Below are 56,203 nucleotides of genomic sequence, written 5' to 3'. Positions count from 1 at the left end.
TCCTGACCTATTGTCATGGCGGCGATCCGCGCGTGGTGGCCGAGGCGCTGGATTTCTTTGCCGCGCAGCGCGTCGACGCACTCGTCATGGATGGCACGGCCGAAGTCTATGATCGGGTCGATGATCTGATCCATCACGACATTCCGATCATCTTCTACAATAACGACGTGCGCGGACTGGCAGCCGACCGCGTCATGGTAGAAAACCATCGCGCCAGCCATCGCATCGTCAATCATCTGATCGACCTCGGCCACACGCGCATCGGCATCTTGACCGGAGATCCACGCAATTCCTCGGGTATCGAGCGGCTTGGCGGCTACGAGCAGGCACTGCGTGATCGGGGCATAGCAATCGATCCGACCCTTGCAGCGCGCGGCAACTGGCGCATGGATGGCGGCTACGAGGCGACCAAGCGGCTGATGTCGCTGGAACGCCCGCCGACAGCGATCTTCTCGGCAAACTATGGCATGGCCGTTGGGGCACTGAGTTGGTTGAAGGAAAACGGCCGGCATGTGCCCGAGGATATCTCGCTTGCGAGCTTCGATGATGTCGCAGTCTTCCGGCTCTATGAGGCCGGCATTACTGCCGTCGCCCAGCCGGTCGCAAGCATCGCAGAAACCATCACCGACATTCTCGTGGAACGACTGACGGAGCCGTCGGGAGGGGCGACGCGCAGCGTCGTTCTTGAATGTGACATCATTTTGCGAGGCTCGACGCGGCGGATCACCTGACGCGTTCTGCCCGCCAGGCGGTTAACGGGAGGAAGCTTTGGCCAGCGTAGAATTGCACGATATCGACAAGTCCTACGGCAGCTTCCGGGCAATCGAGGGCCTGAACCTGAGCGTCGAGGACGGCTCCTTCACAGTCTTCGTCGGCCCTTCGGGTTGCGGAAAATCGACGTTGCTGCGGATGATCGCCGGCCTTGAAAAGATTACTGGCGGAGAGCTCACGATCGGCGGACGGCGCATGAACGAGGCGGATCCGATCGAACGCGGCGTGGCCATGGTTTTCCAGAATTATGCGCTCTACCCGCATATGACGGTGGAGCAGAATATCGGCTTCTCGCTACGTATGGCCGGTATGGGCAAGGCAGATATCGATCGAAGCGTCGCCGCAGCTGCTGCGACCCTGCAGATCGAGCCGCTGTTAAAGCGCAAGCCGGCGCAACTATCGGGCGGCCAGCGCCAGCGCGTCGCGATCGGTCGAGCGATCGTGCGCAATCCGGCCGTCTTCCTGTTCGACGAGCCGCTGTCGAATCTTGATGCGGAACTTCGCGTCTCCATGCGCGTCGAAATCGCCAAGCTGCACCGGCGCATCGGCGCGACAATGATCTATGTCACCCATGACCAGACGGAAGCAATGACGCTCGCCGACAAGATCGTCGTGATGCGCGCCGGCAAGATCGAGCAGGCCGGGACGCCGGATGCGCTCTATGCCGATCCCGACAATTTCTTTGTCGCCGGCTTCATTGGTTCGCCGCGGATGAATTTCCTCGATGGCAAGCTTGGTGCGGATGGAATGGTCAAGCTCGATTGCGGCACGGTGTTCAAGACCGGGATGATCGGCCCGGGCAAGGACATGCCGGTCAAGGTCGGTATCCGTCCGGAGCATTTCACGGGACAGGGCGTGAACGGCGGCATGATCGATATCACGGTCGATGTCGTGGAAAACCTCGGCGGAACCCGTTTCATCTACGGGAGCCTCGCGTCAGGCCAGTCCGTTGTTGTCGAGGACCGCTCGGAGAAGGCCCTGTGCCCGGGCCAAAACGTAAACGTCGGCTTTCCGAGCCGGAAGGCGCTGCTCTTCAGCGTCGGCGGCCTGCGCATTCGCGATGTTAGGCCGGCAAACAGCATTCCGGCGGAATGACCATGGCGGACAATCTTCTCTGGTACGACAGGCCTGCCCGGTTCTGGACGGATGCACTGCCGCTTGGCAATGGCCGGCTCGGCGCGATGGTCTTCGGCGATCCCGTTTCCGAGCGGCTGCAGATCAACGAAGCTACGTTCTGGGCCGGTGGACCTTACCAGCCGGTCAATCCCGATGCCTACGGCCATCTGGAGACGGTGCGAGAGTTGATCTTCGCCGGCCGTTATGCGGACGCGGAAGCGTTGGCTGAAGAACATCTGATGGCGCGGCCGCCAAAGCAGCTGTCCTATCAGCCGGTCGGCGATCTTCATATAGATCTGCTCCATTCGCAAACCGTCGGCAGCTATCGTCGCACGCTCGATCTCGATACCGCGATCACCACTACATCCTATATCGCCGACGGCATCACCTTCTTTCGAGAAGCCTTTGTGTCCGCGGTTGATGGCGTACTGGTTGTGCGCCTGTCTGCTGACCGGCCTGGAGCCATCGGGTGCCGAATATCGCTTGACAGCCCGCAACAGGGGCAATGCGTCGATCATGACATCACAGGACTGACCTTCTCCGGCACCGGCAAGGCGGAATGGGGGATTCCCGCCGCCTTGCGCTTCGCCTTCGGCATCAGGGTGATCGCGAGAGGGGGAAGCCTGAATTGCTCCCACGGTATGGTCTCCGTCAATGGCTCTGACGAGCTTCTGATCCTGCTCGATGCCGCCACCAACTTCCGGCGTTATGATGATGTCTCGGGCGATCCGGAGGGGGCAATTGCCGGGCGCCTTTCGAAGGCCGCCGGTCGCAGCATCGAGGTCATGCGCCGTGAGCATATTGCCGAACATCAAAGACTGTTTCGCACTTTCGCTGTCGATCTTGGTACGACACGGGCAGCGTCGCAACCGACCGACCGCCGCATTGCGGGCTTTGCCGAAGGTGATGATCCCGCACTGGCAGCGCTCTACGTCCAGTTCGGCCGGTACCTGATGATCGCTTCATCCCGACCGGGTACGCAGCCCGCAAATCTGCAGGGCATCTGGAACGATGAGACCGATCCACCCTGGGGCAGCAAATACACCGCCAATATTAATCTGCAGATGAATTACTGGCTGCCGGTTCCGGCCAACCTGCCTGAATGCATCGAACCACTCGTCGAGATGGCTGAGGAGCTTGCCGAAACCGGCCACGAGATGGCTGCGGTGCACTACCGCGCCCGCGGCTGGGTCATGCATCACAATACCGATCTCTGGCGCGCGACCGGGCCAATCGACGGTGCCAAATGGGGCCTCTGGCCGACAGGTGGTGCGTGGCTTATGGCGCAGCTGCTCGATGTCAGCGATTATCTCGATGACGCCGATGTCTTGCGTCGGCGGCTTTTCCCGGTTGCCAAGGCGGCAGCAGAATTTGTCTTCGATATGCTGGTTCCCTTCCCCGGCACCGATTATCTGGTGACCAATCCCTCGCTTTCGCCTGAAAATGTCCATCCGTTTGGCGCCTCGATTTGTGCAGGCCCGGCAATGGACAACCAGATCATCCGGGATTTCCTCGCACTCCTGCGCCCGCTCGCAGTCTCGATCGGCGGGGAGGATACGCTGGTCGCCGAGATCGACCGTGTCCTGCCTCGCCTGCCGCCCGACAGGATCGGCGCTGCCGACCAATTGCAGGAATGGCTTGATGACTGGGACCTGCAGGCGCCGGAGATCCATCACCGCCATGTCTCGCATCTCTACGGCCTCTATCCGAGCTGGCAGATCGACATGGACAAGACACCGGCACTTGCCGCGGCCGCCCGCCGCTCTCTCGAAATCCGCGGCGATGACGCGACGGGATGGGGCATTGGCTGGCGCATCAATCTATGGGCGCGGCTTCGCGATGGCGATCACGCGCTTGACGTCGTCAAGCGGCTCATCAGTCCGGAGCGCACCTATGGCAATCTTTTCGACGCCCATCCGCCCTTCCAGATCGACGGAAATTTCGGCGGCGCTGCGGGCATCCTTGAAATGCTCGCGCAATCGCGCCCCGGTGAAATTCACCTGCTCCCTGCCCTGCCCGGAGCATGGCCGCAAGGCAAACTCCGCGGTCTGCGTGTGCGAGGCGCCATGATTCTCGACCTGGACTGGGAGAACGGCAGACCGGTGAAGATCAGCCTCACCGCGTCGCGCGATGCAAGCACGGTTCTTCGCTTTCGCAACGAGAGGCACGAAATCGATCTTGCCACCGGAGAGGTCTTTACCAACAACGGAAGCATATTTTCGTCTGAAGGCCTTACGGCAGGGTGACGCAAAAGATGGCGAAATTGCCGTTCCATGCTCCTCCCGTCGATAAGGACTTCTCCAGCGGTCGAAGCCTACATCGAGGTTACGACGGCAAGAGCGACTCTGGAGGAATGCCCGGTTCATGGACCGTCGCTCGACGCAATGAAACGGCCTGCTTTACCGCGTGAATTGTGGTACTTATCTGTAGATACCTATGTTTTTGGAGGCAAGCACCTATGGTCGCACGAAGGGATCTCACCAGCGACGAATGGAAGTGGCTCGTGCGGCTTTGCCAGCACGACGCAGACAGTGTTCCCAAGGACATTGAAGCGCGCTTGTCCGAACTCGGTTTGTTCGGGTCGAACGGTCTATCGGATGAGGCGAGAAATCTGGTCCAACACGAGTTGCTGAGCGAGCGGCGCAACAGGCTGCAAGGCCTGCACTGACTGATCATGTTGATCGCGAAATCCCATCCATTTGGTGATCCAGCAGTTGCCGTCTCATAGCATCAGATGCCTGTGGCAAATGACGAGGGCCAATTTCACTCCTGCGTCGCAGGATCGATATCAAAGCGATCCATCTGGATCATCAAACCTGCTATGACGCCTACGCGCCCTGATGAATGCCGCTTACGCAGGTGAAATGGCAGTACGCTAATCATGCGATCAGCAATTCCTGCGAATTTGTTATTACTCACACGCAGATGACTGTTGCCGGCCAAGGTCACCTGGTCTCCGCACCTGTGATGAAAAATACTGCTTGCTGACAATAAGCCGATAGTCCCGAACCGGTTGCCTTACTTATCGCCGAGATGCCAAGCCTCGAACAACGGGCCGGAGGCGCCTTGCACCGGGTCGGTTTCGGGCAATGCGACCTTGGCGATCGTCTTGAGGAGTTCTGCGGTCGCAGCGCTTGTCTGAATATCGGCGTGTTGGCCTGGCGGGTAGGCACCGACCACTTGAAAGTCGCTGCTCGCGCCCAGATTTTGATGTCCCGTCCCCGCAGGAAGGACGATACAATCTCCCGGGTGCAACTCCAACACTTTGCCGGTAGGGCCGCCGATCAGCAGCTTCGCCGTTCCTTTTCCGACACCGAGCACTTCGTGGGCGCCCGCGTGATAGTGTTGATAATCGAAAACACCATCGCGCCAGACCCCTTCCCATCCGTGCGAGGTAAATAGGCGCGCGAATTCCTCACACCCGTCATCGCAGATGAAGATTTCACGATAGACGATAACCGGAAGCGTCTGGTTGTTCGGCACCCAGTCGCTTTTCTCAAAAAAGATCTTTTGCGCTTCCATGTCATCCTCATCATAACAAACACACGCGAAACAGTAACCCGGCGGAGCGGAAAACCCGACACTTAGAACGGGCTTCGCTTCAATCCCGATGCTCGGGCATGTCTTTGAGCTGGCCTTTTGTCCAGCCGAGGAAGCCGCCGACGTCTATGACGACGGTTTGCCGGGATCGGTTCATCCGGTGCCAGCCGAACATGATTGCTATGGTCCATGAGATCCTTCCTTTGCTGTGTGGGGCCTCAACCCCACCAGCTCTCATTTGTTCCTCTTAGCCTCGGCAGGCGGCGTTATTTGTCCGCCGCAATGTTTGACTTGTCCGCCTTCGTCTGCACCAACCCTTCATGTCAACGGTGTGGTTCCACTCCTTGAAGTCCTGCCCGCTTCTGCGACCCGCTCACTTGTGAAGGTTCGACCTGCTTGGTGGCATACGCCTTTCGGTTGAACTCCGCCAAAGCACCTTTTCTCCACCAATGACAATGCTAGAGTTTCCATTCGTGGCGCGGATACCGTTAACAGAGTGATGAATGAAGGCATTGCTTACAAAGGCCGTGGCGACGGTTATCGTCTTATTCGCGCGCGCAGTTACGGCCGTCCGCGCCGCATGGCCCGACGAAGGCCTGCCTTCAGGCCCCTGCGTTTATTATGCCAACCACTCCAGCCACGGCGATTTCGTTCTGGTCTGGACGGTATTGCCGCCAAGGCTGCGACGTCGGAGCCGGCCGGTCGCAGGGGCAGAATATTGGCTGAAGTCCCGGCTCAATCGATTCATCGGTAGTGATGTCTTTAAGGCGGTGCTGATTGCGAGGGATCGGGACAGGCGGACGGAAGATCCGGTCACGCAGATGGTCTCGGCAATCGATGCCGGTTACTCCCTGATTCTCTTTCCGGAGGGTACACGAAACCAGTCCGATGCACTGCTCCTTCCGTTCAAAAGCGGCATTTTCCATCTGGCGGCGGCGCGCCCCGACATCAATCTCGTGCCGGTCTGGATCAGCAATCTGAACCGCGTCATGCCAAAGGGAGAGATCGTTCCGATACCGCTGATCTGCACGGTTACCTTCGGCAGCGCTTTACGGATCATGCCGGTCGAGGACAAGGACGTCTTTCTTAAACGGATGCAGGCCGCCCTTCTGGCTCTTTCTCCGAACACGATAGGCGGTCGGGAATGAGTGACGCGAATTCCGATCTGATGACGCTCGTAGCTGGCATTTTCTGCGTGCTCATCTTCGCGTCGGTCGTCGGTTATATATTGCAGCAACGCCTTTCGCCGAACGGTTCGAATTCGGCTGTCGAAAACCTCAATGCACGGATCAAGGCCTGGTGGGTCATGGTCATTTTGATCGGCATAGCCTTCACAGCGGGCCGTATCGGCGTCTTGATCTTATTCAGCTTTTGCTCATTCGCAGCACTTCGCGAATTCGTTACCCTCATCAACACTCGAAAGGCGGATCATTGGGCGCTTGCAGCAGCTTTCTTCCTCGTCGTTCCAATCCAGTATTGTCTGCTCTGGGCTGAACAATACGGTATCTTTTCGATCTTCATTCCCGTCTATGCCTTCCTGCTGATGCCGATCATCTCGGTACTTCGGGGTGATACGGAACGCTTCCTTGTTCGTATCGCGGAAGTACAGTGGGCGTTGATGATCTGTGTCTTCTGCGCCTCCCATGTGCCGGCGCTCCTGACGCTGAATATCCCTGGATACGAGGGCCGCAACGTGCTGTTGATCGCCTTTCTGGTGATCGTGGTCCAGCTGAGTGACGTCTTGCAGTATGTCTGGGGCAAATTGTTCGGACGCACGAAGATCGCTCCAAGACTGTCGCCATCCAAAACCGTCGAGGGTTTCGGCGGCGGCGTTATCAGCGCGACACTGATCGGAGCGGGCCTCTGGTGGATTACACCCTTCACGCCACTTCAAGCGGGCATTCTGGCTTTCGTCATTACGCTGATGGGTTTCTTCGGGGGGCTGGTCATGTCTGCGATCAAACGCGACCGTGGCGTCAAGGATTGGGGCAATCTCATCGAGGGCCATGGTGGGTTGATCGACAGACTGGATTCTGTCGTCTTTTCGGCGCCCATTTTCTTTCACCTCACGCGCTATTGGTGGTCTCTGTGATGTCTGTCCTGCAGCGCCTCTTGCATAATTCAGCAGCGCATGTCCTGTTCGCCTTCCTGGCAATGGGGGGCTGGGCAGCCTTTGCCAATCGCAGCCATACAATGCCGGCACCGCTCCATGCCGGCCTTGTGCAGGGGACGATATCGGCCTGCCTGACGCTCTTTCTGAAATCGGTCATCGACTGGCTTTCCAGCCGCTTCAGCGGTTCAACAAGGTATTGGGCACCGCCCCTGGTGGCGTGCCTTGGCTCCGCCAGTATTCTGGTGGCGATTCATGCGGCGAGCGGCACTCCGGAAATAGTCAGGACGATCGCGTTGCCGCTGCTCGTGTCTACGGCTTATGCAACGATCTACAATTGTTCGACTTCCGCTAGGCGAGGTTTCGACACATGATGGAGTCAGGTGACAGGAGACCTCTGGCAAGCCGCAATACCCGCTGGGCAGGCGCAATTGCCCGATGGCTGGCCGCGCGTGCGATCACGCCGAACCAGATCTCCCAAGCCAGCATGCTGGTGGCGGCAATCGCAGGCGGCGCTTTCTATGTGGCGGGACAGACAACTGGAACACTACGTATCGGGTCCCTGCTGCTGGCCGTCTTATTCTGCCAGGCACGCCTCCTTTGCAATCTATTCGACGGCATGGTCGCAGTCGAAGGCAAAAAGGCAGAGGCCGACGGTCCCTTCTGGAACGAATTTCCAGATCGCATCGCGGACCTGATGATATTTTCGGGAGTTGGATATGGCATCGACATGCCGGGGCTTGGCTGGGCAGCGGGAGCCTTCGCCGTCTTGACGGCCTACGTCCGAGAGCTCGGCCGCGCCACGGGTAGCCCGGGCGACTTTTCAGGCCCGATGGCAAAGCAGCATCGAATGGCGGTGATCACAGTGGCGGGACTGGCGTCTCTTCTTGAGCCCCTGTGGGGCGGGGAGAACGAGATCCTGACAGTCGGTCTCTCCATCATCACGCTGGGAGCGGCTCTGACCACGATCCGTCGCTCGAAGACATTGGTGACCAACCTGAAGGCTCGCTGACCTACTCCCATCGGGCAGCGAAGCGAGCAAAATTCAAAGGTCGGATTGAGTAAGCGTGGACGGTCTAGGTGGAAAGATCTCCTCGCCAAAAAAAGCATTTGTCCTTGTCGAGAACGAAACTCCTCGTGCGTCTATTAGAGGAAAGCGCGTGAAACCAGCATGCGCATTCGCCCATTTCAGACAGCAGACGCGAAATAGCCGAAAGGCTGATCGGATCGCGAGACGGCCAGAATGGATCAAAGGAGCAAGCACATGGATACGAGCGAATTGAGACCCGCGAAGGAACTGGCGGAAAAACGCGCGAGCAGGTTCACGAACGAAAGTCCGGAATACGCCGAGGCGAGGACGGCCCTGCTGGCGGAGGAAATCGAAGTCCGGCGACATCTCACGAGGCTTGCGGAGCAGCGCCGCCGTCTGCCTCCAGGCCCGGTGGTCCAAAAGGACTATCGCTTCAGGGACGAAAACGGCAACGAAGTCGGCCTGGCAGACCTATTCGGGCATCACGATACGCTTGTGACGTACTTCTGGATGTTCGGCCCGCAGCGCGAACGGCCCTGCCCCATGTGCACGAACTTCCTTGGCGGAGCGAACGGCAACGGTGCCGACGTCAAGCAACGGGTTGCCTTCAAGATCATCGGTCGCAGCCCGGTGGCACGCCAACGCGCCTTCGCCATCGAACGCGGCTGGCGCGACCTGGACTTCGTCCAGACCGTCGGCGATGACTATGCCCGGGACCTGGGTTTGCTCAACGACAACGGATCTGAAAATCCGGGGTTCACGGTCTACCAGAAGGACGGGAAAGATGTCCGCGTCTTCTACAATGGCGAGATGCCAGCCGAAGCTGCGGACCCCGGCCAGGATCCAAGAGGGGCGGTCGATATCGCACCGCTCTGGAACATCCTGGACATGACGCCGGCCGGCCGCGGTACCGACTGGTACCCGAAGCTCAATTACTGAGCACGATCACTGCAGTCGTCGGTCGCGAGGCTATGAGTCGGATTTTGACGTGTCGGCGTGCCGATGGACGAGCTTCCATTCGCCGTCTTCACGTCGGAAGACCTCCGTCACGCGGAGCGCCATCGGGACCTCGGCGACGACTTCACCCGATTGAACGTGCGCCATGTATGTCGGACAGGTCCGGAACTACTGAGGGCACGAATGCTACCACCGCTTCACACAAAGTGAGAAAGGACCTGCTTCACCGTCAAACGACATGAGCCCCATTCTGCGAACGAGCATGAAGTGGCGCGAACGTTTCAGTGTGCGACGCTTCGTTCCTCGTGTGCCCTCACGATGGCGTCCGCTTCCTTGCCGTATAGCTCCTCAAAGTGATCGAAGGTCTTGGTAAAGTAACCGATACCCTGCGTCGCCGAACGCAGCGCCCGCGCCAGATCGTCAAGGGCGCCGCCGGGAATAAGTGCCCGGAAGATATCCCATCCCTTAGCGGTTTCATCCCTATCGAAGCCGAGAACCTGCCCCTTGAGAGCGGAGACGATCTGAACGAGGCTGCCGGAATAGATCGACGGAATGTGAATTTCGCTGCGGAAGACCGGTTGCATTAAAACCGCCGCCCCTTCGGAAAGCGCCTGTCGCACTCCCATTTTCGACGCAGTCCTGAAGGCGTGTTCCGAACTGTCGACGGCATGGTGCTGACCATCGAACAGCGTTACGCCGACATCGATGACCTGGAAGCCGAGCGGCCCTTTCTCCATCGCTTCGCGCGCGCCTGCTTCGACGGCAGGGATGTAGTTGCGCGGAACGACGCCACCCTTGACTGTTTCGTTAAAGGTGAAGCCCCGGCCGCGCTCGTTAGGGCGAATGCTCAGCTTAACATCCGCGAATTGCCCAGCACCGCCGGTCTGTTTGCGATGCCGGTAGTGAACCTCGGACGGCTTCGCGATTGTCTCGCGGTAGATCGGGCTGGGCGTTCGATCGGTCACGTCGATGTGGAAGACGTCGGACAGCGTCCGGCAGAGATCGCGCAGATGTACCGGGCCCTGGACGCAGATGAGCTGGGCGCCGGTGCCTTCCTCCTGCAAAACGACAAGACCGCGATCCGTCGCGGAAAGTTTTGCCAGTGTTTCAGAGAGCTTGTTTTCATCGCGTTCACTGCCCGGGACCAGGATCCTCTCAAGCATTGGCGTCGGTGGCTCCGTCCATTCAGGCGGGGCAACCACTGCGTCTGATGTCAACAGCGACGGGACGGGCAAGTGGTCGGACTTGACCGTCGCGAAGACATTCCCGGATGCAGGCACGATCGCGGAGTTCGACCGTCCGTTTACGGGATCCTGCACGGCGCCGAGGCTGGAGCCGCCCAGTAATGCGCCTTGACGCAGTCCCTCACCAAACGCACGCACCAGCACCGTCTTGCCGATATTCTGACGATGAAAGGCATGGAAGCTCACGGCGGTCAGCTTGTTTTCATCGACATTGCGCGCATGAGCCAGGCGTTGTCGAAGGACCCCTACCGACGGCGCCTCGTGGCGCAGTGCCTTCATTAGCCTCATGATGCCGTTGCCATGACTTGCGGCACCGATCAGGACTGGGATAATCCTGTTTTCCCTGAGAATCCGCGATGAAATGGCATAGAGCGCGTCGCTCGGCGGTTTCCGATCTTCGATCAGTTCCTCGAGAAGCCAGTCATCGAATTCGGACAGGTGTTCCAGGAGCTCGCTGCGCGCTTCCTGCTCGCGCTCGGCGGCGCTTTCGGGGATTGCGATCAGCGCCGAAGTCTGGCCTTCCCGATAGCGCCACGCCCGTTCCGAAATCAGATCGCAGCTGCCTACGATCCTGTCTCCCTCTCGAATCGGAATCTGGCGAAGCAGAAGGGTGTGGCTGGCGTAGTCTTGAAGGGCTGCAATCAGATCCCTTAGCCGCCCTCTCGGTTCGTCCATCTGATTGACGAAGAGGATACATGGCGTCTCCGAGGCCTCGATTATGCGCAGATGGGGCGCGGCGAGCACAGCCTCCTCAGGAGCCGGTGAAACACATAGGATGCACGCGTCGCTGGCAAGAAGCGCATGCTGTACATGCGCCAACGCTTCGTTAGGCCCTGGCGCATCCAGCGCACACCACGCCTCGTTTCTGAAGGTGAATTCTGTGAGGTTCAATCCATAAGGGGAGCTGGATTTCCTCGGCGCCCCCTCCAGCGAGCCGAGCTTTTCCACCACTGTCGATTTTCCGGTCTGCGAGGGTCCAAGCACGGTAAAGCAGCGCATCGGCATTCCTCCAACTGCCATGAACACAATTTTCAGCCATCATAGGATGCCCTGAACCGCTGCAAGGCGCCAGAGGTCAGTTTCACAACGCTCACAGTCGAGCCGGAACGCATTTTCTGAAAAAAGTTCTCATCCTGCACGCAATAACGGAGATGACCGAGAAACGCGCTCGCGAAGAGAAAACCGGAGCGAAGAGTTCCCGATCTCAATCGTGCCGGCGGCGTGCCCACCGGTTTAGAGGGTCGGCACCTCGACCCACTGCGAGAATGTCGCGGCCTGGCCAAAATCCTGACCTTCCGGGCTCCGGAGTTGCCAGACTATTCCGTCTTCCATCCAGAAGCGGCTTCCGGACTTTGTGACCCGCAAACCGCGGTAGCCCGTCATAAATCCGTTTTGCGTTACCGCATCCAACAACGACTGGCGCTCCGTCCTTTCGCTCGGGCCCGCCGAGAGCCGCGATTGCAGCTTTACAAACTCGCTCCAGCTATATCCGAACCGCCTTTGTGCTGCGCCATTGGCGTAAACAAAGACGGGATCCGGCGCGGTATTATGTGCAAGGACGACGAACGGGGCATCGCCATAGAGCCATTCAGGTCCGCGATCCCTGGGGAGAAGATCTCTGCCGACAAGACGGCGGAAGCTGCCTGTGAGGAGTTCAAAGAATTCTGGGTCGTTCGGATTCAGTTCGCCGTTCAACTGCATCTCGTTTCCTTTTCCGGTGCGACCGCTATACGAGCCCTGCTCCGATTTAGTCATGGGATGTGGCACCGGTGCGGCGAGCCGTATCAATGCAAGCGGGCGTCAATTCGGCACAAAGTAATTCTTGTAGATTTGGATGAAGTTAAAGGCCCGGCAGGACGGTGGATGCGGCTGTCCACGCGCGCCGCAAACCCTTGCTGTGACCACCATGCATGCCCGTTTGTCAGAAATAGATCGACATGACCAGATCCTGGTCGAAATCACCAAAACCCTTGCCGAAGAGGTTCATGCCGCCGGGATTGTCGGCCTTTTCGTCGATGCCGATCCGGAAGCGGATCGAGTGATGGTCGGCTATGCCGAGTGAGGCGATGGTCTGGGTCGAGACCATGGCGCCGTCGATCCAGGTGCCCGTCTCGTCGATCGTCCAGGTCTTGAGCTTGCCATATTGGGAGCCCGACAGCTTCCACCAGGCAGGGGAATACATGCCGCGGCGATCGCCGTAATCACCAGGCGAAGTCCAGTGTCCTGCCTTGATGCCGTTGACCCAGATGGAAATGTCGGACGGCCAGTTAGCGTTCGTGGCTGGGGTTTCCGAGCTCAGCTCTGCCGAGAATTCCACCTTGCGAATCTTCTTGCCGGAGACCTTGGCATTGTTCGGGAACTTGTATTCGACATAACCGCGGGTGAACCAGAGCAACGCCGCCTGCATGCGCTGCGGATCGAGGAAAACCTCCTGCACATCGAGCATGCCGATGACATTGTTGACCGAACAGAGACCGCAAGGGGCGCCAACGTCGAATTCCGTAAAGAGACCGATCGGCATGCTGACGGTAACCACATCCTCGCTCGCTTTGGTACCGTTGGCATCGAAGCGGATCAGGATTTCGTCATAGATGCTGGAGCAGACCTTCTGATTTCCCTTCGTCGCCTTCATCGTCTGGGTCTGGATGAGGCCCGCCTGCTCGAGCGACTTCAGATTGGTTGCCGTCGTCGATTGCGGCAAGCGCATCTGCGCCGCGATGTCATTGACATTCAGCGGCCCCTTCTGGCGCAGCAGGTTGAGGATTTCGATACGCGTCGGGGAGCCGAGAGCCTGGACGACGTCAACGTCCCGCATCGGATCGACGGTTAGAAGTTTCGTCTCCATGCCTTGATACTGGTTCTCCAGTCTTTCTGGTCGGTTTCAGCTGATATCACGGCGTCATGTCCCATGTCGCCGCTCTTTTTCATGAGCGCCGGTCCGCGCCTCGGGAGAGCTGTCGCGGACCGGCTGGGCCTTCTCACCTCGGCCCGGAAGCAGTTTCCCATGCATTTATCCCTTGATGCCCGATGACAGCATCAGGGCCTGCGTCACACGCTTCTGGAACAGCAAATAGGCAAGAGCGACCGGCATAGCGGCGAGGATGGCGACGGCCATATCGCGCGCATATTTGACGCCGAACGCATCTCTCGTCTGGGTAATGCCGACGGTAATCGTCATCATGTCGTCGGAACTGGTGACGAGGAACGGCCACAGGAAGGCGTTCCAGGCCATGATGTAGGTGATGATAGCGAGTGCCGTGGTAATCCCCCAATTCAGCGGCAGATAAAGCTTGAACAGGATCTGGAACTCGCCGCAGCCATCGAGCTTGGCCGCTTCGCGCAGCTCTTTCGGTACGGAATCGAAGAACTGCTTATAGACGATGACGACAACGGGAACGATCAGCTGCGGCAGGATAATGCCGCCCCAGGTGTTGATCAGGTTCAGCTTGTGCATCAGCACGAATTGCGAAATCACCAGTGCCTGTGAAGGCACCATGAAGCTAGCCAGGATGATGCCGTAGAGAAGCCTGCGGCCGGGAAAGACGATCTGCGACAGCGCGTAAGCGCACATGACGCTGATCAGGATGACGACCACCGTCACCGTCACCGATGTGACGATGGAATTTAGATACCACGTCGAAAGCTTCGTCTCGAACAGCGCATAATAATAGCCCGAAAAGTTCAGGACGTCGGGAACGAGGGTAGTCTTATTGACGACATCCTGTTCCGGCTTGATGGATGTGACGATCGCCCAATAGATCGGGAAGGCCCAGGTGCAGGCGATCACCAGCGTAAGGATGAGCAGCAGCGCATTGCCGATTGTCTTGCCGGGCATCTCAGCGCTCCCTCACACGCAAAAGCTGATATTGCAGCACCGAGACAACGACGATGATCAGAAACAGGATCACCGCGACCGCGGAGCCGAGCCCGCCATGGTTCGACCGGAAAGCTTCGCGATAGACCAGCTGCAAGAGCACGTAGGTGGAGTTGAACGGCCCGCCCTCGGTTAGCAGATAGACCTGGTCGAAGATCTTGAGCTGCAGGATCAACTGCAATGTCAGCACCAGCGCGGTCACTGGCCAGATCAGCGGCCAGGTAATGCGCTTGAAGCACTGCCAGCGGGTCGCGCCATCGAGCATGGCCGCCTCGTAATAGTCGTTGGGAATGTTGCGCAGACCCGCGATGAAGAGCAGCAGGTTGAAGCCGTTGGTCCACCAGACGGTCACGAGCGCCACCATCGGCATGGCCCAGATCGGGTCGCGGAAGACACTGATGCGCGCGCCTGTGAAGGCTTCGATGACGAATTGCGCAATGCCGAATTGCTGGTCGAGGACCCATTTCCAGATCTGGGTGACGACCGAAACAGGAAGAATATAAGGGATGAAGAAGAGCACGAGTACAACGCTCTGCACCCAGCCTTTCAAGCGAACAACCATCAGCGCCAGTCCGAGGCCGATCAGCGTATTCGGGATGACCGTCAGCACGACAAAATAGCCGGTGTTCCAGACCGAGGTATAAAAGAGCTTCTGGTGGAAGAGCTTCACGTAATTGTCGAAGCCCACCCACTGGCCTTCGCCGACGAGCGGCGCGTCGGTAAAGCTCAAGGCGAACATCTTGTAGACCGGATAGGCAAAGACGATCGCATAGGCGATCAGGAACGGCGCGATCATGACGATCGCCGTCAGCGTCTTGCGTCGCTTTTCAGTGTTGACCACAGATCATCTCCCTGGACGAAAGACTGGCCGGAGGCGGGCTCCGGCCAGGGTCTCCTTACTTCTGGCTTTCCAGCTCTTCGCGCATCTGGTCGATCGCATCTTCCGGATCGAGCTGACCGTTGAGTGCCGGAACCACGAAGTTCTGGGTTGCTTCGTAGATCGGGCCGGCAACACCTGCGAGCTTGGAAACCGGATCGAAGACGGCGGTATTGGCAAGCTTTGCATAAGTGGCGTTCGGCTGCATTTCCTTGAATTCCTTGCTCTCCGTCACCGGCTTGAAAGCAGGGATATGGCCGGCGCTTGCCCAGGAGATCGAGTGCTCGTTCATCCACGCGATGATCTGCAGCACGGCTTTCAGCTTTTCGGGCGTAATCGGCTTGCTCTCGCTGTTCGGAACGGCGAAGGAATGCGAGTCCGCCCAGGTGGCCTGCGTGCCCATCAGGTTCGGGATTTCGATGGCGCCCCATTCGAAGCCGAGTTCGCCCTTCTTGGCGAGGTCGGTCATCGTCGGTACTTCCCAGACCCCGTTGATGTGGAACGCTGCCTTGCCGGAGGTGAAGAGCGCAATCGAAGCTTCATAGGAAATCAGCTTCGGCGAATACCCTCCGGAGACCCAGTTCGCCATCGTCTTCAGCGCCTTGACCCCGGCATCGCCCGGCAGGATTTGGTCGCCGTCGATGAACTTGGCGCCTTGCTGGGAGAGCAGCGTATAGAAGACGCGCCACATGGAACCGCCTTCATCCGTATGCAGTGACAGCGGATATTCGACCTTGCCCGTCGCCTTGATCTTGTCGAGCGCGGCGTTGAAATTGTCGAGACCGTCGAGGCCTTTCGGCAGGCCATCATCACCGAGCAGGCCGGCTTCCTTCAGGATGTTCTTGTTGTAATAGAGAACGATCGAATGCACGTCGAAGGGAATGCCATAGACTTTGTTGTCGAACGTCGCCTGCTTCCAGGCGGCATCGACATAATTTTCCTTCTTGATGCCGGCCGATGCCAGCTCTTCATCGGTAAAGGGGCGCAGGATGCCGGTCGGCACGGCCAGCGGATAGCGCGACATGTGATAGGTCATGATGTCTGGCTGCTGGCCGACGGCGGCTGACGTCTGCACCTTGGTATAGAAGGGCACGCCCCATTCCAGCGTCGTGGCATTGATCTTGATGTCGGGATGCGTGTCGTTGAATTCCTTGATCAGCGCCTTCATGCGAACGCCGTCGCCACCGCTCAAGAAGTCCCACCAAGTAATGTCCGTCTGCGCGAATGCGGCCGCCGAGGGCAGCAATGCGATGGCTGCCGAGACGGCGAGTTTTAGAAGCTTTCTCACGTTTGTTCCTCCTCTAAATCATGGGTTACGGTCACCCCGCGGTACGGGGCCTCTCTTGTCGCGAACCTCCTCCAAAGGTGCGCGTCAGATCTCCTGCATTCCTTTCCAGTCTCCGGATCCGATCCGACTTCCGTTCAATCAGCTGAGCCTTCTGCCTTCGGCGTCGAAAGCCAGCATTTCAGGCACTCTCAGTGAGAGGCTGATCTTCTCCTTCGGTTGAGGCCTGCTTTCGCGGCACTCGACCGTCATCTCCGCATTGGTTTCGGTCAGCACATGAAGATATCCGGTACCGCCAAGCTCCTCGGTGAATTCGGCCGTGACGGGCAGCGTCAGGCCGCCATTTGAGGCGCCGAGGCCGATATGCTCGGGCCGCACGCCGACATTGATGGCTGAACCTTCTGCGACCGGACTGCGTGTCGGCAGGTCGAAGGTCTGCCCCGGCGCGTCATCGAGCTCGACACGCGCCGATGCTTGACCGGTGGCCACGACCTTGCCCTTCAGAAAATTCATGCCCGGCGAACCGATAAAGCCGGCGACGAACATGTTCTGCGGATTGCGGTAAAGTTCCAAGGGTGCGCCGACCTGCTGGACGACGCCCTCCTTCAAGACGACGATCTTGTCAGCGAGCGTCATCGCCTCGACCTGATCATGGGTGACATAGACCATGGTGGCGCCGATCTGCCGATGCAACCGGGCGATTTCCATGCGCATCTTCACGCGCAATTCGGCGTCGAGGTTGGAGAGCGGCTCATCGAACAGGAAAACCCGCGGTTCGCGCACGATAGCACGGCCGATCGCCACACGCTGGCGCTGGCCGCCCGAGAGCTGGCTCGGCTTGTGCTGGAGATAATCTGTCAGGCGAAGAATATCGGCAGCCGCCTTCACTTTCTCCTGAATCTCCGCCTTCGGCCGTTTGGCGATCGACAGGCTAAAGGCCATGTTTTCGAAAACCGAAAGATGCGGATAAAGCGCATAGGATTGGAAGACCATGGCAACGCCACGCTTCGACGCTTCCCTGTGGGTCACGTCTTCATTCTCAATCCTGATCTGGCCGCCGCTCGTTTCCTCAAGCCCGGCAATCATTCGCAGCAGCGTCGACTTTCCGCAGCCGGAGGGGCCGACGAAAACCGCGAATTCGCCCTGTTCGATCTCGATATCGACGCCGTGAATGACGGCAAAGGAGCCGAACGACTTCCTGACATCAGTCAGTTTTATCCCAGACATATATCCTCCCGATTGGCACTCCAAACGGGGCAGCCTCCTCCGCTGCCCCGATGGCAATCAACTCACGCCGAAGCGACTGACAGCAGGATGAAATGGTAGGATTTCGCCGGCAGCGATCCGGTCAGCCTGCCTTCGTCGGTGACCTGCAGGCTGGATCCTGCCTTCGGCACGATACGGTTCTGATCCTCAACGGAGTTACGCGCCTTCAGGTCCTCGCCGACCATCGTATGATGCTGAACGACCTTGACGCCCTTGAAGCCCTGCAGATCGACGTCGAGATCGAGCGCTTCATCGAGGCTGCGGTTGATCGCAAAGAGCGCAATGCTCTTGCCGTCTTCGTGCAGCACGGCCGAAAGATCGAGGTAGGGAACATCCTGCGCCACTTCGCAATCATAGGTCGGGCCTGACGAGGATACTGTCAGTGCCGTGCCACGGCCGTATTTCGACGCGAACTGCAGCGGGTAGTAGATCGACTGGCGCCAGGCTGGACCGCCCGCCTTGGTCAGGATCGGCGCGATGACGTTGACGAGCTGCGCCATGCAGGCGATCTTCACACGGTCGGAGCGGCGGATGAAGACATTGAGCAGCGAGGCGACAAAGATCGCGTCCTCGAGATTGTAGAGCTCTTCGAGCAGCGGCGGTGCTTCCGGCCAATCCCAGTTCTTGTAGCGCTGATCGTCTTCCTTGCGGTCGTGATACCAGACGTTCCATTCGTCGAAACAGATCTTCACGTCGCGCTTGGAGCGTTTCTTCGCCTTGATGTAGTCGATGACGCCGCCGATCGTGACGATGTAGCGGTCGAGCTCGATCGCCTTGGCATAGTAGTTCAGCGTATCGTTTTCCTCGTTGCCGAAATATTTGTGCAGCGAGATATAGTCGACGCTGTCGTAGCTCGCATCGAGAACCTGCGCTTCCCATTCGGGATAGGTCTTCATCTTGTCGTTCGACGAGCCGCAGACCACGGTTTCGAGCGTTTTGTCGAAATATTTGAAGGCCTTGCTGACTTCATTGGCCAGCAGACCGTATTCCGTCGCTGTCTTGTGACCGACCTGCCAGGGGCCGTCCATCTCATTGCCAAGGCACCAGATGCGGACGTTGTGCGGGTCCTTGTATCCGTGCTTGGCGCGCAGGTCGCTCCAATAGGTGCCGCCCGGATGATTGCAATATTCGAGGAAATTACGGGCATCGTTCAAGCCGCGCGAACCGAGGTTCATGGCGAGCATCATTTCGGTCTTGGCGAGCTTCGACCAGTCGGCAAATTCGTTGACGCCCATCTGGTTGGTCTCGCGGGTCCGCCAGGCAAGATCAAGGCGCGTCGGGCGCTGGTCGCGCGGACCGATGCCATCTTCCCAATGATAGGCCGAGACGAAGTTGCCGCCCGGATAGCGTACGATCGGCATATCGAGATCGCGCACCATATCAAGAACATCGGTACGGAAACCGTCCTTATCAGCTTTTTCGTGACCCGGCTCATAAATACCGGTGTAAACGGCACGGCCCATATGCTCCAGGAAGGAGCCATAGACACGCTTATCGACGTTCGAGATAGTGAATTCCCTGTTCAGGGTCGCCTTAGCTCGCATGGATGTTCCTCGTTTATTGAATTTGATTTTTCGAGAAGCTATTCTGGGAAATTTTTTTAATCAAGTATTTTGTTTTGTATCAAAAAATCAGATTTAGTTTATGAAACAGAATGCCTAAGCCATTGAAAATCAGGGAAAACCAGCCATATGCGCGGCGTGGGAAGCAAAATGCCCTAAAAATAGATGGGAGAATTCGCAAATGCCAAACCCGAGCTTTCGAGTGGATTCAAAACCGACGGATAAGTGAGAAACGGCAGTAAGAGATTCTGCTGCGTTGGACGCGATGCTTGTCTGACCGATTACGATTTCACTCGATGATTTCGTCTAGAGTGCGTCGCACTTCGACCTGGCGCAAATCGGCAGACAGTGTTTGACGTCAAGAGACGCAGGCATCCTGCGAGCGAGCATTTCCGTCCACCGGCTGCCAGCGGGCCGCTGGTCAGGCTTCACTGGTAAGCGTATACTTATTTTGCGTGCAGCTCTTGGTCCCATGGCCCGGTTGTTCGCCGGCGTCCATTCTGATCGTTGCTGTCGGCGGCGAGATCGGGGGAACTGTCATGACACATTTTATGGCCCATTTTCATGTGATTACGGGTGCTGACGCTAACGCGGCCTATCCGAACGTGCGGCGCATCGGCGCGGCCGATGTCGTCGCGGCCCTGCAGCAGGGGCTGGCTGATTTTTGGGACAAGCCGTCGCACTATGTCTTTCTTTGCCTGATCTATCCAGTTGCGGGACTCCTGATCGCGCGGTGGACATCCGGCGCCAACATGCTGCCGCTGCTTTTTCCCCTGATGTCGGGCTTTGCCCTCCTCGGTCCGGTCGCCGCACTCGGTCTCTATGAAATCAGCCGCAGGCGGGAACTCGGTCTTGACACGTCCTGGCTGCATGCGCTTGCGGTCTGGCGTTCCCCGGCGATGCCGGCCATTCTTGTTATCAGCATCATGCTGGTCGCGATTTTCGTGGGGTGGCTTTTCTCGGCAAGGGAACTCTATTTAAGCCTGTTCGGGCCCGAGCGGCCGGAATCGTTGCTAAGCTTCTTCAATGAGGTCTTCACCACCGATCGAGGTTGGCGATTAATCCTCTATGGCAATGCCGTCGGTTTCATCTTTGCTCTCGTCGTGTTGTGCACCACGGTCATCGCCTTTCCCCTTCTTCTCGATCGCGATGCGGGCGCAGCGGCGGCGATATTTACGTCGATGAGGGCCGTGGTCTGCAATCCTGTCGAAATGGTGCTCTGGGGCCTGATCGTGACGGCGCTCCTCGTCGCCGGCTTTGCCCTGTTCTTCGCCGGTCTGGCTATCGTCATCCCTGTGCTTGGACATGCCACCTGGCATCTCTATCGCAAGGTCGTGGAACCTGAGCCGGCAGCGGCCAACGCTCTATGAATTGCCCGGGGAGCATTCCTTATCAGGGAGATGTCGTGCGATCCAAGAAATCAAGCACGCGAGTGGTCAGCAACCCAGCCGCATCCGCGTCATAGGACGGCAGCGAGCTGTCTGCGAAGTAATGCTGATCGCCGGGATACAGGAAAAGCTCCGCATCCCTGACCTTCTCCACGATCTCACGAGCGGCCTCGATATCACCCTCGCCGACGAAGATCGGGTCGTTGTCCATACCATGAATCTGAACCGGAACGTCGTCCGGCCAGGGTCCGAAGGCCCACTCGCCACTGATCGGCAGGCAGGAGTAGAAGAGCAAAGCCCCGCGCGCTCCAGATCGCGTCTGCGCCAGCTCTTGCGCCGGCAACACTCCGAATGAGAACCCGGCGTAGACAAGCTCGGGCGGCAGTTCGTCGGCGATGCGGACGCCACGCTCCCTCATCGCGTCAAATCCGATCTCACCAATGTAGGCGAGCCCCTCGTCAATGCTTGAGAACGTGCGCCCCTCGAAGAGATCAGGCGTATGAACGATGTGGTTCTTTGCACGCAGGTCATCGGCGAACGCGCGCAGACCTCGCGTCAGCCCCTGCGCGTGATGGAACAACAAAACCTCAGCCATACGATCCTTCCCCAACGACCAGTATCTCTACTGCGTTGCACCAAAGAAGGCGAGCCTGGTGAAGATCGTATAGTGCGATTCCGATACCATCAGCGCGACGAAAACCAGCACCAGCAGCGGTGGCAGCAGGATGGCGTAGACCAGTGCCAGCCGCTCCCAGGCCATGTGCATGAAGACGGCGACGATCAGCCCGGCCTTCAGCATCATGAACACAATGATCAGCGCCCATCGGAGATAGCCCTGGATGCCGAGATAGTCGACCATGTAGGACGCGGTACTGAGCACGAAGAGCAGGCCCCAGACGAGGAGATAGAGCCGGATCGGGTGCTGCTGTCCAGGATGCGCCTGGGCATGCGCCGTTTGGGTTTGTGCGTGCGCCGTTGTCTCGCTCATGACCACCTCACCACAAATAGAAAAATGCGAAGATGAAGACCCAGACTAGATCGACGAAGTGCCAGTAAAGCCCCATGATCTCGACAGCCTCATAGCGGCCTCTGCGACTGGTGAAGAAGCCGCGCCGTCCCTCGTCGAAATCGCCCCGCCAGACCTTACGGGCGATGATCAGGAGAAAGATGACGCCGATGGTGACATGAGTGCCGTGAAAGCCGGTAATCATGAAGAAGGACGAACCGAATTGTGCCGCCCCCCACGGATTCTCCCAGGGGCGTACGCCTTCGGTGATCAGCTTCGTCCATTCAAAGGCCTGCATGCTGACGAAGGTTGCACCCAGAAGCGCTGTCAGCAGCATCAGCGTCGCGGTCTTGTAGCGCTCGCGGCGATAGCCGAAATTGACCGCCATCGCCATGGTGCCGCTGCTGGAGATCAGCACGAAGGTCATGATCGCGATCAGGATCAGCGGAATGTCCTGGCCACCGATGTGCAGCGCGAAGACCTCGCTCGGATTGGGCCATGGGACGGGGGTCGACATGCGGGCAGTCATGTAGGCGATCAGGAAGCAGCCGAAGACGAAGGTGTCGCTCAAAAGAAAGATCCACATCATCGCCTTGCCCCAGGAGGCTGACTTGAAGGCGCGCTGATCCGAGCTGAAATCGGCGGCAACACCGCGCAGGCCCGGCTTGAGGTCGGTCTCGCCATGTGTCTGCATGATCCGCGTCATCTACAATCTCCTAATTCAGTCCCCTGGTTAGCCCCTTAGTTCAGCAAAGTGCGGCAGAGATCGACGAAATCATTCGCCCAACCGGCAAAGAGCGCAAAGAGCACAAGCCAGACGACGAGCATGAAATGCGAATAGATGGCGGAAAGCTCGACGCTGAGCCGCAGCCTCTCCGGCGCGATTTCGGCCGCGAATGCCCGGACCGTCGTGTGCGCGAGGACGGCAAGCCCGCCGAGAATATGCAGCCCGTGCAGACCGGTCAGCATATAGAAGAAACTGTTGGCGGGATTGTCGGCAAGCACGTAGCCCGCCGCCGTCAGCTCCCGCCATGCCTGGATCTGTCCGACGAGAAAAAACATGGCAAGGGCAAATGCACTAACAAGCGCCGGCCGCAGGGCATCCATGCGACCATGCCGTGCTTCATCTTTCGCCCATTGCAGCGCAGCGCTGCTCAGGGCAAGTACTGCAGTGTTTATCCAGAGCAGTCGGGGAACTGGCATTCCCCACCAGTCGGCCGACGCCATGCGCATGAAATAGGCGCTGATGGCAAGGCTGAACAGCGCGCCGACGACACCCAGAAATATGAAGAGCCCGATTTTCACCGCCGGTACTGGCTCTCGATCGGTGCCCTCGTGAGCCGGCAGCATCACCGACCCGGTTTCGAGCCAGGGCTTCGAAGTCAGCCGCTGTCCAGCCAGATACCAAATGATGATGGCGCCGATAGCAGCAAGGAAGATCAGCATCACGTTCATGAGACAACCTCCCGTGTGACGCCGTCGTTTGCCGGCACCGTCTGCGGAATGAAATCCTCGGCCGCGCCTGGCACGCTGTAGTCATAGGCCCAACGGTAGACAACGGGCAGGTCCTTGCCCCAATTGCCGTGCGCGGGCGGCGTCTGCGGCGTCTGCCATTCGAGCGTCGTTGCGCGCCATGGATTGCCGCCTGCTTCCCTGCCCCGCCGAAGGCTCCAGGCGAGATTGAAGAGGAAGACCATTTGTGCGGCCCCGACGATCAGCGCCATGACTGTTATGAAGATGTTCAGCGTATGGGCCGAAGGCGGAACGAACGCCGTCTCTCCGAGTTCGTAATAACGACGCGGCACCCCGAGCAGGCCGAGATAGTGCATCGGAAAGAAGATCGCATAGGTGCCGAGGAAGGTGATCCAGAAGTGGATCCGGCCAAGCGTCTCGTCCAGCATGCGGCCAGTCACCTTCGGATACCAATGGTAGATCGCACCGAAGATGACGAGAATCGGTGCTACGCCCATGACCATGTGGAAATGCGCCACGACGAACATCGTATCCGACAGCGGCACGTCGACGACGACATTGCCGAGGAAGAGACCGGTCAGGCCGCCATTGACGAAGGTGACGATGAAGGCGAGTGCGAAGAGCATGGGCAGCGTCAGGTGGATGTCGCCGCGCCAGAGCGTCAGCACCCAGTTGTAGACCTTGATCGCCGTTGGAATGGCAATGATGAGCGTCGTGGTGGCAAAGAAGAAGCCGAAGGCCGGATTCATGCCGCTGACATACATGTGGTGGGCCCAGACGACGAAGCTCAGTGCGCCGATGATGACGATCGCCCAGACCATCATGCGGTAGCCGAAGATATTCTTGCGCGCATGCGTGCTGATCAGGTCCGAAACGATGCCGAAGGCCGGAAGTGCAACGATATAGACCTCCGGATGCCCGAAGAACCAGAACAGGTGCTGGAACATGATCGGGCTGCCGCCACCATGTTGCAGCTGCTCACCCATTTCGACGATGGCGGGCATGAAGAAGCTGGTGCCGAGCACGCGGTCGAACAACATCATCACGCAGGCGACGAAAAGAGCGGGAAAGGCAAGCAGCGCCATCACTGTCGCGGTGAAGATGCCCCAGACGGTCAGCGGCATGCGCATCAACGTCATGCCGCGCGCCCGTCCCTGCAGCACAGTCACGACATAGTTCAGACCGCCCATGGTGAAACCGATGATGAAGACGATCAGCGAGGTGAGCATCAGCAGGATGCCCCAGTCCTTGCCGCCGGGTGTACCGGAGAGAACGGCCTGTGGCGGATAAAGCGTCCAGCCGGCGCCCGTCGGGCCGCCGGGGGCAAAAAAGCCGGCGACCAGGATCAGCACCGCAAGCAGATAGATCCAGTAGCTCAACATGTTCGCGTAGGGGAACACCATGTCGCGCGCGCCGACCATCAGCGGAATAAGGTAGTTGCCGAAGCCGCCGAGGAACAGCGCGGTCAGCAGATAGATCACCATGATCATGCCGTGCATGGTGATGAACTGATAGTAGTGATCGGCATCGATGAAGGCGAAATAGCCGGGAAAGGCAAGCTGCAGCCGCATCAGCCAGGAGAGCACCAGCGCCACCAGCCCGATAGAGATGGCAGTGAGCGCATATTGCACGGCGATGACCTTGGCGTCCTGGCTGAACACATATTTCGTCCACCAGCTTTTCGGATGATAAAGCTCGACATCCTCGACCTCGGCGGCCGGGATGACGGCCCCGCTATCGGATGGAATCTCGACCATGATATCTCCTCCCTTTCTCGACGCGGCGTTCCGCCCTCTTTTAGTTCGCCTGCGGCGCCGCTGCCGATGACGCTGTAAGCTGGGTGAATGTCTGCTGCTGCCCGAGCCAGGTCTGATAGTCCGCGTCGTTGTCGACCACGACGGTGCCGCGCATTTGCGGATGGCCGAGACCGCAGAGCTCTGCACAGAGAATCTCGAACGTCCCCGTCCGTGTCGGTGTCAGCCAGAAATAGGTAACCATCCCGGGAATCATGTCCATCTTGGCGCGGAATTCCGGCACGTAGAAATCATGAAGCACATCGACGGAGCGCAGCAATATGTGCACCGGCTTGCCGACCGGCAGATGCAGCTCGCCGCCCTCGATGATGACGTCGTCCAGGCCGTTTGCGTCGTTCTTGTCGAGGCCAAGCGGATTTTCGGGAGTTACGTCGCGCGTCTCGGCGCGACCAAGCTTTCCGTCAGCACCCGGCAGACGGAAGCTCCACTGCCATTGCTGGCTGACGACCTCCACCGATGCGGCATCGGCAGGCACGGTGATGAACTGTTTCCAAACGATGAGACCGGGCGCCAGCATCGCCGCGACGCCGACGGCCGTTCCGGAGGCAAGCAGCACTTCCAGCCTTCGGTTCTCGGGCTCGTAATGCGCCCGGTTCCCCGGCCTGTGCCGAAAGCGAAAGACGCAGTATGCCATGAAGGAAATCACTGCAACGAAGACGATGCCGGTGATCCAGAAGGTGATGACGAGCGTGCTGTCTATATAGGTCCAGTTGGACGCGATCGGCGTCCACCACCATGGACTCAGCACGTGAAACAGCACCGAGCCGACGATTATCAGGACAAGGATCAGCACGACAGCCATGTCCGCTCCTCCCGAGCAGTTGACCGTGAAACCGTATTCCGCAAAAGTCCGTATTTATTATCGCACAGATAGAAAATACCGGCAATTACCGCAGTTTAGGCATGGACCGCCGCCGCGGTCCGCCGTTTGGGGTAGTGCCGTCATTTGGAATATTGCTTGAGATAGGCGATGAGATCTGTGATTTCCTGATCGTCCTTCAGACCGACAAAGGTCATCTTCGTGCCCTTCACCTTCACTTTCGGATTGTGCAGATAGTCGCGCAGCGTTGCCTCATCCCAGACAAGACCGCCGTCACCGGCCGCCTTCATCGCAGGCGAATAGGCAAAATCTGGATGCGTCCCGGCCTTCCGGCCGAACAGCTTGTTCAGTGACGGTCCGACCTTGTTCGTATCGGATTCGGCGACATGACAGGTCGCACATTTCTTGAAAACGGTGGCGCCCGCAGTGGGGTCACCCTCCTGCGCCCCGACGTTGCCGGGAGAAAGGGTGATGATGAAGGCGCCGATCAGCAGTACAGCACGGTAGTTCACGGCAAACCTCATCCTCCTCAAGGTCGCCCAGCCACTCATACCCCCCACTGCTATTGCCGCGCGGGGTATGTTAGCGATGATTAAAGCTTAGTCTTTCGCGGGTGCAAGTCAATCGGTCGCACAATATGACGCAGGCGGTGGGGGCTCGCGCCAAGAACGGCCTGCCGGCTCCGCCACGCCGCTCTCGGCGAGAAATTGATGGAGATCGCCCCTCGAGCAGCATGCGGCGCCATGGGTTGGCAGGAAGCCCGCCCTGAAGAGGTCCATCAAACGCGCTGACCGCCATTTCGGATTGTCGAGAGAGCATACCGATCAGACCATCCCCAGATTTTAATGTGCTTTCAATTTTGGTCCCACGGCACCGATGATTGATCGTCTTGCCGCCCGGCGGCGACTCGCTAAGCTCTTGATATGGGCATGCGGGAGGTGGACTTTGTCGGGTGGAGGTTTTTGATGGGCGAACAGGTCACGACTGTTGCAAATTACGGCTTGGAGCCGGGCCTGCGTTTTGCCGTACTTCTGGACGGAAGCGGCGGCTGTCGGACACTTGATATGGAAACGGCACGTCGGTGGACTCCTGAAGACGGTATCATCTGGCTGCATTTGGAGCGCGATCATCCGGCCGCGGCGGAATGGGTGACAACCAGAGGCGGCTTCGACCCGCTGGTCGCCGACGCTTTGCTGCAGGAGGAATCGCGCCCGCGTGTCGAGAACATCGATGACGGGCTGCTTATCATTCTTCGCAGTGTCTGCGCCGCACCGCCGGAAGAGGCAAAAGCCGGATCGGAGGAAATTGACCTCGTCCCCCTTCATATATGGGCCGACGAACGCAGGCTGGTGACCCTGCGCGACAGCGGCCATTACATAACCGCCTTGCGCGATATCCGCCTCGCCCTGGACAAAGGCAAAGGCCCGAGACAAACAGGTGAACTTCTCGCCCTTGTCAGCGAAAAACTGGTACGCGACCTCGAGCCGGTGCTCGACACGATGGACGAAGAGGTCGACGAGCTCGACGAGCTGATCTTTCATGGCGAAGCCAGCGAAGTGCGCGAGCGACTGAAGCAGCTACGCCGCCGCTCCGTGCAGCTTCGCCGCTATCTGGCTCCCCAGCGCGACGCCTTGAACCGCATCGAACATGACGACGCCCCCTGGCTGAAGGAGCGCGACAAGCTGCGCTTCCGTGAGGTGATCGACAAGCTGATGCGGTTCATCGAATATCTCGACGCCATCCGCGACCGCACCAGCATTCTTCATGACGACCTGTCCACTGTCATCAGCGAGCGGATCGCCCGCAATTCCAACCGCCTCGCGGCGCTCGCAGCGCTGCTGTTGCCGCCGAGCGTGGTGGCCGGCCTGTTCGGCATGAATGTCGGCGGAATCCCCGGTGTCAACGATACCTGGGCTTTCATTATCATCGTTGCCTTCGTCGCGATCACATCGATTGCGACGCTGATGATCCTCAGGCGGATCAAGTGGCTTTGAGCGACTGAAGGGAAAGCATCATCTGCGGGATAGCTAATCGATATTATTCCTGACGCACCGTTGACCCAAAGACGATAATAGCAATCTGCATGACCGCGAAGTGGAGGAAGCAGTGCGAATATTTTCCAAAATTGGCGAGTTGCGCTCGGCGCTCGATGCGTTGAGGCGACACGACCGGACGGTGGGCTTTGTGCCGACCATGGGCTACCTGCATGCCGGTCACATGGAACTGGTCTCGCGCGCTCGGTGTCAAAACGATATTCTGGTGGCCTCGATTTTCGTCAACCCGCTTCAATTCGGGCCGTCGGAAGATCTCGCCAAATATCCGCGCGATCTCGAACGGGACGCTCAGATGCTGAAGCAGGCAGGCGTCAATATGCTTTTCGCGCCTGCTGTCAACGACATGTATCCAGAGCCGATGCTGACGACAGTCGATGTGCCGGAGATCGGCAACGAGCTGGAAGGGGCGGTGCGCCCAGGGCATTTTGCCGGCGTGGCGACCGTCGTCTGCAAGCTGTTCAACATCGTACAGCCTCAAAAAGCCTATTTCGGCGAAAAGGATTATCAGCAGGTCGTTGTCATCAGGCGCATGGTCGCCGACCTGGCCATACCGGTGGAGATCATCGCGGTTCCGACAATCAGGGATGAGGATGGTCTCGCCTTGTCGTCGCGCAATGTCTATCTCAGCAAGGCAGAGCGAAAGGCGGCAGTCATCGTCCCAAAAACGCTTGATGAGGCCGAACGGCTGGTTGCCGATGGCATCAGCGATCCCAGGGAACTCGAAGACTGTCTGAAGGCGTTCCTCGGTCAGGAACCCTTGGCCAACCCGGAGATTGTCGCCGTCAGGGATGCGTCGACCCTGCATCCTGTTGCCGCCATCAAGGACCCTGTGGTCGTTGCACTCTTCGTGCGGATCGGTACGACGCGGCTTCTGGACAACAGAGTGATCGGCGGCCGCGACAGCGCAAGAATTGGAGCGGAGCGATGAGCACACCCGGATTTCAGAAACGTCTTACGCCATCGAGCATCACCGCCATGAAGGGAACGGCGCCGATCGTTTGCCTGACGGCCTATACGACGCCTGTCGCCCGCCTTCTCGACGAACATTGCGATCTTCTGCTGGTCGGCGACTCCTTGGGCATGGTGCTCTACGGCATGGAGTCCACGATCGGCGTCACGCTCGACATGATGATCGCTCACGGCAAGGCGGTCATGCGCGGCGTCAGCCGTGCCTGCGTCGTCGTCGACATGCCTTTCGGGACCTATCAGGAATCGAAGGAAGTCGCATTTCGCAACGCGGTTCGCATCTTGCAGGAAACGGGCTGCGATGCCGTTAAGCTCGAGGGCGGCGAAGAAATGGTTGCGACCATCGGCTTTCTGACGGCACGTGGTATTCCCGTCCTTGGCCATATCGGCCTGATGCCACAGCTGGTCCATACCGCAGGCGGCTACCGCTCGGTCGGACACAGCGAACACGAGGCTGCGAAAATCCGGCGCGACTCCCATGCCATCGGCGGATCCGGGGCATTCGCCTTCGTGATCGAAGGGACCGTCGAGTCCCTGGCGCGCGAAGTGACTGCCGCCACGCCCGTGCCGACGATCGGCATCGGCGCCTCATCGGCCTGCGACGGACAGATCCTGGTTTCCGACGATATCCTCGGGCTCTTCAATGATTTTACGCCACGTTTCGTCAAACGTTACGACGAACTCGGAAAACGCGTCTCTGCAGCGGCGGCAGACTACGCTGCCGATGTGCGCGCCCGCCGGTTTCCGGCGGCTGAACATACTTTCAAGAGACGATCCTGATTGCGGAAAGTTCTTAGGAAAAGTTTTCCCCTGATTAGCTGGGAAGCCGCCCAGCTCCGAAGCAACGAAATCGATTGCTTAGGTCATCACGAAACGAAAATATCTGATGGCATTTTGAAGCACTGCAGCTTGGCATCCGGTCGACAAAAGCCGCCGTTAACCAACTGCTCGATAGAGCGGGAACAAATATCTCGTCTGCGACGTTGTGGCGCCCGGGACAGGAGGAGAAAAATGCCCAACGCACAATGGAGTGAACCAATCGAAATCAAGTTCGGTCACGCGGGATCGCAAATTGTCAGAGGTCCGTTCGACGCGCTCATTTGTCTTCAAGACATGTGGCCGCAGCGAACGGGAGCAAAATTCGTCAAGGCAAGCAATGCCTGCAAAGGCGCCGTCGAAGGACGTGTCAGTATGGAAACGGCAAGGGCGGATTTTCTCGCCGCTGCGGAAGAGGCGAAGCTCACCAAGCACTGAACCTTGCTGAAACTTTCGGGCGGACGCACAGGCTGCGTCCGCACTTTCTTGACAGGGGGAGGCAGCATGCGCGTCTTGCTGATATCGCTCTTATCTTTGGCCACGATAACGAGTGCGACGGTTCCGGCCATGTCTGCCGATATGATCCAAGGGTATGAGCGGCCGCCTATCGTGAAGCATCGTTCCAGGCCCGTCGTTCGCACGCACTATGTCGAGCGCCGCCGTCTCGATTGCAGCGATATGATCGTCGAATACCGTTACATACCGCGTACCGAGGTCGTGACAGTATGCCACCGCCTGTGAGGCGGAACCCGAGTGCCATCCCTTCACCCGCCCCCCGAAATCCGATCCTCAGATCGGATAATGTCCTGGCTGCGACGCCACCGTGATCCATCGCAAATCGGTAAATTCGTTGATGCCGGCCTTCCCGCCGAAGCGGCCATAGCCAGACGCCTTGACGCCGCCAAAGGGCATCTGCGCCTCATCGTGCACCGTGGGGCCGTTGACATGGCAGATGCCGCTTTCGATCCGCCGGGCGACCTCCATCGCGCGGGCGGCGTCCCGGCCAAAGACGGCCGCGGACAGGCCATACTCGGTATCGTTGGCGACACGGACCGCCTCATCAAGGCCGCGCACCCGCACCATGCAGGCAACCGGGCCGAAGCTTTCCTCGCTGTAGATCCGCATTGCCGGCGTGACATGGTCGAGCACAGTCGCATCCATGAGCGTCCCGACCGCGCGCCCGCCGGCAAGCAGGCGGGCACCCTTCGAGACAGCATCCTCGATCAGGCCATTGACTCGATTGACCGCTTCAATGCCGATCATCGAGCCGAGCGGTGAATTACTCTGGCGCGGATCACCGGCAACGAGCGTCGAGGCCTTGCTGGCAAACTGATCGGCAAAGCTGTCGGCCACCGCCTCGTCGACTACGATCCTTTCGGTCGACATGCAGATCTGACCCTGGTTCATGAATGCGCCGAAGGCGGCAGCTTTCACAGCTTCGCCTATATCGGCGTCATCGAGAACGACGAAAGGCGCCTTGCCCCCGAGCTCGAGCAAGACGGGCTTCAGGTGGCTGGCGCAGACCTCGGCGATAATCCGTCCGACGCGGGTTGAACCGGTGAAATTGATGCGGCGCACCGCCGGATGGGCGATTATCTTTTCGACGATCGTCGCGGCATCGGCAGGTGCATTGGTGAGCACGTTGATGACACCCTCGCCAAGACCCGCCTCCTGTAATGTCTCACCGATCAGGTGATGCGTCTTCGGGCAAAGCTCCGAGGCCTTGAGGATGACGGTGTTGCCGCAGGCGAGCGGCAGGGCGATAGCGCGCACGCCGAGAATGACAGGGGCATTCCAGGGCGCGATGCCGAGAACGACGCCAGCCGGCTGCCGCACGCCCATCGCCAACAGGCCAGGCTTGTCGGAGGGAATGACCTCGCCGGTGATCTGGGTGCACATGGCGGCGGCTTCACGCAGCATATTGGCGGCGAGGTAAACGTTGAAGCCTGCCCAGCCGGCAGTGGCCCCCGTTTCCTCCGCCATGGCGGCGATGAATTCGCCGGTGCGGGAATCCATGATATCTGCGGCTTTCGAAAGGCGCTTGCGGCGTTCGGTCGGTGCAAGCGCGGACCAAGCCGCAAAGGCTGCGGCTGCAACCGCAGCAACTGCATGTGCATCTTCCAGCGTTGCCGCTGCGGCCGTGGTTGCCGGTTGCCCGGTAATCGGGTTCAACCGTTCGAAAGTCGCGCCGTTCGAAGCCGGCAGGGCGCGGCCGCCAATGAGAAGCATCAGGTCAACCATATCGTTCCCTTTCAGATATGCGTCCGGTTTGCCTCGCAGAGGGATCGGCGCGATGATGTCTGCTGGTTTCCGGCATAGCCGGGACTCATTCGAATCCGGCGCTCACGCCAAGAGATCGATCTTTTTCATGGAAGTTCCTCGCCCCTATCACCTGAATTTCAGGCTCTCCTCAGCATTTAGTAGGAACCAATCGGCCGGGAAATTGAATGGATTTTTCTGGCATTTCGTTGCACTTTTCTATGATTTTCCGGCTAAGGATATCGCTGCGACCGGATATAACTCTGAGGCTCTTCATGGCTGAAAAATTGCTCGATATGCCGGCTCTGTCGGTCACCGCTTCGACGATTGCCGCCGGCCTCGGCAGCCAGACCTGGAGCCTCGGCGCCCGTGGCAACCGCCCCTTCTATCAAGCCTTCTTCGTCTCGCGCGGCCGGGCGACATTGTGCATCGAAGGCCAGGAGGAGCTTGAGCTTCCCGCACCTGCCGCGCTCTGGTTGCCGCGACGGGTATCGGGAACATTCGTTCTTGCTGCCGGCAGCGAGGGGGCAATGCTTTCGGCTGCCGAAGACTTTGTCTGGAGAACGGTCGATGACAGTCCGGCTGCCGCGCAACTGCATGACATGATCGAGCGCATCGCCGTCGCACGAGGCGACAATCTCCGGACACATGCAGGCGATATCGGGCGTGGCTTCGAGGTGATGACACAGGAGACGCAGGACCACCTTCCGGGAGGGGCCGCGATAGTCGGCGCCTATTTTTCGGTACTGCTGCTTTTGATATGGCGAGCCTCCGGTGCTTCGGTCCCGACCAAAACGTCGGGCACCGGCGCAACGACGCTGCAGCGCTTCCGGCAGATCGTCGAACTGCGCTACCGCGAGCAGCCGGCGATTGCCGAAATCGCGCGCGCCATGGGGATTACCTATGACCATCTGCACCGGGTCTGCATTGCCGGCACCGGCCGAAGACCGATGGAACTGATCCATGAACGGCAGATCGCCGAGGCAAAGCTCCGCCTCGGGCAATCGGAGCAATCCGTCGAACAAATCGGCTTCGGGCTCGGCTTTCGCGATCCCGCCTATTTCAGCCGTTTTTTTAAGAGCCGTGTCGGCGAACCGCCCGGCGCCTACCGGCGCCGGATTGCCGCGCAATCGGAGAAAGGCATCGCCCCGTCCTTTGCCGCCTGGCCGTAAGCCACCCGGACGACGCGGCTATCAGAACTGCCGCAACGTCCGCGTCAGCGCCTGGAGTTGCCTGAAACCCTCGTAGCGCTTCGCATGGAGATCGGCGATTGCGCCTTCTGCCGGTTGATAGGTCTCGTCAGCGGTGGAGAGTTTCGTCATTGCCGCACGCATGTCCGCAAACAGTCCGCCGGCAACCGCGCCGAGGATGGCCGCGCCAAGTAGGACGGGCTCTTCGGCCTTCGTCGCGACCACCGGCTTGCCGCTCGCATCGGCAAGCAACTGGCGCACGAAATCATGCTGGCCGGCGCCGCCACTGATGACGACATTATCGACAGTGACCCCGGCATCGGCCTGCGTGTCGATGATCTGCCTGAGGCCATAACCGATGCCGCAGAGCCCGGCAACATAAAGCGAAACCAGGCTGTCGAGATCTCTTTCCATATCGAGCCCGGCGACGACGGCACGGGCATGCGGATCAGCAAAGGGGGCGCGATTGCCAAGGAATTCCGGAACCACATGCAGACCGGTCGCGAGCTTGACGGCGTCAGAAGAGTGGCCCGCCTTCCGGGCCGCCATGTCGGCGAGCAGGACCGGCAGCGGCATACCATTGCGCTTCGATAGCTCCCTCGCCTCGGCTGCAGCCGGATGGAAGGAAAGCAGGTGGTCGATCGCGGCACCCGCTGCGCTCTGGCCGCCCTCGTTCAGCCACATGCCCGGCACCATCGCTGAATAATAGGGACCCCAGACGCCGGGCACGAAGGCCGGTTCTGACGTCGAGGTCATGGTGCAGGATGAAGTGCCGAAGACATAGCCGAGGTTGGCCTGCGGACCTGCCCCGATACCGACGGTGCCGATCCCGCCCGCATGGGCATCGATCAGGCCGGCAGCAACCGCCGTTCCCTCGACAAGGCCCAGTTCCCCGGCCGCAGCCGCCGTCAGGCCCTGGCCGAGCGCCGAACCCGGTTCGACGATCGCCTGGCCAATACGAGCAAAACCTTCATCGGCGAGTGCGCCGAGACCGATCTGGTGGAAGTAGGACGCATCCCACCGCTTCTCGTGGGCAAGATAGGTCCATTTGCAGGTGACTGTGCAGGTGGAGCGTGACAGATCGCCGGTCGCCCGCCAGGTCAGGAAATCCGCGAGATCGAAAAATTGCCAGGCAGCATCAAAGACCTGCGGGCGGTTTTCCTTCAGCCAGAGGATCTTCGGCGTTTCCATCTCGGGAGAGATACGGCCCCCGACATAACGCAGCACGTCGTGACCAAGCGTATTGATGCGCTCGGCCTGGGGGACGGCGCGATGGTCCATCCAGACGATGATATTGCGGTCCGGATCTTCGGACGGGCCGACGGGAAGCGGCTTGCCTCCATCGCCAAGCACGACGAGTGAGCAGGTTGCGTCGAAACCGAGACCCGCCACGGAGGCCGGATCGATGCCGCTTGCGGCGACGACCTCGCGGACGGCAGCGCATACCGCTGTCCAGATCTCGGTGCTCGACTGCTCGACGATCGAGCCGGTTTCGTAAAACAGGGTGATATCCCGTTTGGCGGATGCAAGCATCCGGCCCTCAAGGTCGAACAGGCCCGCGCGGGCGCTGCCGGTGCCGACATCGACACCGATGACATGTTTGGCACCCGCTAATGGCGTGTGTGAAGTGTCGCTCATGATCTCTCGATTCAAATCGGCAGTTTCAGGTTCTAGAGCATGCCCGTTTTTTTAGAATGACAGGCACGCTCTATCTCTTTGTTTTCATGCAATTCCGGACGCAAAACCGCTACACGCTTTTGCTGGAATTGCTCTAGAACAATCCGAGGTCGGATTTTCTACCTCAGAGGTCGACGCTGTTCGGCAGGATGACCAGATCTCGGACCGTCACGTTGCGCGGCCGTGACAGCATGAAGAGCACGGCATCGGCCACTTCCTTCGGCTGCATCAGGCTGCCATTGGCAAGCGCCTCTTCCATCTTGGCCTTCGGCCAGTCGTCGAGCAGAGCGGTGACCACCGGTCCCGGGAGCACGGCGCCGACGCGCACGCCATGTTGGGCAACCTGACGGCGGGTCGAGTGGACAAAGGCCTGAACGGCGAATTTCGAGGCCGTATAGATCGGCTCCCAGACAACGGGCACCACGCCGGCAATCGAGCTCGTGAAAAGAATGTCGCCGGACTTCTGGGCGATCATGTGCGGCAGTACCGCGTGAACAGAGCGGAAGGCTGCATTGATGTTGAGGTTGAGCATTCGATCCCAGGCATCCGGATCGCCTTCGGCGACCTGGCCGCCGATATAGGCGCCGGCATTGGCGTGGAAGATGTCGAGCCGGCCGGCCAATTCCAGAATGCGCGGCAGCATGCCGGAAACCTGCGGACCATCGAGAAGATCGACGACGAGTGGCAGGGCGCCCGCGCCGATCTCCTTGCAGAGCGCTTCGAGCTTGTCCTTGGCACGGTCGATGAGCACGACGGTTGCGCCTTCGGCATGGAGCGTACGGGCGCACTCCAGGCCGATACCCGATGCTGCACCGGTAATGGCGGCAACCTTGCCCTTCATGAGATCAGTCATGCGAATACTCCTTGAGAATGCGTAATCAGGCGCGGCCGTGGCTGACACGGGACCGGCGGGCAAGCGAATCGACGATGACGGCGATCGCGAGAACGGCACCTGTGATCATGTAGCGAAGCGACGAGCTGAGATTGAGAAGCGTCAGCCCATTGGAGATCGCCTGGATGACGATGATGCCGAGCAGGGCTGAATAAGCGCTGCCGCGGCCGCCGAACAGGCTGGTGCCGCCGATGACCGCAGCCGCGATCGCGTTGAGGTTCACGTCCCCCGTGCCGGCCTGCTGGCTGGAGGAGGCAAGCCGCGAAGCGGAAAGAATGCCGCCGATCGTGGCAAGCGTCGAGCAGAGCACGAAGGCGCTCAAGTAGATGCGGCGCACATTGATGCCGGCGCGGCGCGCCGCTTCGCGATTGCCGCCGACGGCAAACATGGAGCGTCCCCATTTGGTTCGCGTCAGTGCATAATTGAGAACTACGGCGATGGCGACGAAGAGACCGAACATCCACGGCACGCCACGGCCGAGATTGAGATAGTAGACTGCAAATTCGAGAGCCGCCGTCAGCACGATCGCCTTGATCGCCAGCGCGCCGATCGGCGGTGAGGACAGGTTCGATGCCTGACGTTGTCGGCGCTTGCGCATTTCATTGACGACAAGGGTGACACCCGGCAGCAAGGCCAGCAGATAGGAAAGCCAGTCGGGCATGACGAGAATCTGGCCGAAGCGGACGAGCGGCGAGACATAGGGCAGATTGATGCTGCCTGTCGGCCCGAGGATATAAAGCTGCATGCCGAGCAGCGCGAGCAGGCCGGCAAGCGTGGCCACGAAGCTCGGCATGCCGAGCCTGTTGTAGAGCACCGCATAGAGCGAGCCCACGACGATGCCGGCGACGATCGCAACCAGGATCGCAAGCGGAATCGGCCAGCCCATATTGACCCAGAGCACACCGAGGATGGCGGAAGAAAGCCCACTCATCGAGCCTACAGACAGGTCGATTTCTCCGAGCATCAGGACGCAGACGATGCCGAGCGAGATCACCCCGACGGTGGCGCAGTCAAAGAGCAGGTTGACGAGATTGTTCGGCGCGAGAAAGACCGGATTGAGCAGCGAAAAGACCGTCGAAATGACGATCAGACCGACAAATACCGGCAGCATGCCAAGGTCGCCTGAGCGCACGCGGTCGAAGAAGGCCTTGACCATCCCGGTGATATTATCGTCGTGGCGCACGCGTTCGTCGCTGCGGTCGAGGGCAGCCGGCTGGCTGATAGTCTCTGACATCTTCTGGCTCATGCGGGCCTCCCGCTGGTTTCATGAGTGGCGCCCGTCTTGCGGTCGAGCCGGCGGGACACAGCGTTTTCAGTGGCGCCGGTAATCGCAGCGACGAGATCCTGATTGGAAGAGTCGGGCGTGAAGACACCGTTGTTGCGACCGAGGCGCAGCACGACGATGCGGTCGGCAACCGCGCGCACATCTTCCATGTTGTGGCTGATGATAATGACGCCGAGGCCGCGTTCGCGCACACGCTCGATAAGGTTCAGCACTTCCGCGGTCTGGGCAACGCCGAGTGCAGCGGTCGGCTCGTCGAGCATGATGATCTTCGGATCGAGCAGCAGCGAGCGGGCGATGGCAACCGTCTGGCGCTGGCCACCGGAGAGTGAAGCGATCGGTTCGCGCACGGAGGGAATGCGGGCGGCAAGTTCCCTCAGCAGCGTCCAGGCGCGCACTTCCATCGCCACCTCGTCGAGGCCCCAGGGAGAAAGTTCGTGCCCGAGGAAGAGATTGGCCACAACGTCGAGGTTTTCGCAGAGTGCCAAATCCTGGAAGACGGTGGCAATGCCGAGTTCCAGAGCCTTGCCGGGACTATCGAGCGTAACGTTCTGGCCACAGAATTCGATCGTTCCGGACGAGGGCTGATGCACACCCGCCAGAACCTTGATGAGCGTCGACTTGCCGGCACCGTTATCGCCGACCAGCGCCACGACCTCTCCGGCCTTTACCTCCAGCTCGATATCGGTCAGCGCCGAAACCGCGCCGAAATGCTTGGAAATGTTGCTCAACCGGAGGATCGTCTGACCCTTCTCCGGCATATCCTTCACGACCCTGCTCATGGGTGCTGCCTTTCCTGCCATGGGTCATCCGGCCGCGGCAAGCGCGGCCGGATCTCACTCAAGCGCGTTTAGTTGGTGATGCCAAGCTTCTTGCAGCCTTCGGCATATTCGCCAGTGCAGATCTGCTCGGGCGTCTGGATCTTCTTGTCGAAGATTTCAGCCTTGATGTTCTCGGCCGTAACGACGGCGGGAATGAACAGTTCCGATGGCGTGTTGTAGAGGGTCGTCTTGGCCTCGGGCTTTTCGCCCTTGATCATCTTGACCGCCACGTTGGCAGCAGCTGCTGCGACGATTTCCGACGGCTTGGAAATCGTGTTGTACTGGTCGCCGGAAATGATGAGCTGAAGGGCTGCGATCGTGGCGTCATTGCCGGTGACCGGCGGGACCGGCTTCACGCCGGCGGCCTTGAAGGCGGCAATCGCACCACCGGCCGTGCCGTCGTTGGCGGCGACAACGCCCTTGATGTCGGCGCCGAAGCGGGTGATCTGGCCGGCTGCCCATTCCTGTGCCTTCGGCGGCGCCCATTCCGGCGTGTCATATTCGGCAAGTGTCTTGTAGGCCGATTCCTTCAGGCCGCGATGGATGCCGTCGCGGATCAGGCCGGCGGCCGCATCGGTCGGCGAGCCGTTGATTTCGAGGACACCCGCACCATCGGCAACGCCTGCAGCCTTCAGATGCTCGACGAGCGACTTGGCAATCGCATAGCCGATGCCTTCATTGTCGAAGGAAACATAGTAGTCAGCGGGCTTGTCCGGGATCGGGCGGTCATAGGCGATGACCTTGACGTCCTGCGACTGAGCAATCTCGACGAGGCCCGCGGCCGCGGCGGAATCAACCGGATCGAGAACAACCACCTTGGCGCCCTGAGCGATCACCGAGTTGAACTGCTGCTGCTGCAGCGAGGCATCGGCGTTCGCGTTCTGATAGATCACCGTGCACTTCGGGCAAAGCTTTTCCATCTCGGCCTTGAAGCCCGGGAAATCGTGCTGCTCATAGCGGGTGGATGCCTGATCGGGCATCAGGAAAGCGACTGTCGCGGCTTCCTGAGCCGAGGCGGCACCGGCAAGACCCATGAAAACGGTCGCCGACGCCATAAGCAAATTGCGATAATTCATTTTCTCCTCCTTGGTGTGATCGAAAGACAGGTCCAGGCATTGCTGGAAGTCGCCACGGTTCGCCCGCTCGCCGCCGCCTTCGCCGCCATGAAAACGACGAGCAAAGCGCCCCTGCAAAAGCACAATCTCTCCGCAGCTTCTTAGAAATACCTCCCTGTGCCAACTTTTCCGGTTGGCTTGTATCATCGATTGCGCAAGCTTGCTCAATCGATGAAGCAAGAATTGCCACTTCTGCCGATTGATGTCAAGTTATCGCCAAACGGAGAAGGATATTTTGAATCAGGTAAAGCAGGCGAAGAGGACGACGATTTACGATCTGGCGGAGCTTGCCGGCACGTCTGCCAGCGCCGTCAGCGCCGTGCTCAACGGCAACTGGAAGAAGCGCAGGATCAGTGTTCAGCTTGCCGAAAAGATCATGCGGATCGCCGAGGAGCAGGGTTATGCACTGAACATGCAGGCAAGCCTGCTCAGGCGCGAAAAGTCCCACATTATCGGCATGATCGTGCCCAAATACGATAACCGCTATTTCGGCTCGATCGTCGAAACCTTCGAAGACATGGCGCGTGCGCGCGGCCTCTTCCCAATCATCACCTGCACGCGGCGTGACCCCCAGCTGGAGGTCGAGGCGGCGCGCACCATGCTCTCCTATCAGGTGGAATGCCTGATCGCGACTGGCGCGACCGATCCCGACCGGATCACTGAAATGTGCGCGGCCGCAGGGGTGCGCAGCCTCAATCTCGATCTGCCCGGAGCCCTTGCCCCGTCGGTCATCTCGGACAATTTCGCCGGCGCGCGCGAGCTGACGCGCCGCATATTGAAGAATAGCGAGCAGAGGCTCGGCAAGATGGAGCCGCTGCTCTTCATCGGCGGCCGCGGCAGCGACCACAACACGGCCGAGCGTATCCGCGGTTTTCGTAAAGCCCATGCCGACCTTGACGTCGCCGTGCACGAAGAGAACATCCTCGCCTGCGGCTACGCGCCGGAAAAGGCCGAAAAGGCGCTGGACGAACGCGCCCTTGGCGGCAATGCCCTGCCCAAAGGCATGTTCGTCAATTCGACGATCTCGCTCGAAGGTGTCATGCGCTGGATCCGCCGCTCCGGCCATCTCGACGACCGCAGCCTGGTGCTCGGCTGCTTCGACTGGGACCCGTTCGTCACCCTGCTCGGCAACGGCATCGAGATGGTGCGCCAGGATGTGCCGGGCATGCTGACGAAAGTATTCGAGCTCATCGAATCCGGAGCGAACAAACCAGTCGTCATCCAGGTGCCGCCGCTCATCCCGGAAGCGCAAGAAGCGTAAGCGTCTTTTCCCGTAGAATCGAATTGTCGTTTCCCGGTTCTTCTTCGATGATCGTATGGGATACCGCCTTTTTCAACTGTGATAGATTTTCGAGGAATTCCAATGGCTGGAACTATTTTTCTCGCCGGAGCGACCGGCGTAATCGGATACAAGCTTCTGCCCATGCTGGTGGACGCCGGTTTTGTCGTCTATGGCACGACCCGCAAGCCGGAGCGTCAGGACGACATCCGCCAAGCTGGCGCTACACCAGTCGTCGTCGATGTCTTCGATGCGGCAGCGCTGATCGAGGCTGTGCGTCAGACAAAACCTGGTATCGTTATCCATCAGCTGACCGATCTTCCCCATGGCCTGGACCCGGCGCTGATGGAAGAAGGGCGCGTCCGAAATGCCCGGCTGCGCGAAGTAGGGACGAAAAACCTTGTCGACGCCGCCGTTGCAGCCCGGGCGGAGCGGCTGATTTCGCAGAGCATAGCCTGGGTCTACCAGCAGGGGGCAGCACCGCTTACCGAGGAGACGCCGCTACAGGAGAGCGCGGTCGCGATCCGGACGCTGGAGACATTGACGCTTACAACGCCTGGCATTGCAGGCACGGTGCTACGATACGGCCTGCTCTATGGGCCGGGAACCGGCTCCGATGCACCCAATGGGCCCATTAGCTTGCATGTTGAAGATGCTGCCCGTGCTGCCCTGCTCGCCGTTCAGAGAGCCCCAACCGGTGCCTTCAATATCGTCGATGATGGCGGGCCGGTATCCAATGCCAAGGCAGGATCGGTATTGGGTTGGTTTCCGAAGAGCCGAACCGACAACGGGTAATTCTCTACCGTTTGATCGTAGGCGTGGACTTTCGCAATACGCCGCTTTGGGGATGTTGACGTCAGGAAATTCGCTTTCTATTGGGAAGTTGTCGACCCATTGCGGCGGCAATAACAGGCGTCCGGCCATACGAGGTGACCGGGCGCTTTTTCATTGAGAAATCAAGCCTATTTCACCGCTTCCGGCGCGAAGCGGGCATAGAGTGCGTGGCGATTGCCGGGATAGACGAAGCGCACGTGCGTGACCGGGCCTGATTTGTTCCACGTACGGCGTTCGACGACGAGGCACGCGGTCGCCTCGGGGATGGAAAGCATGGCGCCTTCCTCTTCATCGACGCCGATCGCAAAGATCTTGTGTTCGGCCGCGCTCCAGGGAACCTGGCTCAGGAGCCAGGGGCCGGGCGCAGTCTCGTCGAACGCTTCACCGGCTGCCTCCGGCACCGTCTGAAGATTGATCAATCTCTTTTCCAGGCAGAAGGGCTGTGCTCCGGCATAGTGGGTGCAGATGATCTCGATTAGACTCGAATTCTGCTGCAGGTCCAGCATCTGCCGATCCTGCGCCTGCGCCTTCCTGCGAACACGCTTTGCGACCTTGTAGGAATAGGCGAGATTGAGGGACTGGACTTCCGCCTTGATATCGTGGATTTCGAGCACCGCGGATTGTGCCTGCGGCTGAATGACGAAGCTGCCGGACTTCTTGCGCCGCTCGATGAGACCGGCCTTCACCAGCTGGGTCAGCGCCTTGTTCACCGTCATGCGGGAGCAGTCGTACTGCTTCGTCAGCTCCACCTCGAACGGAATGCGGTAGCCCGGCGGCCATTCGCCCGAGACGATACGACCCTCGATATCGCTGAGGATGCGCTGGTGTAAGGTCGTTTCCTTGGGTTCGTTCATCGTCACGCTCCGGCTCCTCTCCCGCTGTAACGCCTGGGAGGCGCCGAGGAAAGATCGTCATGCCGCCAGCAGCTCCTTCATGGCGGCAGTGTAACGGCGGTCAATCAGGTCGCGCCGCAGATGACGGCCATTTTCGACCTGCTTGCGGCCCCGCGCCCAGACGCCGTCGACCGCCACACCGCCGGCAAAGATCCAGTGGTCGAGAAGCCGGTCCTCGGAAAGATAGGAAACGGCGCTGTTGTCGAGCGATACGATATCGGCATAGTTGCCGGCGGTCAGGCCAGCTGGCGCCTTCAGCGCCACACCGCCGCCGACAAGCGCGTGTTCGAAAAGGGCCAGGCCTGTGGAGCCGCCGGTTGCGGCGATGATATTGCGGGCACGCAATGCCAGACGCTCCGAATATTCGAGCTGACGAAGTTCCTCGGCAATCGAAATCAGGATATTGGAATCCGAACCGATGCCGAAGCGCCCGCTTTCCGACAGGAAAAGTGGGGCGGAAAATGTGCCATCGCCGAGATTGGCTTCGGTAATAGGGCAAAGGCCGGCAATGGCGCCGCTTTTCGCCATCCGGCGCGTTTCCTCATCGGTCATGTGGGTTGCGTGAATGAGGCACCAGCGCTGATCGACTGGTGCGTGGTCGAGCAGCCATTGGACAGGTCTTGCGCCGGACCAGGCGAGGCAATCCTCGACCTCCTTGACTTGTTCGGCGACGTGAATGTGGATGGGGCCGTCACCGGCGAGCCCAACGGCAACGGAGAGTTCGTCCGGTGTGACCGCACGCAGGCTGTGGGGCGCGACACCGATCTCTGCGCCATCAAGCCGGCTCGTGACCTGCCGGCAGCCATCCATCAGCTTCGCAAATTCATCGGCAGAATTGATGAAGCGGCGCTGTCCCTCGATAGGCGCGGCTCCGCCGAAACCGGAATGGGCGTAGAGCACCGGCAACAGCGTCAATCCGATGCCGGTCTGCGCACTTGCCGCACCGATGCGCTCCGCCATTTCAGCGATATTGGCATAGGAGCCGCCGTCCTTGTCGTGATGCAGGTAGTGGAACTCACCGACGCGGCAGAAGCCGGCTTCCAGCATTTCCATATAGAGCTTGGCGGCCACAGCCTCGACGTGATCGGGCGTCATCGACAGGGCAAACTTGTACATGACGGTACGCCAGCTCCAGAAGCTGTCATTGGCCGGGCCGCGGACTTCGGCTAGCCCCGCCATCGCGCGCTGAAAGGCATGACTATGAAGGTTCGGCATCGCCGGCAACAACACGCCATGGCGCTCGTCATCGGCATCCGGCGCGACATCCGCCTCGATCGCGGCTATCCGGCCGTCAGCGAGCGTCAGGCGCACGTTCTTGCGCCAGCCTTCGGCCAGCAAAGCCGTCGCCGCGTAAAGTCTCGTCATGATCGCTCTCCCGTTTTCTGTTTGGCCCGTCCGCTTGTCTTTATGCGAAAGGCCATAAATTTCTACTTGTCACCCTTTCGATTATGTATATACATATTCGGCCATAAGGAAAGGCGTAAAGCTGATGAGTGGGAACAAATTTTCCGGGTCGGGCCACAGTTCCAGTACCCGCTTGCTTTGGCGCAATGCGCGCCTGGCGACGCTGCGGGCGGATCTGCAGGGTCTTGGCATTATCGAAAAAGGCGCCGTCGTTTGCGATGGCGGGCGCATCCTTTTTGCCGGACCGGAAGGCGAACTGCCATCCTGGCTGATCGAGGCAGCCGAGATTACCGATCTCGAAGGTCGCTGGGTCACGCCCGGCCTCGTCGATTGCCACACGCATATCGTCTATGGCGGCAATCGCGCCCGCGAATTCGAGATGCGGCTCGTAGGCGCGACCTATGAAGAGATTGCGCGCGCCGGCGGCGGCATCGTCTCCTCCGTGAAGGCGACCAATGTGCTCTCCGTCGAAGGCCTTGTCGAGGCGGCGCTGCCGCGGCTCGACACGCTGATTTCCGAAGGTGTCACCACGATCGAGGTCAAATCTGGTTACGGACTGAATATCGATGCGGAGCTGAAGATGCTGCGCGCTGCCCGCGCGCTCGAAAAGCTGCGTCCCGTGCGCGTCGTCACTTCCTATCTCGGAGCCCATGCGACGCCCATCGAATACACGGGACGGAACCAGGATTACATTTCCGACGTCGTCCTGCCGGGACTGGAGCGCGCACGCGCGGAAGGCCTGGTCGATGCCGTCGACGGCTTCTGCGAAGGCATCGCCTTTTCGGTCGACGAGATAAGGCGCGTCTTCGACAAGGCTCGTTCGCTCGGGATTCCCGTCAAGCTTCATGCCGAGCAGCTCTCCAATCTCGGCGGCGCGAAACTCGCGGCCTCCTATGGTGCGCTTTCGGCCGATCATCTGGAATATCTGGATGAAGATGGCGCGCGGGCAATGGCGGCGGCCGGCACCGTTGCCGTCCTGCTTCCGGGCGCCTTCTATGCGATCAACGAAAAGCAGAAGCCGCCGGTTCAGGCGCTGCGGCAGGCTGGCGCGCATATCGCGATCGCTACCGACAGCAACCCCGGCACTTCGCCCCTCACCTCTCTGCTGCTCACCATGAACATGTCGGCGACACTGTTCAGGCTGACCGTGGAAGAATGTATTGCCGGGGCGACGCGCGAGGGCGCCCGCGCGCTCGGGCTGCTTGACGAAACCGGTACGATCGAAGCCGGCAAGTCTGCCGATCTGGCAATCTGGAATATCGAGAGCCCTGCCGAGCTCGTCTACCGCATCGGCTTCAACCCGCTTCACGCACATATCTTCAAGGGCCAGAGGATCGACCGATGACCATCACCCTGCATCCCGGCTCCGTTTCGCTTCGGGACCTCGCGACCATCTACTGGACCGGCGTTCCGGCTAAGCTCGATCCGTCCTTCGACGCCGGTATCGTCAAAGCTGCCAGCCGCATCGCCGAGATCGCCGCCGGCAATGCGCCTGTTTACGGCATCAATACCGGCTTTGGTAAGCTTGCCTCGATCAAGATCGACAGCGCCGATGTGGCGACGCTCCAGCGCAACCTCATTCTCTCCCATTGCTGCGGCGTCGGCGAGCCTCTGCCGGAAAATGTCGTGCGCCTCATCATGGCGTTGAAGCTGGTTTCGCTCGGTCGCGGCGCCTCCGGCGTGCGGCTGGAACTCGTGCGGCTGATCGAGGCGATGATGGCACGCGGCGTCATCCCGGTCATTCCGGAAAAGGGGTCGGTTGGCGCTTCCGGCGATCTTGCTCCGCTTGCCCATATGACGGCCGTGATGATGGGCCACGGCGAAGCTTTCTTCAACGGCGAAAGGCTTCATGGCGCAACCGCCCTTCTGAAGGCCGGCTTGCAGCCCGTCGTACTCGCCGCCAAGGAAGGTCTGGCGCTCATCAACGGTACGCAGACCTCGACGGCTCTGGCGCTCGCCGGTCTGTTTCGCGCTCACCGGGCGGCGCAATCGGCGCTCATAACTGGCGCCATGTCGACAGATGCGGCCATGGGCTCGTCTGCCCCTTTCCATCCGGATATCCATACGCTGCGCGGCCATCGCGGCCAGATCGATACGGCAGCCGCCCTGCGCGCTCTCCTTGAGGACTCGCCAATCCGCCAGAGCCATATCGAGGGCGACGAGCGCGTTCAGGATCCCTATTGCATCCGCTGCCAGCCGCAGGTCGACGGCGCCTGCCTCGATCTATTGCGCTCGGTTGCCCGCACCTTGGAAATCGAAGCCAATGCGGTGACCGACAATCCCCTGGTGCTCTCTGACAATTCCGTCGTCTCCGGCGGCAATTTCCATGCCGAACCCGTTGCCTTCGCGGCCGACCAGATTGCGCTTGCGATCTGCGAGATCGGCGCGATTGCGCAGCGTCGTATCGCCCTGCTCGTCGATCCCGCTCTCTCCTATGGCCTGCCTGCCTTTCTCGCCAAGAAGCCGGGCCTGAATTCCGGCCTTATGATCGCAGAGGTCACGTCGGCAGCACTGATGAGCGAAAACAAGCAGATGTCGCATCCGGCATCTGTCGACTCGACGCCCACATCGGCCAATCAGGAGGACCATGTCTCCATGGCCTGCCACGGTGCGCGCCGGCTCCTGCCGATGAGCGAAAATCTCTTCGCGATCATCGGCATCGAGGCACTGAGCGCCGCGCAAGGGGTTGAGCTTCGCGCGCCGCTTGCAACCAGCCCGGAGCTCGAGAAAGCGATTGCCGCTATCCGTGTCGTCGTGCCGCCGCTGGAGGAGGATCGCTATATGGCGAATGATCTGAAGGCGGCTGCCATGCTCATTGCAGGTGGCGGTCTCAACGCGTCCGTTTCAAGCGGCATCCTGCCCGCTCTGGAGGTCTGACATGTCCGTTTTCGAGGTCAAGCAAGGCACCTCACCCGTCATCCTCGGCTTTCCCCATACCGGCACCGAGGTCCCGCCTGATATCTGGGAGCGCCTGAACGAAAATGGTCGGCTGCTTGCCGATACCGACTGGCACATCCACCAGCTTTATGACGGGCTGCTCGACAAGCCGACCACCGTGCGCGCCACGTTCCATCGGTACGTGATCGATGCGAACAGAGATCCGTCCGGTACGAGCCTCTATCCCGGCCAGAACACGACCGGGCTGATCCCGGAGACGGATTTCGACGGCAAGACGATCTGGAAGGATGGCGCGGCTCCGACCGAGGACGATATCGCCAAGCGGCTGCGCGATTTCCATGCGCCCTACCATGCCGCCCTGGCGGCCGAGATCGAGCGGGTGAAATCCATTCACGGCATCGCCGTTCTCTATGATTGCCACTCGATCCGCTCCCATATTCCCTTCCTCTTCGAGGGCAAGCTGCCGGATTTCAATATCGGCACGGATATGGGCAAGACCTGTGATCGGATGATCGAAGAGGCGACCATCGCCATCGCATCGGCGGCAGCAGGCTACGACAGCATCCTGAACGGCCGCTTCAAGGGTGGCTGGACAACGCGCCATTACGGCAGGCCGGAAGCCGGCGTCCATGCCATCCAGATGGAGCTCGCCCAATCCACGCATCTTGCAAGCGAAGCGCCGCCCTTCGCCTATGACACCGAAAAAGCCGACAATCTGCGCATCCATCTCAAATCCATTCTGACGCGGATCGAAGAGATCGCGCTCGGTCTGAAACGCTAAACAAGGGAACATCATCATGACCGTAAACCCGCGCCACAATATCCGCGAGATCCGCGCCCCCCGCGGGCCAGAGCTCAACGCCAAGAGCTGGATGACTGAAGCGCCGCTGCGTATGCTCATGAACAATCTCGACCCTGACGTTGCCGAAAACCCGCATGAGCTCGTCGTCTATGGCGGTATCGGCCGTGCCGCGCGCACCTGGGACGATTTCGACCGCATCGCTGCCACCCTGAAGACGCTGAACGAGGACGAGACGCTGCTCGTGCAGTCCGGCAAGCCAGTCGGCGTGTTCCGCACCCACAAGGATGCGCCGCGCGTGCTGATCGCCAATTCCAATCTCGTGCCGCACTGGGCGACCTGGGATCATTTCAACGAACTCGACAAGAAGGGGCTTGCCATGTACGGCCAGATGACGGCCGGCTCATGGATCTATATCGGCACGCAGGGCATCGTGCAGGGCACTTATGAGACCTTCGTCGAGGCCGGGCGCCAGCACTATAATGGCGATCTCAAGGGTAAATGGATCCTGACCGGCGGGCTCGGCGGTATGGGCGGCGCCCAGCCGCTTGCCGCCGTCATGGCCGGCGCCTGCTGCCTTGCCGTCGAATGCGACGAAACCCGCATCGATTTCCGCCTGCGCACCCGCTATGTCGACGAAAAGGCTCATACGCTGGACGAGGCGCTGGAGAAGATCGAGCGCTGGACCAAGGCCGGCGAAGCAAAGTCGGTCGGCCTCGTCGGCAATGCCGCTGAAATCTTCCCGGAACTGGTGGCCCGCATGAAGGCTGGCGGCCCGCGTCCGGATATCGTCACCGACCAGACTTCGGCGCATGATCCGCGCAACGGCTACCTGCCGGTCGGCTGGACGGTTGCGGAAGCCAAGGCGAAGCGCGAAACCGATCCGAAGGCCGTGGAAGCGGCAGCCCGCGCCTCGATGAAGGCGCATGTCGAAGCCATGGTCGCCTTCTGGGACGCCGGTGTGCCGACGCTCGATTATGGCAATAACATCCGCCAGGTCGCCAAGGACGAAGGCCTGGAAAACGCCTTCGCCTTCCCCGGCTTCGTACCGGCCTATATCCGCCCGCTCTTCTGCCGTGGCATCGGTCCGTTCCGCTGGGCGGCCCTGTCTGGCGATCCGGAAGATATTTACAAGACCGATGCCAAGGTGAAGGAGCTGTTGCCGGACAATAAGCACCTGCACAACTGGCTCGACATGGCGAAGGAGCGCATCGCCTTCCAGGGACTGCCGGCGCGCATCTGCTGGGTCGGTCTGGGCGACCGCCACAAACTCGGCCTTGCCTTCAACGAGATGGTCAGGAACGGCGAACTCAAGGCGCCTGTCGTCATCGGCCGCGACCATCTGGATTCCGGTTCCGTCGCCTCGCCGAACCGCGAAACGGAAGCGATGAAGGACGGCTCTGATGCGGTGTCCGACTGGCCGCTCCTGAACGCGCTGCTCAACACCGCATCGGGCGCCACCTGGGTATCACTGCACCACGGCGGCGGCGTCGGCATGGGCTTCTCGCAGCATTCCGGCATGGTCATCTGCGCCGACGGCACTGACGATGCGGCTCGCCGTCTCGAACGCGTTCTCTGGAATGATCCGGCAACCGGCGTCATGCGCCACGCCGATGCCGGCTATGACATCGCCATCGACTGCGCCAAAGAAAAGGGCCTTCGCCTGCCCGGCATCCTTGGAAACTGAGCCATGAGGGTCCTGCGCGCCGCCGATCACAAGCGCATGGAGTGGAAGAACGGTGGTGGCGAAACGGTGGAAATCGCGATTTCGCCACCGGGCGCAAGGCTCGCCGACTTTGACTGGCGAGTCAGCATGGCGACAGTTGCCACCAATGGGCCCTTCTCCGTCTTTCCAGGCATCGACCGCACGCTGTCGATCCTGGAGGGCAATGGCATGCGGCTCTTTATCGAAGGGCGTTCACCGGTGCTCCTGACGCAGGAAAGCGATCCGCTTATCTTTCCGGCAGATGTACCCATTACCGCCGAACTGACCGATGGCGGAATCACCGATCTCAATGTGATGACCAGACGGGACAAGCTCCGGCATACCGTGCTGCGCCTCGTCGTCGACGGGCGGCAAGGACTGTCTTTGACAGGCGGAGAGTCGCTTCTCCTTTGCCATCGCGGGCAAATGGACATTGATCTTGCGAATGACAAGATCGCTCTCGCCGCCGGCGATGCGCTGCTGCTCGAAGAGGCTGGTGGTGAATCCCTGCAACTGCGCGGCGATGGCCTGCTCTACGCGATCACCATCGCAGCGATCTGACGACGTCTATCCCGCCGCAGCGGCATTATAATGTCTAGACAAAACAAGGCGGGCATGCGTTAAATACATTTAATGGGCACCCAGCAAGGGCGCCTAAAATAAGAGCAGGGAACTTCGGATCATGAAAAAAACAGGGATTTTTGCCGCTGCCTTTGCTGCGGTCCTCGCCGCAACAGCCGCCCACGCCACAGATACGAAGGTTGCGATCGGCATTTCCGGCTGGACCGGCTTCGCGCCGCTGACGCTCGCCAAGGAAGCCGGCATCTTCAAGAAGCATGGGCTCGATGTCACCATTACCAAAGTGCCTCAGGCGAGCCGGCATCTGGCGCTCGCCTCCGGCGACATCCAGTGCGCCGCAACCACGGTGGAAACCTGGATCGTCTGGAACGCAGCCGGCGTTGCAACCACGCAGATCTTCCAGCTCGATGTTTCGCATGGCGCAGATGGCATTGCAGCAAAGCCCGGTATCGAAAAGATATCAGATCTCAAGGGCAAATCGGTCGCTGCCTCCGCGCCTGGCACGTCCCCCTATTTCCTGCTCGCCTTCATTCTCGCCAAGAACGGCCTCAGCGTGAAGGATGTGAAGGTCGTCAACATGGAGCCGGGTCCGGCAGCCCAGGCGCTGCTTGCCGGCCAGAACGATGCTGCTGTCACCTATGAGCCCTATCTTTCCAGCATTCGAAATGCGCCGGACAAGGGCAAGATCATTGCCACGACCCTCGACTATCCCGCCGTCATGGACACGTTCGGCTGCACCACCGCTTTCCTGAAGAACAATCCGGAGGCCGCCAAGGCGCTCGCTGCGAGCTATTACGACGCGCTTGAAATGATCAAGACCGACAAGGATAAGTCCTTTGAGATCATGGGCAAGGATGTGAAGCAGTCCGGCAAGGAATTCGGCGAATCGGCCGCCTATCTCGAATGGCAGGACAAGGCCGCGGCCCAGAACTTCTTCAAGACCACCTTCAAGAGCTTCAATGAGGAGGCAGCAGATCTTCTGCTGCAGGCTGGCGTCATCAAGGCAAAACCGGACCTTTCGACGCTCGCCGACCCCTCCTTCATTCAATAACAGGCACAAATGCAGGGAGCGCCCAAGTGAGCGCTCCCTGTTTTCCGGCAAGGCACTGCATGCGTCCACTTCAACCTATTGGCTCGGGCAGCCGGCTGCTCTTCGGCCTGTTGTTCTTCGTTGTCTTCTTCGCCGCGTGGGGCTATGCAACGCTTGGCGGCTATGTGTCGAAGACCTTTCTTGCCGATCCGATCACCATGGTGCAGGACGGCTATGACCTGCTCGTCAACCAAGGTTTCCTCTTCGATATCGGCATGACGGTCTGGCGTGTCGTTGGCGGTTTCATCCTCTCGGCGCTGGTCGCCGTGCCGCTCGGCATCCTGATGGGTGCTTATAAGCCGATCGAAGCATTGCTCGAACCCTTTGTCTCCTTCGCACGCTATCTGCCGGCATCGGCCTTCGTGCCACTGCTCATTCTGTGGGCCGGCATCGGCGAGACGCAGAAACTGCTCGTCATCTTCATCGGCGCCGTTTTCCAGATCGTTCTCATGGTCGCGGTTGCCGTGTCCGGCACCCGGCGCGATCTCGTCGAGGCCGCCTATACGCTCGGAGCCGGCGATAACGGCGTCGTGCGCCGCGTACTCATTCCGGCAAACGCACCCGATATTGCCGAAATCCTGCGCCTCGTACTCGGCTGGGCCTGGACCTATGTCATCGTCGCCGAACTGATCGGGGCTTCGTCCGGCATCGGCTACATGATCATCAACAGCCAGGCGCTGCTTGCCACCGGCCAGATCATTTTCGGCATCATCGTCATCGGGCTGATCGGCCTCATTTCCGACTTTGCCTTCAAATGGCTGAACCGATGGCTCTTTGCGTGGAGGCTCGCATGAGCGAACTCGTCATCAAGGGCGTGAGCCGCACTTTTCCCGGCGTACGCGGCGGCTTACCAACGCTCGCCTTGCAGCCGACCGATCTCGCCATCGCCAAAAACGATTTTGTGACGGTGCTTGGCCCCTCCGGCTGCGGAAAATCGACGCTGCTGCGCATTATCGCCGGCCTCGACTTCCCCTCGACAGGCACGGTCACACTGGAAGGGCGCGAGGTGAAGGGACCGGGCGCCGATCGCGGTATGGTCTTCCAATCCTATACGCTTTTTCCCTGGCTGACGGTGCGCGACAACATTGCCTTCGGCCTGCGCGAAAAGGGTATGGCGGAGAAAGACAAGAACGAGATCGTCGCAAGCTACGTCGCCAAGGTCGGCTTGCGCGGCTTCGAAAATCATTGGCCCAAGCAACTGTCCGGCGGCATGCAGCAAAGAACCGCGATTGCCCGGGCGCTCGCCAACAATCCGAAGATCCTGTTGCTCGACGAACCCTTCGGCGCGCTCGACAATCAGACGCGCGGCTTGATGCAGGAATTGCTGCTCGGCATCTGGGAACGGGAGCAGAAGACCGTGATCTTCGTCACGCACGACATCGAGGAGGCCGTCTTCATGGCATCACGCGTCGTCACGATGACGGCGCGTCCCGGAAAGATCAAATCGATCACGCCGGTCAACCTTCCGCATCCGCGCCATTACACGATCAAGGCAAGCCCCGAATTTTCGGAATTGCGCCTCAAGCTGACGGAAGATATTCGCAGCGAAGCGATTGCCGCCGCCGAACACGGATAACCGTTAGCTAGTATATACAACCAGCCTACTCCTCGAAGATCTTGCCGCTGCGCGTTTCCAGCCGGTAGCGGTTTCCTGGATAGACGAGGCGCGCCATGGAGACGACCTGGCGGGCCGACCAGGTCCGGCGGCGGATCGCAAGGCAGGGCTCGTTCTGCAGGATGGTCAGGAACTTGCATTCCCAGGCCCGCGGCGTCACCGCTTCGACGATATGTTCCGAGCCGCTCAAGGGAGCGGCCGCCGTCAAATAGGCATTCGGCGTCAGTGTCGAAAAATCCTGCATCAGGTAGTCAGGTGCGGCGCCCGGATTGACGAAGCGGTCCTCGATCTGGACAGGAACACCATTCTCGCTGTGAACGATCAGCGAGTGGAAAACCGGCGCACCGATGGCAAGCTCGAGTGCATCAGCAATGTCGGGAGATGCCGCTTCCTCGGCCAGAACGATGACATCGGCCTCATGCATATGGCCGCGCTCGGCAATCTCGTCGGCGATGTTGCGCACCTCGAAAAGTGCCGAATGACCCTTGCGTTCGGCAACGAAGGATCCGACTCCTTGGATGCGCACGAGCTCGCCTTCATTCGCCAGCTCGCGCAGCGCCCGGTTGGCGGTCATCTTGGAGACACCGAGCTCCACCACCAGCTCGTTTTCAGAGGGCACGCGATAGCGTGGGGGCCATTCACCGCTGCGGATCCGGTCGAGAATAACCTGCTTGACGCCGGCATAGAGGGGCGCACTATCGTTTTCCGCCAGCTCACGTTTCATCTCGTTGGGACGCTTCATTGCCTATTCCCTTTGCAAGAATGGAATCTGCCCTTTAATCCGACTTTCCTCTTGCATATCACAAAATTTTTCATATGGTACCCTATACAACCTGCCGATCTGAAATTGAATAGCGGATCAAGGTGGGCAAGCCGGCGAAGATCGGCATTCATGCCGCAAGGTCTGTCCAATCTCAGAGGAGATCACATTAATGAAGCTCAGCACTGCTATTCTTTCCTGCGCGCTGACGGCAGCCGCCTTTGCAGGCCCGGCTGCCGCCAAGGACTGGACGAAGGCGACCATCACGCTCGAAGGCGCCTACGCTCCCTGGAACCTCACCAATGCCGACGGCACGCTCGGCGGCTTCGAACCGGAACTCGCCAAGGTTCTGTGCGAACGCGCCAAAATCGAATGCACGCTCGTCGCATCCGACTGGGACGGCATGATCCCGGCGCTGAACGCCGGCAAGTTCGACGTCATCATGGACGCGCTGTCGATCACCGATGAGCGCAAGCAGGTCATCGACTTCACAGTCCCCTATGCCGCGACACCGGCAGCCTTCGCCACCGCCAAAGACAGCCCGCTCGCTAACGCGGCCGGTACCGGCGCGACGATCAAGATGACGCCGGGCCAGACCGGCGTGAAGGAAATCGAAGCTCTGAAGGAAGCCTTCAAAGGCAAGACGATCGGCATCCAGGCGGCTACCGTCTATGCCAAGTTCGTCTATGACAATTTCGGCAGCATCGCCGAAATCCGCGAATACAAGACGGGGGCCGACCGCGACCTCGATCTGCAGAACGGCCGTATCGACCTCGGCTTCGACGACGCCGTCTACTTCGCCAACGCCTTTGCATCTGCCAACGACACGCTCGCCTTCACCGGTCCGGAGATCGTCGGCTCGATCTGGGGCGAAGGCGAGGGTCTCGGCATCCGCAAGGCCGATACGGACCTGCGCGACAAGTTCAGTGAGGCGATCAAGTCCGCACTTGCCGACGGCACGGTCAAGAACCTGTCCATGAAGTGGTTTAAGGTCGACGTCAGCCCGCAGAACTAAGCTTTCGACATAAAGCCGCGTTCCGTGGTCTCCGCTTTCCGATCGGAGACCACGTGCTATTCTGACTGCCCCTCATCACGACGAAGACAGCGCTGGGAAGGCCCATGGCGACACTCGAACTCATTGGTTTCGGTTCAACCGGATGGGGGGCGTTCCTCCTCCTCGGTGCCCTGCTGACGCTCTGCGTCACCGCCACGGCCCTGGCGATCGGGGCCGTACTCGGCGCGATCATCGCGGCCGCGAAACTCTCCGGCAATGTCATGCTCACCACGATCGGCCATGTCTACACCACGGTCTTTCGCGGCGTGCCGGAACTGCTCATCATCTACCTCATCTATTTCGGCGGCTCTTCGGCGGTAACCGCGATCGGCCAGTCGATGGGCTATGAGGGTTTCCTCGGCTTGCCGTCCTTTGCCGCTGGTGCGCTTGCCGTCGGCATCATCTCCGGTGCCTATCAGGCCGAAGTCTATCGTGGCGCCTATCTTGCCATTTCCAAAGGCGAGCTTGAGGCCGCGTCGGCAATTGGCATGCATCGCGGCCTCAGATTCCGCCGCATTATCATTCCGCAGGTGCTGCGCCTTGCCATTCCCGGTCTCGGCAACGTCTGGCAGTTGAGCCTGAAAGATTCGGCGCTGATTTCGGTTACCGGACTTGCCGAGCTGATGCGCTCGAGCCAGGTCGCCGCCGGTTCGACCCGGCAATATTTCCTCTTCTTCATCGTCGGCGGCGCGCTCTATCTGATCCTGACCAGCCTGTCGGATCGCGTCTTCAACGGCGCCGAGCGCAAGGCCAATCGCAGCATGCCGGCCTCGGCCATGGGTCAGGCATAGGGAGGGATCACATGGATATCGCCTTCCTCGCCAGCACCATGGTCACGCTTTTAAAAGCCGTGCCGACAACGCTGATCCTGTTCTTCCTGTCGATCTTCTTCGGTGGGCTGCTGGCGCTCGTCATCGTCACAATGCGTGTCAGCGGCAATCCCATCCTCTCCGGTTTCGCCAAGGGCTACATCTTCGTCTTTCGCGGCTCTCCGCTTCTGATCCAGATGTTCCTGGTCTTCTATGGCCTCGGTCAGTTCGGCTTCATCCGCTATTCCTTTCTCTGGCCTTTCCTGCGCGAGCCGATGGTCTGCGCCATTCTTTCACTGGCCCTCTGCACCGCCGGTTACTCGGCGGAAATCTTCCGTGGCGGCATCCGCGCCGTCTCTCCGAAGGAGATCGAAGCAGCCCGCGCGATCGGCATGTCGGGCTTCCTGATGGTGCGCCGCATCCTGGCGCCGATCGCCTTCCGGCATGCGCTGCCCGCCTACTCGACCGAGATCGTGCTGATGATGAAATCGACCGCGCTTGCGAGCCTCGTAACGGTCTGGGAAGTGACCGGCGTCGCGCAGCGGCTGATCTCACAGACCTACCGCACGATGGAAGTCTTCCTCTGCGCCGCCATCATCTACCTCGTTTTGAATTTCATCATCCTGCAGGCCATGTCCCTCCTGGAATATTGGCTGTCCCGACATCGCCGCGCCATTCCGCCGGCGCTGAAGGCTTGAACTCGACTGAACGTGATTGGAGCTTCCATGCCCGGCGTAACCCGACTTTCGGTCCGCAATATCAGAAAGAGCTTCGGCACCCATGAGGTGCTGCGCGGCATATCGCTTGATGCCGAGGATGGCGACGTGATCTCGCTGCTCGGCGCCTCGGGCTCGGGCAAGTCAACCTTCCTGCGCTGTATCAACCTGCTGGAGATCGCAAGCGATGGCGAGATCTGGGTCGATGGCGAACACATACAGATGATCCACAAGAACGGCAAGACGAAGCCGGCGAGCCAGAAGCAGGTCGATCACATCCGCTCCGAACTCGGCATGGTCTTTCAGTCCTTCAATCTCTGGTCCCATATGACGATCCTGCAGAATGTCATCGAAGGACCGGTCCATGTGCTGAAGCGGCCACGGGCCGAGTGCATTGCCGAAGCGGAAGCGCTGCTGGAAAAGGTCGGCATCGCCGACAAGCGTCACGCCTATCCAGCGCATCTTTCCGGCGGCCAGCAGCAGCGTGCAGCGATTGCCCGCTCGCTCGCCATGAAACCGAAGGTCATGCTCTTCGACGAGCCAACCTCGGCGCTCGATCCGGA

57 protein-coding genes (2 of these 57 cut by a window edge) are annotated in these 56,203 nt (G+C 59.9%); 30 read left to right on the top strand and 27 right to left on the bottom strand.

The features are described from left to right. From EV281_RS23230 to EV281_RS23215, 4 genes are all read left to right on the top strand, one after another. Positions 1–731, top strand: the 3' portion of a protein-coding gene (locus EV281_RS23230; protein ID WP_132656619.1) for a LacI family DNA-binding transcriptional regulator. The gene continues 304 nt to the left of window position 1, outside the view; 731 of the gene's 1,035 nt are visible here — the last part of the coding sequence; its start codon lies off the left edge, out of view; the stop codon is at positions 729–731. 37 nt (positions 732–768) lie between these two features. Next, complete coding sequence (gene ugpC / locus EV281_RS23225; RefSeq protein ID WP_132656618.1) at positions 769–1,866, top strand: sn-glycerol-3-phosphate ABC transporter ATP-binding protein UgpC; 1,098 nt, start codon at positions 769–771, stop codon at positions 1,864–1,866. Between the two features lie 2 nt (positions 1,867–1,868). Next, on the top strand, positions 1,869–4,133 hold the full coding sequence (locus EV281_RS23220; protein WP_132656617.1) for a glycoside hydrolase family 95 protein: 2,265 nt from the start codon (positions 1,869–1,871) through the stop codon (positions 4,131–4,133). A 212-nt stretch (positions 4,134–4,345) separates the two neighbouring features. Next, positions 4,346–4,555: a hypothetical protein gene (locus EV281_RS23215; protein ID WP_132656616.1), complete on the top strand. Its 210-nt coding sequence runs from the start codon at positions 4,346–4,348 to the stop codon at positions 4,553–4,555. Between the two features lie 95 nt (positions 4,556–4,650). On the opposite strand, the gene EV281_RS23210 is transcribed toward EV281_RS23215, so the two are convergent. After that, positions 4,651–4,836 (bottom strand): hypothetical protein, encoded by a 186-nt coding sequence (locus tag EV281_RS23210; protein ID WP_132656615.1) that lies wholly within the window; start codon positions 4,834–4,836, stop codon positions 4,651–4,653. Positions 4,837–4,905: 69 nt separating this feature from the next. Then, complete coding sequence (locus tag EV281_RS23205) at positions 4,906–5,409, bottom strand: cupin domain-containing protein (RefSeq protein ID WP_132656614.1); 504 nt, start codon at positions 5,407–5,409, stop codon at positions 4,906–4,908. Positions 5,410–5,930: 521 nt separating this feature from the next. Between EV281_RS23205 and EV281_RS23200 the strand changes: the two genes are divergently transcribed. The 5 genes from EV281_RS23200 (at position 5,931) to EV281_RS23180 (ending at position 9,506) form a co-directional block, all read left to right on the top strand. Further along, positions 5,931–6,575, top strand: coding sequence for a lysophospholipid acyltransferase family protein (locus EV281_RS23200; protein ID WP_132656613.1), 645 nt, complete (start codon positions 5,931–5,933; stop codon positions 6,573–6,575). After that, on the top strand, positions 6,572–7,519 hold the full coding sequence (locus EV281_RS23195; protein ID WP_132656612.1) for a phosphatidate cytidylyltransferase: 948 nt from the start codon (positions 6,572–6,574) through the stop codon (positions 7,517–7,519). Before EV281_RS23200 ends, EV281_RS23195 begins: the two co-directional genes overlap by 4 nt. Next, positions 7,519–7,911, top strand: coding sequence for a hypothetical protein (locus EV281_RS23190; RefSeq protein ID WP_184327615.1), 393 nt, complete (start codon positions 7,519–7,521; stop codon positions 7,909–7,911). The genes EV281_RS23195 and EV281_RS23190 overlap by 1 nt, the downstream gene beginning before the upstream one ends. Continuing rightward, complete coding sequence (locus tag EV281_RS23185; RefSeq protein WP_132656610.1) at positions 7,908–8,549, top strand: CDP-alcohol phosphatidyltransferase family protein; 642 nt, start codon at positions 7,908–7,910, stop codon at positions 8,547–8,549. Before EV281_RS23190 ends, EV281_RS23185 begins: the two co-directional genes overlap by 4 nt. A 252-nt stretch (positions 8,550–8,801) precedes the next feature. After that, on the top strand, positions 8,802–9,506 hold the full coding sequence (locus EV281_RS23180; protein WP_132656609.1) for a DUF899 family protein: 705 nt from the start codon (positions 8,802–8,804) through the stop codon (positions 9,504–9,506). Between the two features lie 30 nt (positions 9,507–9,536). Here the strand turns inward: EV281_RS23180 and EV281_RS23175 are convergent, their stop codons facing one another. From EV281_RS23175 to EV281_RS23135, 9 genes are all read right to left on the bottom strand, one after another. Beyond that, positions 9,537–9,629, bottom strand: coding sequence for a nuclear transport factor 2 family protein (locus EV281_RS23175; protein ID WP_245508351.1), 93 nt, complete (start codon positions 9,627–9,629; stop codon positions 9,537–9,539). Between the two features lie 176 nt (positions 9,630–9,805). Continuing rightward, on the bottom strand, positions 9,806–11,767 hold the full coding sequence (locus EV281_RS23170; RefSeq protein WP_132656608.1) for an elongation factor G: 1,962 nt from the start codon (positions 11,765–11,767) through the stop codon (positions 9,806–9,808). Between the two features lie 234 nt (positions 11,768–12,001). Then, a complete protein-coding gene (locus EV281_RS23165) occupies positions 12,002–12,469 on the bottom strand; it encodes an MEKHLA domain-containing protein (RefSeq protein WP_132656607.1) in 468 nt (155 codons plus the stop codon). Between the two features lie 220 nt (positions 12,470–12,689). Further along, entirely contained in the window at positions 12,690–13,613 is a 924-nt protein-coding gene (locus tag EV281_RS23160) for an ArsR family transcriptional regulator (RefSeq protein ID WP_132656606.1), read from the bottom strand. Positions 13,614–13,778: 165 nt separating this feature from the next. Further along, entirely contained in the window at positions 13,779–14,603 is an 825-nt protein-coding gene (locus EV281_RS23155; RefSeq protein ID WP_132656605.1) for a carbohydrate ABC transporter permease, read from the bottom strand. Between the two features lies 1 nt (position 14,604). Further along, a complete protein-coding gene (locus EV281_RS23150; protein ID WP_132656842.1) occupies positions 14,605–15,438 on the bottom strand; it encodes a sugar ABC transporter permease in 834 nt (277 codons plus the stop codon). Positions 15,439–15,538: 100 nt separating this feature from the next. Beyond that, the gene (locus EV281_RS23145) at positions 15,539–16,807 is read right to left on the bottom strand and encodes an ABC transporter substrate-binding protein (protein ID WP_132656604.1); all 1,269 of its coding nucleotides are present in this window, start codon (positions 16,805–16,807) and stop codon (positions 15,539–15,541) included. Between the two features lie 138 nt (positions 16,808–16,945). Next, the gene (ugpC, locus tag EV281_RS23140; RefSeq protein ID WP_132656603.1) at positions 16,946–18,031 is read right to left on the bottom strand and encodes a sn-glycerol-3-phosphate ABC transporter ATP-binding protein UgpC; all 1,086 of its coding nucleotides are present in this window, start codon (positions 18,029–18,031) and stop codon (positions 16,946–16,948) included. A 62-nt stretch (positions 18,032–18,093) separates the two neighbouring features. Beyond that, positions 18,094–19,614, bottom strand: a complete 1,521-nt coding sequence (locus EV281_RS23135) for an alpha-N-arabinofuranosidase (protein WP_132656602.1) — start codon at positions 19,612–19,614, stop codon at positions 18,094–18,096. A 569-nt stretch (positions 19,615–20,183) separates the two neighbouring features. Here EV281_RS23135 and EV281_RS23130 point away from each other — a divergent pair. Next, on the top strand, positions 20,184–21,002 hold the full coding sequence (locus EV281_RS23130; RefSeq protein ID WP_132656841.1) for a DUF2189 domain-containing protein: 819 nt from the start codon (positions 20,184–20,186) through the stop codon (positions 21,000–21,002). Between the two features lie 22 nt (positions 21,003–21,024). Here the strand turns inward: EV281_RS23130 and EV281_RS23125 are convergent, their stop codons facing one another. From EV281_RS23125 to EV281_RS23095, 7 genes are all read right to left on the bottom strand, one after another. Beyond that, entirely contained in the window at positions 21,025–21,615 is a 591-nt protein-coding gene (locus tag EV281_RS23125) for a dienelactone hydrolase family protein (protein ID WP_132656601.1), read from the bottom strand. 27 nt (positions 21,616–21,642) lie between these two features. After that, the gene (locus EV281_RS23120; protein ID WP_132656600.1) at positions 21,643–22,008 is read right to left on the bottom strand and encodes a cytochrome C oxidase subunit IV family protein; all 366 of its coding nucleotides are present in this window, start codon (positions 22,006–22,008) and stop codon (positions 21,643–21,645) included. A gap of 7 nt (positions 22,009–22,015) precedes the next feature. Continuing rightward, the gene (locus EV281_RS23115) at positions 22,016–22,732 is read right to left on the bottom strand and encodes a heme-copper oxidase subunit III family protein (protein WP_132656599.1); all 717 of its coding nucleotides are present in this window, start codon (positions 22,730–22,732) and stop codon (positions 22,016–22,018) included. Positions 22,733–22,767: 35 nt separating this feature from the next. Continuing rightward, positions 22,768–23,481, bottom strand: coding sequence for a cytochrome c oxidase subunit 3 (locus tag EV281_RS23110; protein WP_132656598.1), 714 nt, complete (start codon positions 23,479–23,481; stop codon positions 22,768–22,770). Then, positions 23,478–25,256, bottom strand: a complete 1,779-nt coding sequence (ctaD, locus tag EV281_RS23105; RefSeq protein WP_132656597.1) for a cytochrome c oxidase subunit I — start codon at positions 25,254–25,256, stop codon at positions 23,478–23,480. Before ctaD ends, EV281_RS23110 begins: the two co-directional genes overlap by 4 nt. A 40-nt stretch (positions 25,257–25,296) precedes the next feature. Next, positions 25,297–26,115, bottom strand: a complete 819-nt coding sequence (locus EV281_RS23100; RefSeq protein WP_132656596.1) for a cytochrome c oxidase subunit II — start codon at positions 26,113–26,115, stop codon at positions 25,297–25,299. A 140-nt stretch (positions 26,116–26,255) separates the two neighbouring features. Then, a complete protein-coding gene (locus EV281_RS23095; RefSeq protein WP_245508344.1) occupies positions 26,256–26,645 on the bottom strand; it encodes a cytochrome c family protein in 390 nt (129 codons plus the stop codon). A 453-nt stretch (positions 26,646–27,098) separates the two neighbouring features. On the opposite strand from EV281_RS23095, the gene EV281_RS23090 reads away from it, so the two are divergent. The 5 genes from EV281_RS23090 to EV281_RS23070 all read left to right on the top strand — a co-directional run bounded on the left by EV281_RS23090 (position 27,099) and on the right by EV281_RS23070 (position 30,710). Continuing rightward, on the top strand, positions 27,099–28,127 hold the full coding sequence (locus tag EV281_RS23090; RefSeq protein WP_132656594.1) for a zinc transporter ZntB: 1,029 nt from the start codon (positions 27,099–27,101) through the stop codon (positions 28,125–28,127). Between the two features lie 112 nt (positions 28,128–28,239). Further along, the gene (gene panC, locus EV281_RS23085; RefSeq protein ID WP_132656593.1) at positions 28,240–29,115 is read left to right on the top strand and encodes a pantoate--beta-alanine ligase; all 876 of its coding nucleotides are present in this window, start codon (positions 28,240–28,242) and stop codon (positions 29,113–29,115) included. Next, a complete protein-coding gene (panB, locus tag EV281_RS23080; RefSeq protein WP_132656592.1) occupies positions 29,112–29,933 on the top strand; it encodes a 3-methyl-2-oxobutanoate hydroxymethyltransferase in 822 nt (273 codons plus the stop codon). The genes panC and panB overlap by 4 nt, the downstream gene beginning before the upstream one ends. 231 nt (positions 29,934–30,164) lie before the next feature. Next, positions 30,165–30,407 carry a DUF982 domain-containing protein gene (locus EV281_RS23075; RefSeq protein ID WP_132656840.1) on the top strand — a complete coding sequence of 81 codons (243 nt, stop codon included), beginning with the start codon at positions 30,165–30,167 and terminating at the stop codon, positions 30,405–30,407. Positions 30,408–30,473: 66 nt separating this feature from the next. Then, on the top strand, positions 30,474–30,710 hold the full coding sequence (locus tag EV281_RS23070) for a hypothetical protein (RefSeq protein WP_132656591.1): 237 nt from the start codon (positions 30,474–30,476) through the stop codon (positions 30,708–30,710). A 48-nt stretch (positions 30,711–30,758) separates the two neighbouring features. Here EV281_RS23070 and EV281_RS23065 read toward each other — a convergent pair whose 3' ends face one another. After that, positions 30,759–32,210, bottom strand: a complete 1,452-nt coding sequence (locus EV281_RS23065; RefSeq protein ID WP_132656590.1) for an aldehyde dehydrogenase — start codon at positions 32,208–32,210, stop codon at positions 30,759–30,761. 293 nt (positions 32,211–32,503) lie between these two features. Between EV281_RS23065 and EV281_RS23060 the strand changes: the two genes are divergently transcribed. Further along, on the top strand, positions 32,504–33,400 hold the full coding sequence (locus tag EV281_RS23060) for a helix-turn-helix domain-containing protein (RefSeq protein WP_132656589.1): 897 nt from the start codon (positions 32,504–32,506) through the stop codon (positions 33,398–33,400). Between the two features lie 21 nt (positions 33,401–33,421). Here EV281_RS23060 and EV281_RS23055 read toward each other — a convergent pair whose 3' ends face one another. The 5 genes from EV281_RS23055 to EV281_RS23035 all read right to left on the bottom strand — a co-directional run bounded on the left by EV281_RS23055 (position 33,422) and on the right by EV281_RS23035 (position 39,166). Further along, on the bottom strand, positions 33,422–35,056 hold the full coding sequence (locus tag EV281_RS23055) for an FGGY-family carbohydrate kinase (RefSeq protein ID WP_132656588.1): 1,635 nt from the start codon (positions 35,054–35,056) through the stop codon (positions 33,422–33,424). 163 nt (positions 35,057–35,219) lie between these two features. Further along, a complete protein-coding gene (locus EV281_RS23050) occupies positions 35,220–35,948 on the bottom strand; it encodes an SDR family oxidoreductase (protein WP_132656587.1) in 729 nt (242 codons plus the stop codon). A gap of 25 nt (positions 35,949–35,973) precedes the next feature. After that, on the bottom strand, positions 35,974–37,233 hold the full coding sequence (locus tag EV281_RS23045) for a sugar ABC transporter permease (protein ID WP_132656586.1): 1,260 nt from the start codon (positions 37,231–37,233) through the stop codon (positions 35,974–35,976). Next, entirely contained in the window at positions 37,230–38,051 is an 822-nt protein-coding gene (locus EV281_RS23040; RefSeq protein WP_207896886.1) for an ATP-binding cassette domain-containing protein, read from the bottom strand. The genes EV281_RS23045 and EV281_RS23040 overlap by 4 nt, the downstream gene beginning before the upstream one ends. A 68-nt stretch (positions 38,052–38,119) precedes the next feature. Then, the gene (locus EV281_RS23035; protein ID WP_132656585.1) at positions 38,120–39,166 is read right to left on the bottom strand and encodes a sugar ABC transporter substrate-binding protein; all 1,047 of its coding nucleotides are present in this window, start codon (positions 39,164–39,166) and stop codon (positions 38,120–38,122) included. 274 nt (positions 39,167–39,440) lie between these two features. Between EV281_RS23035 and EV281_RS23030 the strand changes: the two genes are divergently transcribed. Both EV281_RS23030 and EV281_RS23025 read left to right on the top strand, forming a co-directional pair. Beyond that, positions 39,441–40,466, top strand: a complete 1,026-nt coding sequence (locus tag EV281_RS23030) for a LacI family DNA-binding transcriptional regulator (RefSeq protein WP_132656584.1) — start codon at positions 39,441–39,443, stop codon at positions 40,464–40,466. Positions 40,467–40,568: 102 nt separating this feature from the next. Then, positions 40,569–41,279, top strand: coding sequence for an NAD(P)-dependent oxidoreductase (locus tag EV281_RS23025; protein ID WP_132656583.1), 711 nt, complete (start codon positions 40,569–40,571; stop codon positions 41,277–41,279). Positions 41,280–41,446: 167 nt separating this feature from the next. On the opposite strand, the gene hutC (EV281_RS23020) is transcribed toward EV281_RS23025, so the two are convergent. Beyond that, entirely contained in the window at positions 41,447–42,172 is a 726-nt protein-coding gene (gene hutC / locus EV281_RS23020; RefSeq protein ID WP_132656582.1) for a histidine utilization repressor, read from the bottom strand. A 57-nt stretch (positions 42,173–42,229) separates the two neighbouring features. Next, a complete protein-coding gene (locus EV281_RS23015; RefSeq protein WP_132656581.1) occupies positions 42,230–43,576 on the bottom strand; it encodes a formimidoylglutamate deiminase in 1,347 nt (448 codons plus the stop codon). Positions 43,577–43,700: 124 nt separating this feature from the next. On the opposite strand from EV281_RS23015, the gene hutI reads away from it, so the two are divergent. The 8 genes from hutI to EV281_RS22975 all read left to right on the top strand — a co-directional run bounded on the left by hutI (position 43,701) and on the right by EV281_RS22975 (position 52,262). Further along, entirely contained in the window at positions 43,701–44,960 is a 1,260-nt protein-coding gene (gene hutI, locus EV281_RS23010; RefSeq protein ID WP_132656580.1) for an imidazolonepropionase, read from the top strand. Further along, complete coding sequence (hutH, locus tag EV281_RS23005) at positions 44,957–46,492, top strand: histidine ammonia-lyase (RefSeq protein ID WP_132656579.1); 1,536 nt, start codon at positions 44,957–44,959, stop codon at positions 46,490–46,492. Before hutI ends, hutH begins: the two co-directional genes overlap by 4 nt. 1 nt (position 46,493) lies before the next feature. After that, the gene (gene hutG / locus EV281_RS23000) at positions 46,494–47,294 is read left to right on the top strand and encodes an N-formylglutamate deformylase (protein WP_132656578.1); all 801 of its coding nucleotides are present in this window, start codon (positions 46,494–46,496) and stop codon (positions 47,292–47,294) included. Positions 47,295–47,310: 16 nt separating this feature from the next. Continuing rightward, entirely contained in the window at positions 47,311–48,999 is a 1,689-nt protein-coding gene (hutU, locus tag EV281_RS22995; protein WP_132656577.1) for a urocanate hydratase, read from the top strand. A gap of 3 nt (positions 49,000–49,002) precedes the next feature. Then, positions 49,003–49,578 carry a HutD family protein gene (locus EV281_RS22990; RefSeq protein WP_132656576.1) on the top strand — a complete coding sequence of 192 codons (576 nt, stop codon included), beginning with the start codon at positions 49,003–49,005 and terminating at the stop codon, positions 49,576–49,578. Between the two features lie 121 nt (positions 49,579–49,699). Further along, positions 49,700–50,647 (top strand): ABC transporter substrate-binding protein, encoded by a 948-nt coding sequence (locus tag EV281_RS22985; protein WP_132656575.1) that lies wholly within the window; start codon positions 49,700–49,702, stop codon positions 50,645–50,647. A gap of 59 nt (positions 50,648–50,706) precedes the next feature. Next, positions 50,707–51,480, top strand: coding sequence for an ABC transporter permease (locus EV281_RS22980; RefSeq protein WP_132656574.1), 774 nt, complete (start codon positions 50,707–50,709; stop codon positions 51,478–51,480). Beyond that, entirely contained in the window at positions 51,477–52,262 is a 786-nt protein-coding gene (locus EV281_RS22975; protein WP_132656573.1) for an ABC transporter ATP-binding protein, read from the top strand. Before EV281_RS22980 ends, EV281_RS22975 begins: the two co-directional genes overlap by 4 nt. A gap of 25 nt (positions 52,263–52,287) precedes the next feature. On the opposite strand, the gene hutC (EV281_RS22970) is transcribed toward EV281_RS22975, so the two are convergent. Continuing rightward, the gene (gene hutC / locus EV281_RS22970) at positions 52,288–53,043 is read right to left on the bottom strand and encodes a histidine utilization repressor (protein WP_132656572.1); all 756 of its coding nucleotides are present in this window, start codon (positions 53,041–53,043) and stop codon (positions 52,288–52,290) included. A 190-nt stretch (positions 53,044–53,233) separates the two neighbouring features. On the opposite strand from hutC (EV281_RS22970), the gene EV281_RS22965 reads away from it, so the two are divergent. The 4 genes from EV281_RS22965 to EV281_RS22950 all read left to right on the top strand — a co-directional run. Then, entirely contained in the window at positions 53,234–54,076 is an 843-nt protein-coding gene (locus tag EV281_RS22965) for a transporter substrate-binding domain-containing protein (protein WP_132656571.1), read from the top strand. Between the two features lie 104 nt (positions 54,077–54,180). Further along, entirely contained in the window at positions 54,181–54,906 is a 726-nt protein-coding gene (locus tag EV281_RS22960) for an ABC transporter permease subunit (RefSeq protein ID WP_132656570.1), read from the top strand. A gap of 11 nt (positions 54,907–54,917) precedes the next feature. Next, positions 54,918–55,622, top strand: a complete 705-nt coding sequence (locus tag EV281_RS22955; protein WP_132656569.1) for an ABC transporter permease subunit — start codon at positions 54,918–54,920, stop codon at positions 55,620–55,622. Positions 55,623–55,649: 27 nt separating this feature from the next. After that, on the top strand, positions 55,650–56,203 hold the 5' portion of the coding sequence (locus tag EV281_RS22950; RefSeq protein ID WP_132656568.1) for an ATP-binding cassette domain-containing protein. Its footprint extends 223 nt past the window's final position; only the first 554 of its 777 coding nucleotides appear in the window; its start codon is at positions 55,650–55,652; the stop codon falls past the right edge of the window.

Source organism: Rhizobium sp. BK418, from assembly GCF_004341105.1.
In the GTDB taxonomy this organism is placed as follows: Bacteria; Pseudomonadota; Alphaproteobacteria; order Rhizobiales; family Rhizobiaceae; genus Rhizobium.
Note: the sequence above shows the minus strand (reverse complement) of the source record. Positions and strands in the feature narration are given on the sequence as shown.

Excerpts from the sequence above, each read along its gene's own strand:
- EV281_RS23195 (WP_132656612.1), top strand. The coding sequence starts at position 6,572 with ATGAGTGACGCGAATTCCGATCTGATGACGCTCGTAGCTGGCATTTTC.
- EV281_RS23025 (WP_132656583.1), top strand. The coding sequence starts at position 40,569 with ATGGCTGGAACTATTTTTCTCGCCGGAGCGACCGGCGTAATCGGATAC.
- EV281_RS23135 (WP_132656602.1), bottom strand. The coding sequence starts at position 19,614 with ATGCGAGCTAAGGCGACCCTGAACAGGGAATTCACTATCTCGAACGTC.
- EV281_RS23165 (WP_132656607.1), bottom strand. The coding sequence starts at position 12,469 with ATGCAGTTGAACGGCGAACTGAATCCGAACGACCCAGAATTCTTTGAA.
- EV281_RS23090 (WP_132656594.1), top strand. The coding sequence starts at position 27,099 with ATGGGCGAACAGGTCACGACTGTTGCAAATTACGGCTTGGAGCCGGGC.
- ctaD (WP_132656597.1), bottom strand. The coding sequence starts at position 25,256 with ATGGTCGAGATTCCATCCGATAGCGGGGCCGTCATCCCGGCCGCCGAG.
- EV281_RS23110 (WP_132656598.1), bottom strand. The coding sequence starts at position 23,481 with ATGAACGTGATGCTGATCTTCCTTGCTGCTATCGGCGCCATCATCATT.
- EV281_RS23185 (WP_132656610.1), top strand. The coding sequence starts at position 7,908 with ATGATGGAGTCAGGTGACAGGAGACCTCTGGCAAGCCGCAATACCCGC.
- EV281_RS23075 (WP_132656840.1), top strand. The coding sequence starts at position 30,165 with ATGCCCAACGCACAATGGAGTGAACCAATCGAAATCAAGTTCGGTCAC.
- EV281_RS23180 (WP_132656609.1), top strand. The coding sequence starts at position 8,802 with ATGGATACGAGCGAATTGAGACCCGCGAAGGAACTGGCGGAAAAACGC.
- EV281_RS23100 (WP_132656596.1), bottom strand. The coding sequence starts at position 26,115 with ATGGCTGTCGTGCTGATCCTTGTCCTGATAATCGTCGGCTCGGTGCTG.
- EV281_RS23130 (WP_132656841.1), top strand. The coding sequence starts at position 20,184 with ATGGCCCATTTTCATGTGATTACGGGTGCTGACGCTAACGCGGCCTAT.
- EV281_RS22985 (WP_132656575.1), top strand. The coding sequence starts at position 49,700 with ATGAAAAAAACAGGGATTTTTGCCGCTGCCTTTGCTGCGGTCCTCGCC.
- panB (WP_132656592.1), top strand. The coding sequence starts at position 29,112 with ATGAGCACACCCGGATTTCAGAAACGTCTTACGCCATCGAGCATCACC.
- EV281_RS23170 (WP_132656608.1), bottom strand. The coding sequence starts at position 11,767 with ATGCGCTGCTTTACCGTGCTTGGACCCTCGCAGACCGGAAAATCGACA.
- hutC (WP_132656582.1), bottom strand. The coding sequence starts at position 42,172 with ATGAACGAACCCAAGGAAACGACCTTACACCAGCGCATCCTCAGCGAT.
- EV281_RS23150 (WP_132656842.1), bottom strand. The coding sequence starts at position 15,438 with ATGATCGCGCCGTTCCTGATCGCCTATGCGATCGTCTTTGCCTATCCG.
- EV281_RS23050 (WP_132656587.1), bottom strand. The coding sequence starts at position 35,948 with ATGACTGATCTCATGAAGGGCAAGGTTGCCGCCATTACCGGTGCAGCA.
- EV281_RS23055 (WP_132656588.1), bottom strand. The coding sequence starts at position 35,056 with ATGAGCGACACTTCACACACGCCATTAGCGGGTGCCAAACATGTCATC.
- EV281_RS23205 (WP_132656614.1), bottom strand. The coding sequence starts at position 5,409 with ATGGAAGCGCAAAAGATCTTTTTTGAGAAAAGCGACTGGGTGCCGAAC.
- EV281_RS23040 (WP_207896886.1), bottom strand. The coding sequence starts at position 38,051 with ATGAGCAGGGTCGTGAAGGATATGCCGGAGAAGGGTCAGACGATCCTC.
- hutI (WP_132656580.1), top strand. The coding sequence starts at position 43,701 with ATGAGTGGGAACAAATTTTCCGGGTCGGGCCACAGTTCCAGTACCCGC.
- EV281_RS23215 (WP_132656616.1), top strand. The coding sequence starts at position 4,346 with ATGGTCGCACGAAGGGATCTCACCAGCGACGAATGGAAGTGGCTCGTG.
- EV281_RS23120 (WP_132656600.1), bottom strand. The coding sequence starts at position 22,008 with ATGAGCGAGACAACGGCGCACGCACAAACCCAAACGGCGCATGCCCAG.
- EV281_RS23175 (WP_245508351.1), bottom strand. The coding sequence starts at position 9,629 with ATGGCGCTCCGCGTGACGGAGGTCTTCCGACGTGAAGACGGCGAATGG.
- hutC (WP_132656572.1), bottom strand. The coding sequence starts at position 53,043 with ATGAAGCGTCCCAACGAGATGAAACGTGAGCTGGCGGAAAACGATAGT.
- EV281_RS23070 (WP_132656591.1), top strand. The coding sequence starts at position 30,474 with ATGCGCGTCTTGCTGATATCGCTCTTATCTTTGGCCACGATAACGAGT.
- EV281_RS22975 (WP_132656573.1), top strand. The coding sequence starts at position 51,477 with ATGAGCGAACTCGTCATCAAGGGCGTGAGCCGCACTTTTCCCGGCGTA.
- hutH (WP_132656579.1), top strand. The coding sequence starts at position 44,957 with ATGACCATCACCCTGCATCCCGGCTCCGTTTCGCTTCGGGACCTCGCG.
- hutU (WP_132656577.1), top strand. The coding sequence starts at position 47,311 with ATGACCGTAAACCCGCGCCACAATATCCGCGAGATCCGCGCCCCCCGC.
- EV281_RS23220 (WP_132656617.1), top strand. The coding sequence starts at position 1,869 with ATGGCGGACAATCTTCTCTGGTACGACAGGCCTGCCCGGTTCTGGACG.
- ugpC (WP_132656603.1), bottom strand. The coding sequence starts at position 18,031 with ATGTCTGGGATAAAACTGACTGATGTCAGGAAGTCGTTCGGCTCCTTT.
- EV281_RS23160 (WP_132656606.1), bottom strand. The coding sequence starts at position 13,613 with ATGGAGACGAAACTTCTAACCGTCGATCCGATGCGGGACGTTGACGTC.
- EV281_RS22980 (WP_132656574.1), top strand. The coding sequence starts at position 50,707 with ATGCGTCCACTTCAACCTATTGGCTCGGGCAGCCGGCTGCTCTTCGGC.
- EV281_RS23115 (WP_132656599.1), bottom strand. The coding sequence starts at position 22,732 with ATGACGCGGATCATGCAGACACATGGCGAGACCGACCTCAAGCCGGGC.
- EV281_RS22965 (WP_132656571.1), top strand. The coding sequence starts at position 53,234 with ATGAAGCTCAGCACTGCTATTCTTTCCTGCGCGCTGACGGCAGCCGCC.
- EV281_RS23015 (WP_132656581.1), bottom strand. The coding sequence starts at position 43,576 with ATGACGAGACTTTACGCGGCGACGGCTTTGCTGGCCGAAGGCTGGCGC.
- EV281_RS23035 (WP_132656585.1), bottom strand. The coding sequence starts at position 39,166 with ATGAATTATCGCAATTTGCTTATGGCGTCGGCGACCGTTTTCATGGGT.
- EV281_RS23155 (WP_132656605.1), bottom strand. The coding sequence starts at position 14,603 with ATGCCCGGCAAGACAATCGGCAATGCGCTGCTGCTCATCCTTACGCTG.
- EV281_RS22960 (WP_132656570.1), top strand. The coding sequence starts at position 54,181 with ATGGCGACACTCGAACTCATTGGTTTCGGTTCAACCGGATGGGGGGCG.
- EV281_RS23045 (WP_132656586.1), bottom strand. The coding sequence starts at position 37,233 with ATGAGCCAGAAGATGTCAGAGACTATCAGCCAGCCGGCTGCCCTCGAC.
- EV281_RS23060 (WP_132656589.1), top strand. The coding sequence starts at position 32,504 with ATGGCTGAAAAATTGCTCGATATGCCGGCTCTGTCGGTCACCGCTTCG.
- EV281_RS23065 (WP_132656590.1), bottom strand. The coding sequence starts at position 32,210 with ATGGTTGACCTGATGCTTCTCATTGGCGGCCGCGCCCTGCCGGCTTCG.
- EV281_RS23125 (WP_132656601.1), bottom strand. The coding sequence starts at position 21,615 with ATGGCTGAGGTTTTGTTGTTCCATCACGCGCAGGGGCTGACGCGAGGT.
- EV281_RS22955 (WP_132656569.1), top strand. The coding sequence starts at position 54,918 with ATGGATATCGCCTTCCTCGCCAGCACCATGGTCACGCTTTTAAAAGCC.
- hutG (WP_132656578.1), top strand. The coding sequence starts at position 46,494 with ATGTCCGTTTTCGAGGTCAAGCAAGGCACCTCACCCGTCATCCTCGGC.
- EV281_RS22990 (WP_132656576.1), top strand. The coding sequence starts at position 49,003 with ATGAGGGTCCTGCGCGCCGCCGATCACAAGCGCATGGAGTGGAAGAAC.
- EV281_RS23190 (WP_184327615.1), top strand. The coding sequence starts at position 7,519 with ATGTCTGTCCTGCAGCGCCTCTTGCATAATTCAGCAGCGCATGTCCTG.
- EV281_RS23200 (WP_132656613.1), top strand. The coding sequence starts at position 5,931 with ATGAAGGCATTGCTTACAAAGGCCGTGGCGACGGTTATCGTCTTATTC.